This is a genomic window from Alteromonas sp. KUL106, assembly GCF_009811415.1.
Lineage (GTDB): Bacteria > Pseudomonadota > Gammaproteobacteria > Enterobacterales > Alteromonadaceae > Alteromonas.
Window position 1 is genome coordinate 1 of record NZ_BLIG01000004.1, and the last position, 47,147, is coordinate 47,147.

Here is a 47,147-nt window from a genome sequence, read left to right on the forward strand (position 1 = left end):
CCCCACTCGAAGCTGAGTCACTCATTTTTTATTTTTGAACAATTTTTAAAGTACCTTACAAATTACACAAGACCGGAGACAACAAGATGGCTAAACAGTTAAGTGGCGCGGGTTTACGCGGCCAAGTTGCAGGTAAAACAGCATTATCAACCGTAGGTAAATCAGGTTCTGGTTTAACGTATCGCGGTTACGACGTAAAAGACTTAGCGCAAAACTGTCAATTTGAAGAAGTAGCGTACCTTATTCTAAAGGGCAAGCTACCTAACCAGTCTGAGCTAGACGCTTATAAAACTAAACTTCGCGGCATGCGTGGCCTTCCAACAGCATTGAAAGAAGTGCTAGAGCGCATTCCAAAAAATGCCCACCCAATGGACGTACTTCGCACGGGTTGCTCAATGCTAGGTAACCTTGAAATGGAAACCAGCTTCGACCAGCAGCAAGACGTGACAGACCGCATGTTGGCCTGTTTCCCAAGTATTATCTGCTATTGGTATCGCTTCTCGCACGACGGCGTGCGCGTAGATGTCGAAACCGATGACGACTCAATTGGTGGTCACTTCCTACATATGCTTCATGGCGAAAAGCCACGTGAGCTGCACGAACAAGTCATGCATGTATCGCTAATTCTGTATGCAGAGCATGAATTTAACGCGTCGACCTTCACGGCACGTGTTTGTGCTTCAACCTTATCTGATATGCATTCTTGTGTAACCGGTGCTATCGGTTCACTGCGTGGTCCACTTCACGGTGGTGCTAACGAAGCAGCCATGGAAATGATTGAAGGCTTCACTTCACCTGATGATGCTGAAGAAAAAATGATGGGCATGCTTGAGCGCAAAGAGAAGATCATGGGCTTTGGTCACGCAATTTACTCTGAGTCTGACCCGCGTAATGAGATCATTAAGCAATGGTCTGAAAAGCTAGCTGCCGATGTGGGCGACGACGTGCTTTACCCTGTATCAGTTCGCTGTGAAGAAGTGATGTGGCGCGAGAAGAAGCTTTTCTGTAACGCCGATTTCTTCCACGCGTCTGCGTACAACTTTATGGGAATTCCTACGCCGCTGTTTACACCAATTTTCGTAATGTCTCGTCTTACGGGTTGGGCGGCACACGTTATGGAACAGCGCGCTGACAACCGTATTATTCGTCCATCAGCAGAATACACAGGCGAAGAACTACGTCCGGTGCCTGCTATTAGCGAACGCGCTTAGGGTTGGGGTTTTATGAATATTGATTACCGTAAACCGCTTCCAAACGCGGGTATCGATTTTTTCGATACCCGTGAAGCGGTAGATGCTATTGAGCCTGGCGCCTACGCCAAGCTGCCTTATACGTCGCGTGTATTAGCTGAAAACTTGGTGCGCAAATGCGCCCCTGAAATGCTAACCGATTCCCTTAAACAGCTTATATATCGCAAGCGCGACTTAGATTTTCCGTGGTTCCCTGCTCGCGTAGTGTGTCACGATATCTTGGGGCAAACAGCACTTGTCGACTTGGCAGGTCTTCGCGATGCTATTGCAGCAAAAGGCGGCGATCCGGCGAAAGTCAACCCAGTTGTGCCAACGCAGCTGATTGTTGATCACTCCTTAGCTGTTGAACATGCTGGTTTTGAAAAAGACGCATTTGAGAAAAACCGTGCGATTGAAGACAGACGTAACGACGACCGTTTTCACTTTATCAACTGGACAAAAACCGCGTTTAAAAACGTAGATGTTATCCCGCCGGGTAACGGCATTATGCACCAAATCAACTTGGAGCGTATGTCACCCGTTATTCAAGCACGTGATGGCGTAGCCTTCCCTGACACACTAGTAGGTACCGACAGCCACACGCCACATGTTGATGCGCTTGGTGTAATTGCCGTAGGCGTTGGCGGCCTTGAAGCGGAAAGCGTTATGCTGGGCCGTGCGTCTTACATGCGTTTGCCTGACATCGTAGGTGTTGAACTTACCGGTAAACCACAGCCAGGCATTACCGCAACCGACATTGTATTAGCACTAACAGAGTTCTTGCGTAAAGAGCGTGTGGTATCAGCGTATTTGGAATTCTACGGCGAAGGTGCATCGCATCTTACGCTAGGCGACCGTGCTACTATTTCGAACATGACACCGGAATACGGCGCCACTGCAGCCATGTTCTACATTGACCAGCAAACCATTGATTACTTGCGCCTGACAGGGCGTGAAGAAAAGCAAATTGCATTGGTTGAACAATATGCCAAGCACACTGGTTTGTGGGCAGATGATTTAGCCACTGCCGAATACGAGCGCGTGCTAACGTTCGACCTTTCTGCTGTAGGCCGCAATATGGCTGGCCCTTCTAACCCACACGCACGTTTACCTACCAGCGACTTACAAAGTCGCGGCATTGCTGCGAAGTGGGATGAAGAAGAAGGCAAAATGCCTGATGGCGCAGTTATTATCGCCGCTATCACCAGCTGTACCAATACATCTAACCCACGCAATGTTATAGCGGCAGGCCTGCTTGCACGCAATGCCAACGCGCGTGGTTTAACTCGCAAGCCGTGGGTAAAAAGCTCACTAGCACCAGGTTCTAAAGCCGTTAAGTTGTACCTTGAAGAAGCCAATTTAATGAGCGAGTTGGAAGATTTAGGCTTTGGCGTTGTGGCGTTTGCGTGTACGACTTGTAACGGTATGAGCGGTGCGCTAGACCCTAAAATTCAACAAGAAATCATCGACCGCGACCTTTACTCTACAGCAGTATTGTCGGGTAACCGTAACTTCGACGGCCGTATTCACCCTTATGCTAAACAAGCGTTCTTGGCATCGCCGCCGCTAGTAGTGGCGTACGCTATTGCCGGTACCATTCGCTTTGATATTGAAAAAGACGTTTTAGGTACTGACAAAGACGGCAACCCAGTAACGCTTAAAGACATCTGGCCAAGCGACGAAGAAATTGATGCTATTGTAGCGAAGTCAGTGAAGCCAGAGCATTTCAGAAAAGTGTATGAGCCTATGTTCGACTTAAGCGTTGACTATGGCAAAGACATTAACCCGCTTTATGACTGGCGTGAAATGAGCACCTACATTCGTCGCCCGCCCTATTGGGAAGGCGCAATGGATGCCGAGCGCACCATGAAAGGTATGCGTCCGCTGGCAATTTTAGGTGACAACATCACTACCGATCACTTGTCGCCTTCAAACGCTATTTTAGCCAGCAGTGCAGCGGGTGAATATCTTCATAAAATGGGCTTACCTGAAGAAGACTTTAACTCGTACGCCACACACCGTGGTGACCACTTAACCGCTCAGCGCGCTACCCTTGCGAACCCGAAAGTGTTCAACGAGATGGTGCTAGAAAACGGTGAAGTGAAACAAGGGTCTCTTGCCCGCGTTGAGCCTGAGGGCCAAGTTATGCGCATGTGGGAAGCTATTGAAACCTACATGAACCGCAGACAACCACTGATCATTGTTGCAGGCGCTGATTACGGTCAAGGTTCATCACGCGACTGGGCAGCTAAAGGCGTACGTCTTGCCGGTGTTGAAGTCATTGTGGCAGAAGGTTTCGAGCGTATTCACCGCACTAACCTTATTGGCATGGGCGTATTACCGCTTGAGTTTAAACCGGGCACTACCCGTAAAACGTTAGAGCTAGACGGTACAGAAACGTACGACGTTAGCGGCGAACCGTCACCGGGAGCAACGCTTACGCTAGTAGTAAACCGTCAAAACGGTGAGCAGCTCGAAGTGCCGGTAACCTGTCGCTTAGACACCGCAGAAGAAGTCTCTATTTACAGCGCAGGCGGCGTATTACAGCGCTTCGCCAAGGACTTCTTGGAAGCTGAAGCTAGCTGAGGGAAAAAACATGACAAAGTATGCGCCACAACTTCGAGTACCGGCTACCTACATGCGTGGCGGTACCAGTAAAGGTGTGTTTTTTAACTTAACCGATTTGCCAGAAGCAGCGCAAAAGCCGGGACCGGCGCGTGATGCATTGCTGCTGCGCGTGATTGGAAGCCCCGATCCATACGGTAAACAAACTGACGGTATGGGCGGTGCGACTTCAAGTACCAGTAAAACCGTGATTTTGAGTAAAAGTGAACGTGAAGGTTACGATGTCGATTATTTATTTGGGCAAGTTGCTATCGACAAACCTTTTGTAGACTGGAGCGGTAACTGCGGAAACCTGACCGCAGCCGTAGGTGCGTTCGCCATTAGCAATGGGTTAGTAGATACAAGCAAAATTCCAGAAAATGGTGTTGCCACCGTCAATATCTGGCAAGCCAATATCGACAAAGCCATTATCGCCAAGGTGCCAATGACCCATGGCGAAGTACAGGAAACTGGCGACTTTGAACTAGACGGCGTTACCTTCCCTGCAGCGGAAGTGGAGGTGGCATTTGTTGACCCCGCTGATGGTGAAGGGGCCATTTTCCCTACCGGACGCTTAATCGACACACTGGAAGTCCCCGGCGTAGGCTCACTGCAAGCGACCATGATTAACGCGGGGATCCCCACTATCTTCATCAACGCTGAAGACATCGGATATACAGGTACTGAACTGCAGGATGACATCAATAGTGATGCCGATGCACTTGCAAAGTTTGAAGCCATTCGTGCACACGGCGCTGTTCAAATGGGCCTCATTAACGATGTGGGTGAAGCTGCAAACAGGCAGCACACACCAAAGGTTGCGTTTGTCGCTCCTCCCAAAGGCTATAAAGCGTCAAGCGGAAAAGACATTTTGGGCTCAGACATTGATGTATTGGTTCGCGCACTGTCTATGGGCAAACTGCATCACGCCATGATGGGTACGGCTGCGGTAGCTATTGCAGCCGCGGCGGCAATTCCAGGTACGCTCGTAAACTTGGCGGCAGGCGGTGTTGATAGAGAGTCGGTTACCTTTGGACATCCATCAGGAACACTTCGAGTAGGAGCAAAAGCGACGTTTGAAGATAACAAATGGCAAATTAAGCAAGCGGTGATGAGCAGAAGCGCGCGTGTTCTTATGGAAGGTGTCGTCCGCGTTCCGGTTGAACAAAGTTAATTACAGCCGTCTCGCCCCTATTGTCATAAATTAAGCGTCACAAATTAGACATTCGTATGAAAGGCCCTCTATGAGAGGGCTTTTTCTGTCATTGTTGAGTATTATTATAATACCAGTCCGCATAGATAATTACCCACTCAGCGAGACTTAAAATGTGCGTAATCGCGGCGTGTTACCGCAGGTATAGTGGTGCCACATCAAAGTGACACAACAAAGAGTACGGACATTTTAAACTCGACCTACGGGAAGGTCTGGCAAGCTTCCTAGCTTCATTCTGGGAATTAAAGGGAACAGCCATTCCTGCATTCCCACGCTTCGCTAGGAAACTTGCCAGCACCTTCTGAGCCGGCAATTATCTATGCGGATTGGTATAAGACAAGTAGAAAGAGAAGTTCACATGTATAAAGTTCTTGTAGTAGAGGACAGCGTTACTGTCCGTAAGATCGTCAATAAGCTTATTGAGGAAAACCCATACTTTACATGTGATCTTTGCGAAGATTTGGCTGAGGCCAAAAATGCACTTGCAAGCGGTACCGAATATCTAGCAGCAATCGTTGATTTAAATCTTCCCGATGCGCCGCATGGCGAAAGTGTTGAATTGGCGCTTTCATACAATGTCCCAACTATCGTATTAACTGGTAACTTCGATGAGTTTACCCGCTCGCAACTCCTTGATCAGGGCGTATTGGACTACATTACCAAAGAGTCTCGCTATTCTTACCTGCAAGTGTCTAAGTTAGTAGACCGTCTAAGAAAGAACCTGACTACGAAAGTGCTTGTTGTTGAAGACTCTATCACCAGCCGTAATCATATCTGTTCTTTGCTTCGCAAATTTAAGTTTCAAGTACACGAGGCAAACGACGGTTTAGAGGCCCTCGCCGAGCTCAATAACCACCGCGATATTAAAATGGTGATTGCTGACCATCGAATGCCGAATATGGATGGGTATGAACTGATTAAGGCTATTCGCCATGAAAAGCGCATGCAGGACTTAGTCTTTATTGGACTTTCTGCCACCGGCGATAGCGTCCTTACCTCCAAGTTTATAAAAAGTGGAGCGAACGACTTCCTTTCAAAACCCTTCTATCATGAAGAATTCTATTGTCGCATTATGCAAAACCTTGAATCACAGGAAATGATTCAAACTATTCGCGACTCGGCCAATTTAGATCCGCTTACCCGAGTCTATAATCGCCGTTTCCTTTATGAAAAAGCTGAGGAGTTATTTGCAAGTAATGACGCCAAGGCAAACGTCATCGTCTCCATGATAGATGCCGACAACTTTAAAGGTGTTAATGACACCTATGGCCACAAAACCGGCGACATGCTGCTGCAGGAATTCGCTGCACTTCTAAAAGACCATTTTCCTGACGACCTCATTGTTCGCTATGGAGGTGAAGAATTCACTGTAGTGTCGGTAAGACCACCAAAAGTTTACCTTTCCGCTCTCGCTACATTTATGGATGCAGTACGACAGACCGAGTTTACTTGTCATAAATTCAATGTCACATGCAGTATTGGCGTGTGTACCGAAGAACACGAGTCCTTAGAGTCTCAGCTTGAAGTTGCAGACGCCCGTTTGTACAAAGCGAAAAATGCGGGTAAAGACCAAATTATACTTCGAGACGCCGTCGCTGAAGCGGCTCATGCCTGATATCTCTGTGTTATTATTGCAGCCAATTTGGTATCAGGTAGCAAATAAACATCAGCAAGAAAAAATATCCTATTAACAAGGTGACAATAGACTTGTCGATTATAAAACGCCCCTTCTCTCCATTTGCGACGGTGCCCGTACTCATTTCGTTGTTAGGCGCAAGTAAAGAGAGAATAATCGCCGGTATCACTGTGCCTAGAAACCCCGTTACATTCCACCAAAACCAAAATACATCCTCGACAAAAAATGCGAATGTTAAATTAGTAAAAACACCGCACAAGAGCGCAATATTGACATGATTGGCATTAACTTTTCTCGTCAATATTCCGAGTAAAAACACAGCCAGTACTGGACCAAAAAAGACTGATCCTACCTTATTCACTGCCTCAATTACCGTCGGCGCTATGTTACCAGCATTGAGGGAGAGCAGTAAGATAATCGCGCCCCATATCAGCCCTGCGAACTTTGCAGATCTGAGATAGCCTCGAGGCTTTGCTCGCCGTCGAGTAAGTTTAAAATAGTCTTCAAGTGAGACAGCGGCAAGAGAATTAATAGCCGAGCTTAGCGAAGACATAGCGGCAGCAAGAATAGCCACTACAAGTAAACCAATTAGCCCATTAGGTAAATAGTTAAGAATGAAAATCGGCATAAGCCAGTCTGGGTTGTCTTTGGGAATTTTAGATAGCAAATTGGCATCGTTAAATGCTAACGTTCCAACTACTAATCCTGCTAAACAATACAGTAAAGTGATTGGAAACCTAAAAATGCCATTGGCTAGCATCATCTTTTTTAGGTCGCTTTCAGATTTAGCTGACAACGCCCGCTGCGCCTCAGATTGATCACAACCGTAGTAGGAGGCATAAAGGATCACGCCTCCCAGCACCATGGGAAAAAAGCCAAAACCATCGCCATCAAAGCCCATAGATGAAAAGTTTATGGTGGAAACACGTTCACTGGGAAGTAACTGCATAAAGGCGTCCCATCCACCTAAAGCATCAAGCCCAAAAGCAATACAGATTGCAGTACCTATAACAATAACGACCATCTGCACAGCGTCACCATAAACAACGGCTTTCATGCCACCTTGTAATGAGTACAAAACGGTAATGACACCAATAAGCATGATTGCCTGCGTTGTTGAAATCTGCATGGTTCCCCGTAAGATAATCGACAATGCATACACCATTATTCCCGTAGCAAACGCTCGGCTAAACTGAAATACCAAACTGATGAATATCCGTGTTGAGGTGGAAAAACGCCGCTCAAGATAATCATATATGCTTACTACGCCACTTCGGTACAACGTGGGTAAAACAGTAGTAATGAGTAGAAGCATAGCTAGCGGAACCGCCAGTTCATAGGAAAGCCAAATTAAGCCTCCTCCCTCGCGAAACCCGACAAAAGCCGGAGCAGAGATAAAACTCACGGCTGACAGTTGTGTTGCCATAATTGAAAGGAGCAACGGTTTCCACCCCAAGCTCCTTCCTGCTAAAAAATAGTCTCTTTTTGACTGCTGACCACGCAAACTGAAGCCGATGATGAGTAGGGTAATGAGGTAGATCGCAATAACGCAGTAATCAAAAATATCCATATAAACGCAATTTTGTGCAATTTACCCCCTACCTTTACACAATTGCGCGCTTTTTGCACAAAGAATACCATTAATCCTCATTGATAATTGCCTCGCTGAGTGGGTGACTATGTGTGCGGACTGATATAAACAATGAACTTTACATCCAAGACCTTCTGGTTGACTCCACTTCGAATAACACACGATCAGCCAGTTGGTAAACATACTCTTCTGGTAAAAACGGCACGGTCACCGCACCTGAAGCCAATACAAATTTTATAGTGGCCAGCTTTTTACGCTTCATGAAAACACTTTGTTTAATAATAACTTGTTGCGCTTTATAGGGCTCAAAACACTGATAGTCCACACCTATTCTACCTCGTCTTATGTACACGTACTTAGTATCGAAGGCGATCCCCCAGCGCCACCATCTGAGCGTCAGAAGAAGCGCTACCAGAATAAACATCGTGGCTGCGCCAATCATAATGTCTACATGAGCAGTGACAGCGCCTACAATAAATACCCCAAGAAGCGGAGCCGTCCAGGCGATGAGCAGCCAAAACCGAATAAAGCGCTTGCTGATGGTTTGGTAGTGCTGAGTGCGTAAATCACATCCCGGCATCACTTCCTGGCTAAGCGCAAAGGCTTCATATTCGGTTACTGATGGCACAATGAGTTTATTTGGTGACATCAACTCTTGTATTTGCTGCCCTGCGGTTGAGTTCTGCTCAAAATACACATTTACCCGCTTTAGTAATTTATCCAGCCAGTCTTGTTTTGCCGTGATCATTTGAATGCGTGATGCACGCATGCTCACTTCCAGCTTATTGAGCAAACCGCTGCGCCGTATATAGCGGTCTCCCGCTCGTGATAACGTATAACCGTAGAACGTGAAAAGCGCACCGCCCACACTAAGCAATGCCACCAGCGCCATGATCATCATTAAAATTACAAACGCGTAGAGTCCAAACTGCCACCATGCTACCGTTTGCTCGCCTACGATTTGATTAAGCTGCAAGCCCTTATCTGCTAACCATTTCGACACTATACCGAAGACATCGTCGTAGAAAGGCGCAGCGACACCTAAGATGATCCACACGCGATTGTTGGTGATACCGTGAATAATAATATCTTTCACCGAGCGACGATTTAACACCTCTTCATTTGCATGTGTGTAATCTGGCGCTCTAACGCCCGTATCCCGTAAGGGTAAAGACGAACCCGGCCCGTTAGATAGGTTAACACCATTGGGCTCTTCCAATTCATCCTCGTCATACTGCGCTTTTTCGTACAACACTTGCTTCTTCAAGGCTTCAGCATAGGCTTCTGGTACCGCTACTATTTTGGCCTCTTCTTTCCCGCTTCCTGCTGTATCAAGCACCACGAGCGCGTAGCCGAAGGGCCGATAGTAAAATGGTCTTTCTATCTTAACGTTTTGAATACGCCACAACGGCAGGTTGGTATAGCGGCGCTGAAACACACCATGATGAATCTCGACGTGTTGATTGTGCACGCGAAACTTGTACATTAAATAACTGATTACGCCGCTGCTACTTGTAGACAAAATCAAGACAGCAACGCCAATTAGCACTTCTAAGGAAAACAAGTTATCCCAAATGTTGAACGAAATGGCCACGGCCGGGATGGCATAGACAAGACCTTGCGCCGCATTGGTAATATTGCGAATGGTAAAGTACAAAATTGAAATAAGTGAGAGACGCTGCCAATCACCGCCTGTTTCCACGTTAAGCTTTGGCTCAGCCAGGCCCGCTTCTGAACCTTGAGACTGGATCGAAGCATCGTCTTTTAGCCCGTGCGACTCGCCAGAATGAGACGCTAGATTTGAAGATGTTTCAGGCGCAGTCACTAGCGGGCACCTATATCTTTGTGAGCGAGAATGAACTCTCGCAGCTGCTCCGCTCTCTCTAGGCTTAACCCAGGGATTTCAAAGGTATGCATTTCGCCTCCTGCAGAAAAGACCTGAAGTGATGCAAGACCTGCCCACCTGTCTAAAGGACCGCGATTCACTTCAACGTGCTGAACCCGCAAGATAGGCTGACAAGAAAGCTTCCTAAAAATTAACCCAGATTGTTTGCTAATGTCTTGCTCTCGAATTGCGTAGAATATGCGTACATCAGCAAAAAAGTGGTACAGAGCCCACACTCCGCCGATAGCGACGACACCTGCGACCACATAAGGGTAAGCAAGAACCAAGTTCTCCGGTAACGACCAGAAACGTTGGAACCTCAGTCCTGTCGCTATACCTGTTAATACCAACGCTACCATCCCTATTGAAAAGACATTCAGCGCGCGATACTTCTTGGATATAGGCAGTAAGGTTAATGTTTTAAGTACAGGTATCTCATCAATGCTAAGCTGATTATTCGAAAAAACCGTCTCTTGTTGTGAGGAAGTTGTCATAATAATCATTCCTTTTACCACTGAATTAGTCAGCGCAGTGGGATGCATTATCAATAATAAAGCTGACTTTACATAACAAAAAAGAGGGCAAGCCCTCTTTTTACGTCAATTAATTGAAGGCGCGTCGCGCAGCTTAATCGTCAACTTGCTGTTCGTTCAGCCAATCGTGCAATGCTTTCATGTCGTGCTGTACAGCCATTTGCAGCTCTTCTACCCAATCATGCACATTTTCCCACCAAGTAGGATGATCGCCTTGTTGAATTTGATTCGCTATACGCTGTACACGGGCCAAACCAACAGAGCCTGCGGCTCCTTTGATCTTGTGTGCCTGCGAGCACACTTCCGACTTTTCGTCCGCACTTAAGCTTAACTGCAGTATTTCCATGTATTCCGGCATTTTTTCTTGGAATACTTTAACGCTAGCGCGCACCATCTCATCCCCTATGGTATCCACTAACATTTGCAACAAGTCCATATCTAAAATGTTACTTAATGTTTTATTGGGCTCAGGACGCTCTACTTCACCGTCAATTTCTAACGGTGCAGGAGGTGCATGGAACAGCTCGTTGAAGACCTCAATAACCCGAGATTTTTTAATCGGCTTGGCAATGACGTCATCCATACCGTTTTCAAGATACTCGTCGCGTTTCTTGATGACATTCGCAGTGAGCGCAACAATAGGCGTCTGCATAACTAAATCTTCTTCGATTAACGTACTTGCTACGTCAAACCCTGTCATGTCAGGAAGCTGTATATCCAACAGTATCAAATCGTATTGCGTGGCTCGTGCTTTATCTATAGCCTCTTGCCCGGTCATGGCAACGTCAACTTTCTGGCCAAGCTTTTCGAGTAAAGCTTTTGCCACCATGACATTGAGTTCAATATCCTCTACCAACAAGATATTGAGACCGGTCACTTCAAGTTGGGCTACTTTCATCGGGCTGTTAGAAATTTGCACCGGTAGCACAATTTCAAAACGCGTCCCTTTACCCACTTGGCTAGAAACGTGGATTTCCCCCTTCATCAAGTCAACCATTTGCTTGCAAATCGCAAGACCAATTCCTGTTCCGGTAGCAGACTGATGGTCAGGATGGTCAACCTGGTAGTACATCGCAAAAATTTTGTCGATTTCGCTTTCTGGAATACCTACCCCTGTGTCTTCTATAACGAAGGTAACGTAAGCCTTATCTCCATCGGGCTTTGTTGCAGAAACAGATAAGCTCACATGGCCTTTTTGCGTAAACTTCACGGCGTTAAACAAGATGTTCCACAAGATCTGTCGAAGGCGTGTTCCGTCTATTTCAACAAGACGTGGCAGCGGTTCGTTAATCTTTGTTTTGAAATTAAGCTGCTTATCTCCTGCTAGCAGGCGAATAATACTGCTCAGTTCTTCGGTAAAGTCCTTAAGTGAAATGGTCTTGAGGCTTAACTCAAGCTTATCTCTGTCCAGCTTATCCAGATCGATAATATCGTTAAAAATATTGCCCAGTGTAATCGCGCTGGCGTAAATAGTACTGACCCAGCTAAATTGCTCATCACTTAGCTCGGTATCGCGCAACATGCGGCTCAAGCCAACAATACCGTTTAATGGAGTGCGAAGCTCATGACTGATAGTGGCAATAAAGCGGGTTTTATCCGTACTGGCCTTCGCAGCGGCATTTTCAGCTTGTTTACGCTCGGTCATATCTCGACCAAAAGATAATAAGCCCAAGCGGTTGCCTTCTTTGTCGAAGAATGGCACGCGCTTCATTTCAAAGTAGCGTCTGCGACCGTCAGCAAAGCGAAGCCACAATTCTTCTGTAATGCTTGCGTTGGTCTCTAATACTTCATGGTCGCTGGCAACAATTTGACGAGCAAGCTCTTCTTCATAAACATCTTTAGGGGTTAGCCCCAACAGTTCTTGTTCTGTTTTCCCCGTCATAAGTTCGGCGATGCGATTGCAACCGGCAAAGCGTCCTTCTTCATTACGGTAATAAATGAGATCTGGGGAGGCGTCGATAATTGAACGAAGCAGTGTAGAAAGACGGCGCGCTTGTGCTTCTTGTTCTGATTTATCTTGAATTTCTTTCTCTAAATCTTTAAACAGAGCTTCTCGCTCTTCTTGTGCTTGCTTTCGCTGCTCTATCTCATGATTTAGCTGTCTGATATTGCTCTGAAGCTCTCGGTTCAGAAACACATCCTCTTCTCGCAAACTTTCTAGCTGACTCACCACTTCTTTTAAGTTAGTTCGTGAGTTTTCTAGCTGCTTAATTAACTCACTAAAGAAATACAACACCCAAGGCGCTGAAAGCATAGTGAGGACAACTGCGCTAATAAAATCATCAGGCTGGACCTGACTCCCCATGCTCACTCGAATGACATAGGAGCCGCCAAGAGTGAAAACAAGTGAAAGAACAACAAATAAAATGCTGAGCTTTAGTGTGCCAAAACGCTGCACAAATTGAGCAAAACGAATTGCCCAAGAGTCGTTGGGTGAATCTGAATGCATGTACGTCTAATTGAAGCTTACTTTGCCATTATCCTATCAGGCTTTCACCACTTCGGGAATGTGTTATACCAGTCCGCGTAGATAATTACCCACTTAGCGAGATTTAAAATCTTCGTCATCACGGCATATTACCGCAGGTAGAGTGACTCTATTTCAAGGTGACATGGCTTACCGTTTTAACGGTAACCTTACGGAAATCTCATTAATGTAGTGCGTATTAACCCACCCTGTTTTTGTAAAGGAAACTTTTGCCCATTCACCCCGCTTCTCCAACACATTTAATACTTCCCCCTTGTACAAGGCAGGTTCGACCAAGGGAGATAAAATGCTAGGCCCTGTTCGCACATTCAATGAATTAGCGCTGACATTAGCGACGTGACGCTTTTGACTAGACGTGACATCTATAACTTTATCGCGTATTTGTGTGTGCAACCCGCGTTCACTGCTTTTATCAGAGTGTGATTCTTTTTTTTCAGTACTTTGCGCCAACGACTTTCTGAGCTCCTCCATTGGAAATGCCGGACCAGGGTCAACTTTTCGCGAAGGGGCTATTTCGTCATGACCTACCACAGTAGAAATTGGATAATGCTCACACAGTAAGCGACAGAGACTCATCGTTGCCGCAATCTGAATATCGGTATATTTGTGCCAATAGCCCTTAAAGGATTGATGAGGGTGTCGTGCAGCGATAACTTCGCTTTCATCGTAGGTGCTGCCAAACCAACTTTCGAAAAGTCCATCCTCTTTAGCCTTTAATTGACCAGCATTATCCAATTCAATGCCTATCGAATAACGATTTAAACCACGTCTACCGGCGTAAACGCTCTCGCCAGCGTGCCACGCTATTCGATTTGTAGGCAACATTTGCACAATATCGCCGCTTCGGCCAATTGCGAAATGAGCTGAAACACCGCTATCAGCATTAGTGAGAACGTCGACCGACGAGTGCAAACTGCTCCCGGCAGTGAAATGAATGACGATGGTATCAGGGCCATTGGCGCTAAACAGGCCAGATGTATTTGGAGACGCCTTGAAGCTCACATTCTCGCCAATGAGATAATGATCTCTAAGCTTGAATGAAAATTGAGGTAGTGTTAGTTGGGTCATTGTTCAACATTCCGTTATTGATAATATTCGGCGCTGTGCAGACAAACTTTCCTTCTTTGCCCATCACTTAAGCGACAAATGCTGGCTAGTTAAGCGTGTAATGCCGACCAATCTTTCACTGCGGTACGCGGTGTCCCACCCCTCACAAGCTCACTTTTTAACCAACATAGCAAAGTCCTTATGTTTTCGGAACCAAAAGTTTACAATTTAATAAAAATACAGCCCAAACCGGCATTGACAACATAAAATAACAACTAAAAAGCATATTTATTCACCTCTCATTTGTTAATGAAAATTATTATCGTTTATTTGAGGGGAGGTATTTGATTTTCCAGCCTTATAACATTTTTGTTACAAACCTAAATAACAAATTATAAGTTATTGAAATTAAAAAATTTAATTATATTTATACTAAAAGCTAACGGGCCGAGCAATTTTAGCGTTTGATTTTAGTTTTCAATGTGGGTATTTTGTACGGCCCGCTACGCAATAATGCATAAAAATGCGGAAACGACTGGTAATCCTCTAATAATAAATAACGACTAGAAAGGCGCATACTGTCAGCAATAATGCTAGCAGGTTCAAAAGACGTCTAATAATGTTGTGATACGCAATCCTAGGCGCATCTACACGCAACGCATACCTTGCCCAGTCAAAAGGTTGAAGGAGTTAAGAGATGAGTTTATATAATCCCAATGATTCCCGGGACAACTGTGGGTTTGGCTTAATCGCTCACACTCATGGGGAAGCCAGTCACGAATTGGTAACAACTGCTATTCACGGTCTTGACCGTATGCAGCATCGTGGCGGTATTGCCGCCGACGGGAAAACCGGTGACGGCTGTGGTTTATTACTACAGAAACCGGATGCGTTCTTCCATGCAATCGCCGAAGAAAATGGCTGGAAACTCAGCAAAAAATACGGCGTGGGCATGATTTTCTTGAGTCAGGACCCAGTGCTTGCGCAGGCCGCGCGCGAAGTACTTAATGAAGAACTTGAAAAAGAGACACTCTCAGTAGTGGGTTGGCGCGAAGTGCCTGTCGACCGCTCAGTGCTGGGTGAACTCGCGCTTACGGGCGTTCCACAAATTGAACAAGTGTTTGTGAATGCGCCTGCGGGCTGGAGAAAACGCGACCTAGAACGTCGCTTGTACATGATCCGTCGTCGCGCTGAAAAGCGCCTTGAGAAAGATCCAGATTTTTACGTGGCATGTTTGTCAGGCCTTGTGACTATATATAAAGGCTTGGTAATGCCGAAAGACTTACCTGCTTTTTATCACGATCTTGCCGATGAGCGTATGCAAAGCGCAATTTGCGTTTTCCACCAACGTTTCTCAACAAATACGTTGCCGCGCTGGCCGCTTGCCCAACCCTTCCGTTTCCTTGCGCACAATGGCGAAATAAATACCATTAAAGGTAACCGCGACTGGGCGATGGCACGTGCTGCTAAATTTTCAACGCCGCTTATTCCTGACTTGAAAGACGCTGCGCCTTTTGTTAACACCGAAGGTTCAGATTCATCGTCACTGGATAACATGCTAGAGCTCTTCTTAGCAGGTGGTATGGATTTATTCCGCGCCATGCGTTTGCTTGTTCCGCCAGCGTATCAAAACAACAAAACTATGGACGACGACCTTCGTGCATTCTACGAGTTTAACTCAATGCACATGGAACCTTGGGACGGCCCAGCCGGTATCGTTTTAACCAACGGTCGCCACGTGGCCTGTAACCTAGATAGAAATGGTTTACGTCCTGCTCGTTACGTTATTACTAAGAATGGTTTTATTACCCTTGCTTCTGAAGTGGGTATTTGGGATTACGAGCAAGCCGACGTTGTTGAAAAAGGCCGCGTAGGCCCGGGTGAAATGCTTGCTGTAGATACCTATACGGGCAAGATTTGGCGCTCTACGGAAATTGATGACGACCTTAAAACTCGCCATCCTTACAAAGAGTGGTTAGATAAACACATTCGTCGACTTACTCCCATTGAACAGCTTGATGCCTCATTAATTGGTAAGCGCGTGTTTGATGACGACGCCATGGCGGTGTATCACAAGCTGCACGCATACAGCTATGAAGAGATTCAACAGGTTGTAAAAGTACTCGCAAAAGACGGTCAAGAAGCCGTTGGTTCTATGGGTGATGATACGCCAATGGCGGTTATGTCATCACGTCAGCGTACTGTTTACGATTACTTCCGTCAGCAGTTTGCTCAGGTTACTAACCCGCCTATCGACCCATTACGTGAAAACCACGTTATGTCGTTGGCAACCTGTATTGGCCGTGAGCAAAACGTATTCAGCGAAACCTCGGGTTATGCTGACCGCGTATTGTTCGACTCGCCAATATTGATGTATACCGATCTCAAACAGCTGCGTGAATTTAACCCAGACAATTACTATTCAGAAGTTGTAGAGCTTCAATATGCGCCGCAAGAAGGCCTGAAAAAAGCCATTGAGCGTGTATGTAATGAAGTTGAAATGCTGGTTAAAAATAAACGTGCTGCGTTTGTTATTCTGTCTGACAGAAACATTAAGCAAAGCCGTTTAGTGATCCCTGCTGCGATGGCCGTTGGCGCGGTTCAGCGCCGCCTAGTTGAAAAATCATTGCGATGCGACGCTAACGTTGTTGTTGAAACAGCCAGCGCCCGTGACCCTCATCACTTCGCAGTGTTAATTGGTTTAGGCGCTACCGCGGTATATCCATTCCTTGCGTACGAAACTATCGAGCAGCTTTGCGAAAAAGGCGAGCTAGACATATCTCCTATGCAGGCCACATTGAACTACCGTAAAGGTATCAATAAAGGCTTGTATAAGATCATGTCGAAAATGGGTATCAGTACTGTTGCCAGTTATCGCAGTTCTAAGCTATTTGAGGCCGTGGGCATCAACAATGAAGTCATGAAGTTGTGCTTTAAAGGTGTAACTTCGCGTATTCAAGGCGCGGGCTTCGATGATTTCCATCAAGATCTGATAAACCTTAACCGCATTGCATGGCTTAAGCGCAAGTCTGTTGATCACGGCGGCTTGCTTAAGTATGTGCACGGTGGCGAATACCACGCATACAACCCAGATGTTGTAAGCACGCTACAAAAAGCAGTAGTGTCAGGTAAGTACGAAGATTACCAGCACTACGCAAAGCTAGTTAATGAGCGTGCGCCTGCGCACATTCGCGATTTGCTAGCCATTAATCCTAATTGCGATCCTATTGATATTAGCGAAGTAGAAGCGCCAGAGAGCTTATTCCCGCGCTTTGATACTGCTGCGATGTCAATTGGTGCACTGAGCCCAGAAGCGCACGAAGCGCTGGCGATTGCAATGAACCGCCTAGGCGGTCAGTCAAACTCTGGCGAAGGTGGCGAACACCCTTCACGCTTCGGTACAGAGAAGAACTCAAAAATTAAGCAGGTTGCATCAGGACGCTTTGGTGTTACGCCTCACTATTTGGTTAACGCTAACGTTATTCAAATTAAAGTGGCGCAAGGCGCAAAACCAGGTGAAGGCGGTCAGCTTCCTGGTGACAAAGTAAATAAATACATCGCACAGCTTCGTTTTTCTGTGCCGGGTGTAACCCTTATTTCACCACCTCCGCACCACGACATTTATTCGATTGAAGATTTAGCACAGCTAATTTTCGATTTGAAACAGGTGAATCCAACGGCGCTTATATCAGTAAAACTGGTATCTGAACCGGGTGTTGGCACTATTGCCACAGGTGTAGCAAAAGCCTATGCCGACCTTATCACCGTTTCAGGTTATGACGGCGGTACAGGTGCAAGCCCATTAACATCCGTTAAGTATGCAGGTAGTCCGTTCGAGCTTGGTTTGTCTGAAACGCAACAAGCGCTTATTGAGAACGGCTTGCGTCATAAAGTACGCGTTCAAACCGACGGTGGTCTGAAAACCGGACTCGATGTGGTTAAAGCCGGTATTTTAGGTGCGGAAAGCTTTGGTTTCGGTACAGGCCCGATGGTTGCCTTAGGCTGCAAATACTTACGTATTTGTCACTTAAACAACTGTGCGACCGGTGTTGCAACGCAGGATCAAAAACTGCGTGACGACCACTTTATCGGATTGCCTGACATGGTAATGAACTACTTCAAGTTCATTGCTCAGGAAGTGCGTGAAATTATGGCATCTATGGGTGTAGCAAAGTTCGACGACTTGGTTGGTCGTACAGAGCTACTTAAAGTTTTAGACGGCATAACCGCTAAGCAAAACCGTTTAGATTTGTCTCCGTTGCTAGCGCAGCCTAAAGCGGGTGAACACACGCGCCTGTTCTGTTCGCAGACCACAAACGCGCCTGTTGATAAAGGCGAGTTGAACGCGCAGATGCTTAAAGATGGGCAACAGGCGGTTGTTGACGGCAAATCGATTACGCTTAAATACCCTATCCGCAACACTGACCGTTCTGTGGGCGCGTTGCTTTCCGGTGAAATTGCCAAGCATCACGGTAACCATGACTTTGAAGATACACCAATTAAAGTCGAGCTAACCGGTACAGCGGGTCAGAGCTTCGGCGTTTGGAACGCTGGTGGTCTGCACATGCACCTTGAGGGTGATGCTAACGATTACGTTGGTAAAGGTATGACAGGCGGTAAACTTGTTATTTACCCACCTCGAAATATCTCGTTCGACGCACACGACAGCGCCATTATGGGTAATACGTGTCTGTACGGCGCAACAGGCGGCAAACTGTTTGCTGCTGGTCGTGCGGGTGAGCGCTTTGGTGTACGTAACTCCGGCGCTATTGCAGTGGTTGAAGGCATTGGCGATAACGGCTGTGAATACATGACAGGTGGTATCGTGGCCGTACTTGGACCGGTTGGCGTTAACTTTGGTGCCGGTATGACAGGTGGTTTTGCTTATCTTATGGATGATGGCGACGACTTGGATAACCGCGTTAATGCTGAACTAGTCGACGTAATGTCTATTGAAGACAAAGCCATTCTTGCTGAACACTTACGTGGCTTAATTAATCAACATTATGAAGAGACAGGCAGTGAGCATTCGTTGTCGCTACTGACTGATTTCGCCGCAACGTTGAAGCGCTTCAAGCTTATTAAGCCAAAAACCAGTGATGTGAAAAACTTGCTTGGTCACATCAGTCGTTCAAGTGCTGAATTACGCATTCAGGCTCAGTAGGAGGATTTAGTTTATGGCAAAGAACGTATATCAATTTGTCGATGTTGAACGTATCGATCCGCCGAAGAAGCCGATCGTTGTGCGTAAACACGAATTTGCGGAAATCTATCAACCGCTAACCCAATCTCAAACCGAAGGCCAAGCAGACCGCTGCTTGGACTGCGGTAACCCCTATTGCGAATGGAAGTGCCCTGTGCACAACTACATTCCTCAATGGTTGAGCTTGGCGAATGAAGGTCGAATTTTAGAAGCCGCAGAACTTTCACATAAAACCAATAGCTTACCAGAAGTGTGTGGTCGCGTTTGTCCTCAGGACAGACTGTGTGAAGGTGCATGTACATTAAATGACGACTTTGGCGCGGTCACCATCGGTAGTATTGAAAAGTACATTACTGATACGGCATTCAAAATGGGCTGGCGCCCAGATATGTCTGACGTAGTATGGACCGACAAAAAAGTGGCGATTGTAGGCGCAGGCCCTGCTGGACTAGCATGTGCAGACATTCTAGTACGTAACGGTGTTAAACCTGTTGTTTACGACAAGTACGAAGAAATTGGTGGCCTACTCACGTTTGGTATCCCTTCTTTCAAACTAGAGAAAGACGTGATCAAACTGCGCCGCCAGATCTTTACTGAAATGGGGGTTGAATTTGTACTTAACACTGAAATCGGTAAAGACATCCAGTTCCAAGACTTGCTTGATAAGTATGATGCTGTTTTCCTAGGAATGGGTACGTACAAGTCGATGCAAGGCGGTTTTGACAACGAACATGTTGATGGTGTTTACGAGGCGCTGCCGTTCCTCATCGCTAACACGAACCGCGTAATGGGCCTTGAAAAAGACCCTGCTGATTTCATTGATATGAAAGGCAAACGGGTTGTTGTGCTCGGTGGTGGTGATACGACAATGGACTGCGTACGGACATCTATTCGTCAAGGCGCAGCACAAGTAACCTGTGCATATCGTCGTGACGAAGAAAGCATGCCGGGCTCGCGTCGCGAAGTTGTGAACGCAAAAGAGGAAGGGGTTGAATTTAAGTTCAATCTTCAGCCGCTTGACATCGCAGTAGATGAAAACGGTAAAGCCTGTGGCGTTAAGCTGGTTAAAACCGAAATGGGGCCACCGGATGCTAATGGACGCCGTCGCCCTGTTGAAGTGGAAGGTTCAGAGCACGTACTTGAAGCAGACGCGGTTATTATCGCTTTTGGCTTCCAGCCTAGCCCTGCACCATGGTTTGGTGACTTCGGCATTATGCTTGATGAAAAAGGACGCGTACGCGCCCCTTCAGCGGGTAAATTTGCCTTCCAAACGTCCCATCCTCAAGTATTTGCCGGTGGCGATATGGTACGCGGCAGTGACTTGGTTGTTACCGCTATCGACGAAGGCCGCAAAGCTGCCGAAGGCATCATGGATTATATTGGCGTTTAAGTCGCGCTAAAATGCCCACTAAAGAAAAGCTCGGTAGTTCTACTATCGAGCTTTTTTGTTTTAAACATAAAGAGATACGCTTTAAGATAACAAAAAACATCGACTGAAGAGGCAATATCATGAGCATGCGTTCGCTACTCATTTACGGATTCGTTTTACTTTCTTTTTCTTACTCTTCAAAAGCAAGCGACAATAAACCGCTTACTGATACGGCAGCAGCGGTGGTTTTCAATGACTATTTAACGTATCTCACGTTACCCAATGTCGCCACGCAGTCAGCCTCAGATATTCAAAAGGTCGCAGAGTGGACGGCTGAGAAATACGGTGAATATGGCATAAAAACACAGCTTCTCGATAATGAGGGTATGCCTATGGTCTATGCTGAATACGCGTTTGCGGGTAAGGATGCACCCACTATTCTCTTTTATGCGCATATGGATGGCCAACCGGTTAATGCAGAACTTTGGGACCAGAAAAGCCCATGGCAGCCAGTACTCAAAGTAGAAGAAGATGGTAAGTGGGTGGAAAAGCCTCTGTCGCTGTTAAAAAATCAGTATGACCCCAATTGGCGCATATTCGCGCGCTCTGCGTCTGATGATAAAGCGCCCATTATGATGCTGCTCTCAGCGCTTCACACACTATCGGTAAATCAAATTACTCCTTCAATTAATGTAAAGGTGCTTTTAGATTCAAATGAAGAAGGAGGCTCTCCTTCACTCGCTGAGGTTATTGAAAAGAATAAAGACCTTCTTTCTACCGATGCAGTAGTAATGTTAGACGGGCCAATGCATCCTTCTAATGCTCCTACCGTAGTTTTTGGACATCGTGGGGCTACTCTTGTCAAACTGACGGTTTATGGGCCTATATCAGACAGTCACAGCGGCCACTTCGGTAACTTCATTCAAAACCCTGCTTTTATGCTTTCATCTCTTTTAGCAAGTATGAAGAATGATAAGGGCCAAGTCACCATACCTCGGTACTATGGTGACGCACCGTTATCAGCAGCCGAGACACAAGTACTTCACACGATTCCCCTCGACGAAGATGCACTTCTCACTCGCCTTGGCGTTGCTAAACCGGAATCAGTTGGTGACAATTACTATGAAGCTATTAGCCTCCCTTCTCTGAACATTAATGGATTAAGCGCGGCAAGTACAAAAGCGGTTAGAACCATTATTCCTGCTGAAGCCACCGCCTCTTTGGATATACGAACAACAAAAGAGGCGCATTCGTCTCGACAGATTGACCTTCTAAGAAACTTCATAAAATCGAAGGGGTACCATATTGTTGATGAAGTGCCTTCACCAGAATTACGGTTAAAACACGATAAACTTATTCGAATCCAGACAACGAAAGGGACCGCGGCCTTGCAAACGCAGCTTGATGCACCGGTTGGTCTATGGGCAAAAGAGGCACTCGAATCGGCCAGGGGTGAAAATGCGATACTTATCCCGCTAATGGGCGGAACAGTGCCTACGGCTCCCCTTGTAACAAGCTTAAAGAAACCTGTGATCCTCATTCCATTAGTCAATGCTGATAATAACCAGCACGCACCCAATGAAAACCTGCGGATTGGCAACTTTTACAGCGGCACACAGATTTTGTATCACTTGTTGACCACGCCTTACCCACAATGAATATACGTAGTAAAAACTCAGGCTTTATACGAAAAACGTTGATGGCATACGTTAATAGACCAAGGTTTAGTTGATGTACGAAGACAACGGTTCTAGTATTCGTAAGTCAAATAAAAAACGGAATTGATCACGAGCCTATTTATGAAGAACTTATACGTCAAAAGACGCGCCATGTATCTGACCCTATTATTAGGCACAAGTGGCTTATCTTATGCTGATACCGTTTCAGTTGAGGCTGCTTCAAATGGCAAGCTCACTGATAAACCCAGCATCGTATCTTGTCCTTCAGAGTTTCAGCAGGTGAAAATTTCTCACGATGCTCGTCAATGCCAAGCATTTGACGAACCTTTGACTGCGGTCATGGTGTATCATTCACCTGCTGCTCCTGAGGCTATGGTCGAGCTTTATCAAACAGCACATCCCGTGTTAAAAGCCCACTCTCCAATAAATGGTCGTACGCTACTTTCCTCTAAAGACAAAGCCATCAGAGTGATCGTGAGCCCTGATAAGACAGGTTCTCAAGTCGATATTTTGGTCACATCCAACGATAAATAACCCCTACTCGTAAAACGTACTCATGTTGGCATCTAGCTTGCAAAATCATTAATAACAACACTGTGACAACACCTGGCGTCATTTTTCTGACACCAGCGATGCTAGAAATAGCGAACTAGTTTTCTCTGCATATCTGCATAAACTAAACCGCTAAAGATAGCTCAACAGTCATGGACTCTTATTTTTGATATTTGCGAGGGTTACGATGGAATTGGCGATTATTCTAATGATGTTACTTATTGTCGTTGCGCTAGGTGCCATAAAATTGTCAGATGGCGGCGTCGCTTTTCCTTTTAGACGGAAGCCACAGTTATTTACACCTGTGGAGCATACTTTCTTGAATCTGATTGAGCAGGCGGTGGGAAAAGAATTTAGAATTGTGTGCCGCGTGCGTCTCAACGACCTAATTGCTATTCGCCAATCAGCCAACAAAAAAACGGCAAGTCAAGCTTTGAGCAGAGCATCTGCCCGTCAGCTCGATTTCGTTCTAGTAAATAAACACGACATGAGCCCGGTCATGGCTATCGATCTTGTCCACAGCCAGGGTAAAGAAGGGTATAAAACCCAAAAGGATTGGTTTGTCACAGGGGCGCTAGACGCAGCGGGACTTCCCCACGCTAGAATTAAAGTGAAATCAGGCTATACCGTTGACGATATTCGCGAATGTTTGGAAAGCAAGCTCATCCCATATCGTCGTCTACAGCAGAAAATGGCCCAATTACCAACGCACAACCCTGAACCGACGAAGCGTCCAACTCGCCCGATTCGTTCAAGCCGACCAGCTGCCGCATAGTCTTACGCGTTTTACTTCCCCTTGCCTTTGTTACACTGCTATTTTCTTACTCTCAAATAGCGGTAACAGAGGCATTTTTCTATCAGTTTTTATTATTTCCTTATACAATTAGCCCGTTAAATTCCCTCAACACCGTCGGTATAGTTATGAAAAAAATTGGTATTTTAGGTGCAATGGACGAAGAAGTTGCGCTTCTCAAAGCGTCACTTTGCGATGTAAACGAAACCCAGTGGAATCACCTTACATTTTATGAAGGCACACTTAACGGTATGGACGTGGTGTTGGTGAAATGTGGTATTGGTAAAGTTGCAGCCGCCCTTGCTACCACTGTGCTTATTGAACAGTATGCACCTGATGCAGTAGTCAATACCGGATCAGCAGGTGGTTTTGATCAGTCACTCAATATTGGCGATTTGGTTATTGCGAGCCATGTCATCCATCATGATGCAGACCTTACTCACTTTGGTTATAAGCTAGGCCAGTGTGCGGGTATGCCTGAAGATTTTCGTTGTGATACCACGCTAATTGAAGCGGCCCACGCTGCGGCGGCGACAATCACGTCACTTCAATCAACAACCGGCCTTATTTGCACTGGCGATGCATTTATTGGCAGCGATGAAGCTGTCGCAGAACTACGTGAAAAGTTCCCAGATATGAAAGCGGTTGAAATGGAAGGCGCCGCCATTGGCCAAACCTGCCACATGCTCAGCACACCATTTCTTGTCATTCGCTCACTATCTGATATTGCAGGGAAGACGTCCTCTGTCAGCTTTAAAGAGTATCTAGACACTGCGGCCAAGAACTCAGCACAGCTTGTTATGGCGATGATCAAAGACCTCGCAAAGTAAGATGACAAAGATACTTAGCGACCCGCAGTATCAGTCGCTATTGGTACTTTGGTTGGCCATTGCTGTCGACGTATTATGGCGCTGGCCCCAAAGTACTCATCCACTCACACTCATGCGCTACCTTGTTCAACAGATGGGGCGTAAAGTCGTTCCGTCTCGTGACTATGGGCCAAGTCAGCACTACATTTCAGGTTCACTTGCCGCACTGGTCCTGCTTGCCCCGCTCGTTATCTGTATTGCCATTTTGGTCTATATGGCGCAGTACCCTATTTTCTTTGAAGCCCTCATTCTTATTGCACTGCTAGATTTTGGCTATCAGCGTCAGCAATACAAAAAAGTGCTAGCAAGTGTGGGGAGAAATAAAAAGTCCCTTGCAAGAGAGATGGTGAAAACAATGACGGCAAGGCAATGTGATTCACTGTCAGATATTGGCATTGCCAAAGCCGCTATAGAATCGCTGTGGCTGAAGTTTTTGTATTTATATTGCGGGGTTATTTTCTATTACGTGGTTACAGGCCCTATAGGTGCGCTTATTTATCGTTTACTGTTACTTACGTCGTGGCAATGGCATTACCGCACGCCACGTATGGTTTATTTTGCACGGCCTGTGAGAAAGCTCGTTTATATTCTGACTTTTCCACCTGCATTGCTTGGAGGATTGATAACCCTTCTTATCAGTCACCCTATTAAGGGCTTTACTGCCATAAAACGTTCTCCATTGAAGGATAAAACATCACTATTGCTCGCGCTATTGGGCGGCGTGCTCGACATAAAGCTTGGCGGGCCCGCTATCTACGCGAACAAAAAGTATCGCTATCCCCGGGTTGGGGGCGAACATAATGTAAAATACTCAAACATGATTGCAGCCAAATCTACAATTTCTTACGCAATGGTAGCCATAGCATCCTTAGCATCGCTCGCCTTGTTGATGGCAGCTCCTGTTTAGTTTCCGACCATGAATGGACGATAAAAATTAATGTTTAGGAATAAATCGCGTTTTTACGTTATTTCCCTGTTGTTGTTAGCATCGCTGGTCAGTGCGGGCTTACATGCCGAGAAAGCAATCACTGCCAAGGGTGATGAGACAAAACTAATATCTATCTCTTCTTTGAAAATTGTTAGCTTAGCCCCTCATTTAACTGAATGGGCCTTTAGTTTAGGGCTCGGTGACAACCTGGTGGGCGTAAGCGATTACAGTGACTTTCCAGAGAAAGCTAAAACGATACGTCGCGTCGCTGATTTTCAGGGAGCCGATATCGCTGCAATTGTTGCCCTTGAGCCAGATTTGGTCCTTGCTTGGGATGGAGGTAACAAACCGCAAGATATTCAAAAACTTACCTCTATGGGAATTGCCGTTTTTACAAGTAAAGTCGAAGAAGTGGAAGATATCGCGCGAGAATTAAACAAACTTGGCAAACTGACTGGAACAAGTGAACGCGCCACCGCGTTAACGGGTTGGTTTATTGAAGAGCTCAACGACCTTAAAACAACATACGCCAGTGCCCAACCTACACAAGTATTCTACTATTCGTGGACATCGCCGCTTATGTCTATTGGCCCCAACGCATGGCCAAATAAATTGCTAAATGTATGCGGCGCGCAAACGGTTTTTCACGATAGTCCTGTCGACTATCCACAAGTATCTTTGAAAGATGTCTTAATGCGACAACCTCAAGCACTGGTTGCCGCATCAAAAAATACGCATCAAGACCTTGAAGTCTTTTGGGATACGCATAGACATTTCTTGGATGCGCCTTTGCTGGTTGTCAATCCTGACGTAACGAGTCGCTTTTCGCTGCGTTTACTTAATGAACTAAAATCGCTGTGCGAAGGTATAAACTAATACGCATAAGCGTTATACTTAAGTCTAAAATTGGAATGAAGGTGAGAGTTTCTCTAGCATGCGAATAGCGGTTGCAGGTTTTCTAGTGATTGTCAGTATTGCACTTTTTGTGTCGCTTCAGTGCACGGCAAAGGCGACCTCACAAGCCTCTGTAGCGGCGTCACCTTATCTCATTGAACGCGTCGCCAATAAAGATTGGCTGCTTATTGACGTGCGTTCTCCTCAAGAGTTTGCAGAAGGCCATATTCCAGGCGCGGTCAATATGCCTCACGAGAATATTAACGACTATCTTAGTGAGTTAGAAGGTCACAAAAATAAGCCAATCATTATTTATTGCCGCTCAGGCCGAAGAGCAAAGCTTGCTATGAAAGTGCTCGAAGACCTCGATTTTTCTGAAGTAATGCACTTGGAAGGTGATATGTTAGGCTGGAGTGCTGCAGGCATGACAGTCGATAGAATGTAGATTCATCGGGCCTAGAGTACCGAGTCAGCCAGGTTATTCAATGACTTTTTTATCACTGCTTCATGCTCTCTAAAGCGCTTGCCACCAACTACGCCACGCGCTGTGTCTAAATAATAGCGTGTGATACACTCACTGTATTCATCGATTGTATAAACCCTTATGAAAATAGATATCGCTACCCCAGCTATGTTGTTTCCAGCAATTTCATTGTTGCTATTGGCCTATACCAATCGCTTTTTAACGCTCGCAACGATAATTAGAAATTTTTCAAAAGAAGAGCGCGATGACAATACCCAAGCTCAAATTAAAAACCTGCGTTTGCGTATTCAACTTATAAAACGTATGCAAATAGCGGGCGTAGGCAGTTTCTTTCTTTGTGTTGTTTCGATGCTCGCCATTTATCTCACATACCAGCAAGTAGGTAATTGGGTCTTCGCGGCGAGCCTGGTTTCACTGCTTTACTCACTGTGGATGTCAGTAAGAGAAATACTCATCTCGGTCGAGGCGTTGGATGTTCATTTGGACGGAATAAAGCATACGCCAAGTAGAGAGAAATCATGAAGTCTCGCGACACGCACCAATCAGTAATGGCGCGATTTGATATTAACTACGCACCACTCGCGCCCGAACATTTTGCTGGTGTCATTGCACTTGGGAACAAGGTGCATGGCGACAATTACCTCACCAACGCGCTGCTATCCGATTATTATACAAAAAGCTTTGTAGACGATATCAACGCAAGCTGGATAGCGCTTAATCAAAATAGCGTGGTTGGCTTTCGACTGACGTTTGCTCACAAACAATGGCAAACCGATGAATGGTGTACCCCGTCATTATGGCCAGCAACAGCAGAGAATATATGCTACTTCAAGTGCAACACCGTTGACCCAGCTATGCAAGGTCAAGGCATTGGAAGTCATTTACTGCGTAAGTCGATTGACGCTGCAAAGTTACAAGGCGCTGATGCGGGGTTAGCGCACATCTGGCTGGCCAGTCCTGGCAATAGTGCATTTAAGTACTTCACGAAAAACGGGGGCCAACTAATTAAAAAGCACGCTAATAAGTGGCGCTATGCGTCTATTTACGAAGGCTATGATTGCCCTGTTTGCGCAGAATATTGCGAATGTGAAGGTGCTGAGATGCTTCTCGAATTTTAGGCCTTAATGACGGCTTTATAATATTTATAACTTATGGCATACGACCCTCTCATTTCTCACGGTGTTTCCCCCTCTCTTCCTACTGCAAAAAGCTATTGGCAAGCCACGCATAAACCTGTGATGCTGCCGCCATTAAGTAAAAAGATGAGTTCGGATTATGTCATTATTGGAGGGGGGTATACCGGGCTGTCTGCTGCTATAACGCTCGCTGAAGCTGGTCAACACGTCACACTGCTTGATGCAAATTCACTGGGTTTTGGCTGCGCTGGGCGCAACGGCGGCTTTATTCTCTCTGGAAGCGGACGCCTGTCCTTAAGCGCAATAGAAGATAAGTGGGGTCATGCCATCGCTAAGGGAATGCAGGGTGAATTCGAGGGGGCGGTCAATCTGCTAAAGCAGCGTATTACAGATTTTGCTATGCACGTTGACTTAGTGGAAGGCCCCTATCTAAAACTCGCTCACACCCCAAAGCAAGCCGACATGCTATGTGCCAGTGCAAAACACCTAGCGTCACGGTTCAACGTACCAAGCACCCCACTTAGTCAAAAAAATATCACCACGCGCTTCGGTATCAAAGGGGCTTACGGTGGCGTCGAGCTCAAAGGTGCATGCTTGAACCCATTAAAATTAGTCAGTGAATATGCAAGAATTGCCAAAGAACGTGGAGCAGCCCTATTCTACGACTCTCCTGCAGTTGATATTGAAAAACACAAAAAAGGCTATGTTGTCACGACCCCAAGCGGATCAGTTTCGGCCAAACATATGCTCATTGCCACTAATGCGTATACGCCTAAACGCTTTCATAAAAGTGTAGATAATAAGCAATTCCCTGTTCAGTCGAGCATTTTTGTCACCGCACCATTGAGTAACGAACAGCGCACAGCGTCGGGCCTAACGGCACCGATGAGCTTTATGGATACCCGAATGATGAAGTACTACTACCGAGTATTACCTGATGGTCGATTATTATTTGGCGGTCGTGGCGCCGTAACAGGTAAAGATTCTGATAATGCTTCACAGAAACAGCGATTATATCGCGCTATGGTGAAAAGTTTTCCAGCACTTAGCGGTATTGCTATGGATTATTTCTGGAGCGGTTGGGTAAGTGTATCGCTAGACAGCATGCCGCGCATTTTCGTCGACAATATGATGACTGGAAACAACGCCAGCCAGACTGGTTATGCTATGGGGTATTGCGGCTCCGGCGTTTCTTTCGCCGCGTTTGCCGGACATCGACTCGCTCAGCAAATGATGGGGAATGGTGACGTCGACCTCTCTCTTCCACTTTATCGTTCGCCACTGAAAACGTATCCGTTTGCGAAAGCAAGAAGGCTCGCATTGCGTGGCTTGTACCAGTGGGCAAAAGTCGCAGAGCGTTAGCCCCGTTTATCAATTAGGGCAAAGCGGATTGGTATTAAGCTGTTGCATGCTGACTATAATTTAAGCTACTTTATACTTCTACTCTTTGACGGAGCCATCTCATGTCATATATCGATGCCTTTGCTGTAGCTGTTCCCACTGAAAATAAAGCGTTGTACATTGAGCACGCCAAACTCGCCGGCGACATTTTTAAAGAGTATGGAGCGACTAAAATACTCGAAGCTTGGGGGGACGACGTGCCCGATGGCGAAGTCACGTCTTTTCCTCTCGCCGTCAAAGCTAAAGAAAATGAAACCGTGGTGTTCTCCATTGCATTTTGGCCTTCAAAAGAAGTACGCGATACGGCGTGGCAAAAAGTAATGGAAGATCCTAGGATGAATAACAGCGAAAACCCCATGCCGTTCGACGGTAAGCGTCTGATTTATGGGGGCTTCGTACCTATGCTGGAATTGTAAACCTCAAGCTAAAGGTTCTGCTATTTCATATCGTCTATTTTCGTCAGCGCTAATGGCAAATCGTCGGCTAGTTTTTTGTATCGACGGTAAACGATAAACACAATCACGCTGTTTACCAGTAACTGTGTCGACCACAGCATATAGGCGTTGTACATCAATACGTTGAAAACCGCTAGCGCCAGCAACCCGCACCACAAGGCTAGACATCCATAAAAGCTAATTTTCCAATAGTGTAATTGCTGCTTTAGCTGGTTTTGTTTAAACGAAAGCATCGATTGCACATCTAGTGTCTGGACTTTCCACTGCCTTTGTCTTACTAGGTATCCCCACACCCCAAACGTAACTGGGATGGGCGTAAGCACCAAGAAGAGTAAAAATTGGTAGGTAGAGAGTGGCTCAAACAACACCAGCGTTAAACACCATACTGAAACCGCGAGCCCAAGTACTAAATCGACGGCGCCTTTTAGCTTTAATTTGAATCTCGCGTTCTTGGTATCTTTAATCAATACATCTGTATCCACTGAGGGAGTTGCATCTTTATATGCACTCTGCCATTGGGCTAATTGCTTATCTAATTCATTCATATTGAAATTATTATCGTTCACGTCAGATGTGTTGTCGCTCAAGGCTGATTTATTGTCGCTCATGGCTGATTTATTGCCGCTCATGGCTGACTCACTGTCGCTCATGGCTTTTGCTCCATTATCTGTGTCAATTGCTGGCGAGCGCGACTTGCACGTTTAGCGACAGCGCTCTCATTTATACCTAACATGTTGGCTATTTCTAGCTGACTGAACCCCTCTAACATCAGAGCCAGTACTTGTCTGTACTTTATTTCTAGCTGGCGTAAACCTGTCATGAGATCCATCGCATTCTCTTGTAATATCGCTTCCCGAGATGAGCTAGCGCTTATCGTATGAGAGCTATCAAATTCTCCGTCATGGGCAAACTCTTGACGTCTCTGCTCTTTAATCACGTGATCCACCGCCTTGTTGTGCGCAACTTTTGCCACGAACGTTTTCACACTCGCCTCACCTCGAAAACCACGTTCTCGACTCTCTGATGTGCCGTCAAATGCGCGCCACACAGCTAATGACATCTCTTGTATAAGCTCGTCTTGAAGTGACTTATTAGCTTCGAACGTAGCTGCAATACGCGCCATAAGCGGCGCGTATTCACTAAGCAGTTTTTCTATTTGAATGGTGTCTTTCACTGCATTTCCATTTTTATTCTTTTTAATTCCACGCTTTAAACGAGCAGTTTAGGTACGCTCTTTGTTGGTTATCGAAACAATCTCTGATAAGCAACGAAGCATGCGCATGAGACAATAGGGCCAAGCACTAATCCCGACAAAGCAAAGGTATAGGGTGCAAGTGCAACACTTAAGAAAATCATGACACCTATTACTAACATAGGCTTATAAGCGTCTATTACGGCAACAATGCTGTGTTTAAAAGACGCTACGATAGAACGATTCTGCAAAATAATTAGCATAGGTACAAATAGAAGTAATAGGTTTATTGGTGACGCTGAGCCCATCATAAGTCCAACTTTCCACGCAGGCACGTCTACTATAGTACCGCTAGCTAACGCCGCCATCGACTGCGCCCCCATTAACATATCGCCAATTTGAAATTGAATCCACGCTATAACGGGCCCGGTTAAACTCCACAGTGCGATATTCGCCCATGAACGCATCTTCCCTCCCCATAAGCTTACCTTTCCTTTCACTGCTAAATTAGCGATAGCCAACCACATGATGGTCGCTAAAAGCGGGCTCACCCATTTAGATATCCCTAAACCAACAGGGCCGGCCAACGCCTGAATAAGGCCAGCAGTGAGTAACGTCAAAAATGAAAGTCCTAATAATTTAAAAGGTGCCTTTGCAAAGAGCTGCCAGCCCTCTTTCAGCCATGTTAGCGCTTCTTTTGCCGGAAGGCTCTTGTTTGCTTGTTGATGTATTGCGCGAGTTGAAGTTACGGTTGTCATCACATTATCCTTTTGCATTGCGTAAACGTTAGTATTGAGTGTCACTGTTGTTTCGTTCCAGACTGAAACGCGTGATTTGCTCGTCGTACAGTCGGGTTTATTGTTTAACTTTTCCCCTATAGACGATAGCGATGACAAAAACCTGACAAACTTTTTCAAAAAAAAGTAAGAAAAATAAAAAAAATTTTAGCGACAATTACTTATAAACGTAAAATCCAATATCCCCACTGTTTAATTTGGCTTGAAGCTCAACTTCGTATGAGTAATTAGGGCCTTCTAAAAAAATAATCGCCCTACTTTCCTCTAGTACTTATGTTTCTGGCAAAAAAAAGCCCGCTTAACTAAGCGGGCTTTCAAAAACTATCAGAAAAACATTAGGCTAGCGTAATACGCGCAAACTTGCGTTTACCCACCTGATACACGTTTTCACCTTTTTCGGTAATCACTAGACGGGTATCTTCCACTTTATCGCCGTTAATTTTAACTGCGCCTTGCTTAATCATGCGCATAGCATCTGAAGTCGAACCTACAAGGTTAGCTTCTTTCAACAAATTACCAATGGCAATACCCTCATCGCTCAACGCAATTTCAAGCTCAGGCATGTCGTCAGGAATAGCATTTTTCTGGAAACGTTGAATAAAGTCCTGATGCGCGCCTTCTGCCGCTGCATCGTCATGGAAGCGTGCAATAATTTCTTTCGCCAGCATGATTTTGATATCACGTGGGTTTTCACCGTTAGCGACGCGGGTTTTAAGCTCTGCAATCTCTTCTATCGGACGGAAGCTTAACAAGTCATAGTAACGCCACATCAAATCATCAGAAATAGACATTACTTTACCGAACATGTCGTTTGGTGCGTCTGTAATTCCAATGTAGTTATTCAAAGACTTAGACATCTTCTGAACGCCGTCTAAGCCTTCAAGCAGCGGCACCATGACGATAGATTGTTGCTTTTGGCCTTGCTCTTTCTGAAGCTCACGACCCATAAGTAAGTTAAAGCGCTGATCGGTTCCCCCCAATTCAACGTCAGATTCAAGAGCCACCGAATCCCAACCTTGCACCAACGGGTACAGGAACTCATGAATAGCGATAGGTTGGCCATTGTTATAACGTTTTTTAAAGTCATCCCGCTCTAACATACGCGCAACAGTCTGACTTGCCGCAAGTTTGATCATGCCAGCAGCACCAAGTTTGTCCATCCATTCTGAGTTAAAACGTATTTCTGTTTTATCTTCATCAAGGATCTTGAACACTTGTTCTTGATACGTTTTTGCGTTCTCTAATACCTGTTCTTTGCTTAAAGGCTTGCGTGTTACATTTTTACCTGTAGGATCGCCAATAAGGCCAGTAAAATCACCAATAAGAAAAACAACGTTGTGGCCTAGCTGCTGGAATGTACGCAGCTTGTTGATCAACACGGTGTGACCAAGATGCAGATCAGGCGCAGTTGGATCAAAACCCGCTTTGATGGTGAGGGTTTTGCCGGATTTTAGTTTTTCAATTAAATCCTCTTCGGGGAGTATTTCATCAACCCCCCGTTTAATCTCAGCTAGCGCTGTTTGCCAATCGTTCATTTGTACGTCACACTCTTTAAAAAAACTGTATATTCAATATTGGCGGGCATTTTACGCGTACAACGGAACCATTAAAAGGTTTGCGCGTCAAAAAACGGATTACAAACAGTCATGTTGTTAAACCCAACAGCTTTTAACGTGAAATCAGAGTACTGAATTAACGTGGGCTCAAGAGATAATCTCGACGATAAGAGCTATTGGGTGTAACAATTTGCGCTAACAATATAATGAGAAAAGTTGCATTTTTAAGCAACATATGTGAAATAGTGATGTGCACATAACACTTCTCAGGTGGGCAGTAGTATGAGAAAGAAATTAGACGCGTCAAAAGCGCTCAATTTATTTAAAAAATTACCGAAACAGCACAGAACAGGGTTAGCCATTGCTAGCCTGTTTCTGGGTGGTCTTATCCTTTTGCCAAGTGAGCCGGTAGAAGCCAGTCGTCATCAAGAGGCGCACATTTTGGATGCAGGGGTTCGTTATCCTGTAGAGCTTCACATTACCCCATCAACCACGGTGTTTTCTGGTGAAGAAGAATCTTCGTGGCAAACTTATAAAGTACGTAGCGGCGATACACTGGCGAAGCTTTTCAAGCGTGCAGGGTTTACCTCTCGTGACGTTTATAACGTCACGAAAGCGGGTGAACTAGCCAAAACACTCGTTACGTTGCTTCCTGGCGATGAGCTATCGTTTAAGACGAATAAAGACGGCAGTTTTGGTGAGTTGAAGTACAAGCTTTCTTCAACTGATACTTTGTTTGTGCGACCAGAATCGTCAGATGAGAACAGTGCGCTTACAGCCGAGATCGAGAAGCGTGATGTGGACATTCGCTATAACTTCGCACAAGGTGAAATTCACTCTAGCTTTTGGAATGCCGCAAGTGATGCAGGTTTAACGAGCAATCAAATAATGAATCTTGCCGGGATATTCGGCTGGGATATCGACTTTGCGATGGAAATTCGCTCGGGTGACACCTTTAATGTCGTGTTTGAAGAGCAATACATTGATGGCGAGTTCGTTGGTTACGGCGATATTGTTGCGGCTGAGTTTACTAACCAAGGCGAACATTTTAGCGCTATTCTTCACGAAGATGGCACTTATTATACGCCAGAAGGCCGGAGTATGCGTAAGAGCTTTTTACGTGCGCCGGTTAACTTTAGGTATGTTAGCTCCGACTTCACTAAAGCGCGTTTTCACCCTGTGCAAAAGCGCTGGAAAGCGCATCGAGGCACAGACTATGTGGCAGCCGTCGGCACACCGATTATGGCTGCGGGTGATGGCAAAGTGATTAAAGCAGGCTACGATAAATATAACGGCCATCATGTTTTTATTCAGCACGGTGAAAAATACACCACCAAATATCTTCACTTTAAGAAACGTGCGGTGAAATTGGGAGACACCGTTAAACAGGGTCAAACTGTGGGCTACCTTGGCAGTTCGGGTATGGTCACCGGCGCTCACCTGCACTATGAGTTCTTGGTAGATGGTGTTCACCGAAACCCTCGTACTGTAGAACTCCCGAAGGCCCTACCCATTGCTAAGGAAGAACGAGAACGGTTTATGGAGATAGCAGAATTACGCCAGCAGCAGCTTAATAACAACAAGCGTATTATGCTTGCTATGAAATAGTAGCGCTATGGCAAAATATATAGGCCTGATGTCAGGCACTAGCATGGACGGCGTAGACGCCGTCCTGTGCGACATCACGCAAACCTCTTTTACTACTCTCGCTGCTCATTCAACACCCTATTCTGCCGAATTACTTGCTGCGCTTAATGCGCTTTGTTGTGAAGGCCCTGATGAACTTAATAGTTTGGCAATTGCTGACAGACTGGTGGCCGAAACCTTCGCGACGGTTACATTAGAGCTGCTCGAGCAAAACAATTTATGTCCTTCAGACATTGTGGCTATTGGTTCGCATGGTCAAACCGTGCGTCACCATCCAAATGCTGATGTACTGTCAGCGCATTTTGCAAAGTCCTCCGTTCGTGGCTTCACGTGTCAAATAGGCGACCCGAATACCATTGCGGTGCGCACGGGCATTGATGTCATCGGTGATTTCAGGCGCAAAGATATTGCCTTGGGAGGGCAAGGTGCTCCCTTGGTTCCCGCTTTTCACAATGCAGTATTTGCCAGCGATGATAGACACCGTGCACTGGTTAATATTGGTGGTATTGCAAACATTTCACTGCTTGCACCTAAGCAAGATGGCGTGCCGCCCAAAGGGTTCGATACAGGGCCGGGCAACAGATTGATGGACGAATGGATAAGCCTTCATTTAAACGAAAGCTTCGATAAAAATGGCGCATGGGCCGCGTCAGGCTCCACGCATTCTGGTCTGCTTAAGCAACTTCTGCTCGACGACTACTTTAAACTTTCTGCCCCCAAAAGCACCGGCAGAGAGTATTTTAACATCGACTGGTTGAGCAACACACTGGCAGACATTTTCCCGTCTTTTGCTGGGCTGGATGGCGAAGAGTTTAGCAATAATTTAGCGCCACAAGATGTGCAAGCGACATTACTTGCTTTAACTGGCGAAACCATCGCTCAAGATATAAAACGACATTTACCCCATGAAAATAAAAATGGTGAATTAAGTGACGTCATTGTGTGCGGCGGAGGTGCATTTAATCAAGCCTTAATGACGTATTTGAGCAGTGCCTTGAACGATTATAAGGTTGTAGACAGCCACATACTCGGTATCCACCCACAACACGTCGAGGGAGCTGCGTTTGCGTGGTTTGCCCATGCGTATATGAATGATATTAAAGGGAATGTGCCTGCTGTCACGGGAGCCTCTAGGCCTGCTGTGCTTGGCGCACTATTTAAAAAAGCGTAAAAAAACGACTCATCGAAGGTCCCTACCGTTTAAGAAAATAAGAAATATAACATGCGTTATAAACAAAATAAGGGCCAACGATTTTTTCACTGGCCCTTATTAAATCTTAACAGGGGTATTATTTAGCGATACCCATATCCATTTCTTTAAGCGCTTTGGCGTCTACACGACTTTTTGTTTCAACACACCCTCTCTTGGCACGCATGTCGAAATAACCATAACCCGCTACAACGAGAAAGCATACGGCAGGGACAATATAAGAAATAACAACGCCTGCACTATCAATAAGGGCAGCTTGGAAAAGTGGCATAATCGCCCCTCCAAGAATTGCCATAACAAGGCCGGCTGCGCCAAGTTTGGTGTCCTCTCCTAAACCCTCTAGCGCGATACCGTAAATAGTGGGGAACATTAACGATAAGCATGCTGAAATCGATACTAACGCAATAACGCCGGCTAAATTAGGTGACTGCGTCATAAAAATACATAGCGCCATCGCAACTAGCGACATGATCATAAGCAGTCTTGCAGGATAAAGGTACTGCATTACCCACGTCATCACAAAACGCGAGATAAGGAATACAATCATGCTGTATTGCAATATTTCGCCACCACTCACTTCGTTACCGCCCATTGCTTTCATCGCATATTGGATGGTAAACGTCCAAACGCAGGTCTGTGCTCCAACGTTGAAGAACTGAGCCAAGACACCGAAACGGTAGTGTTTATTCGCTGCTAAACGTTTTAGCGAAGCACCTAGTTTGACGTCTTCCACACTAGACTCTACCGACTCTTGAATCGGCGCTTTAATAAGGGCTATCGCTACCCATACCAACACCAACACGCATGCCATGCCTACATAAGGCAGCATGACCGCATCGAGTTCAGCACCAATTACCGATTTAAGTTCGCCCACTGACATCGCTGCCCGCTCCTCTGCCGTGGCTTGATTTAAGTTCGGTAGAATAAGTGTCGCAGCGAGAAAAACCCCTAAGTTTGTGCCTACAGGGTTAAATGCCTGAGCCAAGTTAAGTCTGCGGGTCGCACTTTTTTCACAGCCCATAGCCATAACGTAAGGGTTGGCGGAGGTTTCAAGAATGGACAATCCACCAGCTAACACGAAAAGAGCCGCCAAGAAGAAGCCGTAGGTCATAGTTTGACTAGCAGGATAAAACAAAAAGGCTCCCGCAGCAGCACATCCCAGCCCAGTTAGCACACCTGTCTTATAAGAAAAGCGTTTGTTTATAAACGCAGCAGGAATCGCTAAGCAAAAATACGCACCATAATAGGCAAACTGAACGAGTGCAGATTGCAAAGAGGACATGGTGAATATTTTGCTAAACACTTTCACCAGAGGGTCAGTCATGTTGGCAGCGACGCCCCATGCAGCGAAGCAAATTGTTAATAATACAAAAGGAAGCAATGTGTCTTTGGAAACCAAAGGGGCGTTGTTCTTCATATAAACGGCCTCTCGCTTTTAACTTGTAAATAATTAGTTAAGCGATTTAATCATTGCGATACTCCACTGTCAATAAATCAATTTAGTTTATTTAATTATAAAAAGGTAAAAAGTTAGACTTAAGGTTAAGCAGGTTATTAACAAGTTCCAGTAACCACTTCGCTACAGCAATCCAACAAAAATCAAAAATCATTATATTTCATATATTTAATAATTGAAGATGCTAATCATTTCACCCAAGAAGACACCAGCCTTCGCCCTCAAAAACCTTCCAATATTTTAACCAAAACAAAACAAATTCAGAAAAATATTTAAATAAACAAGGTTGATTTAATAGAGATAGTTAGATAGATTCCGTTTCACACACCGCATATGTTAACGAACTGTTGCTTTCGGACCATCAACTTTGTCCATCTTTAACAATGGGTTAGCAAAAAACACGTGTGTATCGTCAGTGACAAGTAAGCAATAGTCTGGATCGACCACCTATTTTAAACTGAGAGAAAAATGATGGATAAATCTACACCGCCCGACATCTTTAAAAAGCTATCGACTCGTTCATCGGTAACGGTGGTGGCGAGTATGCTCATGTTTTCTGCTGTCTGCACAGCGTCACCAAGTACATGGCAAGACGCTTTCGATTTCCAAGCTAGCTATACTGGCGAATCAGCGACGAACGTTGAGGGCGGTGAGCGCAGAGGCACAGCGTACGCAGGACAGCTTTTTGTGGGTGGAGAGTTAGATTTAAACGCACTTCTCGACTGGGAAGACACTAAAGTTCACATCGCGATGACAAATCGACATGGCAAAAACTTAGCGGAGCATTACATCGGCAATAGCACTTCTGTGCAGGAAATATTTGGTGGGCAGAATACTCGACTTGCTCGCTTTACCATTGCTTCGACGTTTCTGGATGGAGACTTAGAGCTGGAAGGCGGCCGTACCGTGGCCAATATCAGCTTTTTAGGTTCGGAGCTATGTCAGTACTTTCAAACCAATGCAGCATGCGGCAACCCAACCTTTGTATTTAGAACCAGTAATTTTACATGGTGGCCGGTATCAAGTTGGGGCGGCCACGCTAAATATTGGCTTTCATCAACAACCTATTTCCACACGGGAGTGTATGAGGATAATACGAGCCATCAAGACCTTGGCGACCATGGATTTGATTGGGCAACGAATGAAGCCACAGGTGTAGTGGTTCCCTTCACGCTGGGTTATCAAACCACTTGGGATAACGATGAACTACCTAGGCGGTATGAAATTGGCGGTTGGTACGATGGTGCGGACTACACCGACCCTGTGTTTGATGCTGAAGGCAATTATGCAGCCCAGTCTGGTAATGACTATGCCATTAGAAACGGGCGTTCGGGTATATTCGCTCGCTTCGAGCAAACAGTAACCCGCCCCAACCCTTTGACGAAAGAAGGGCTCACCTTATTCGGTGCCGTGCTAACGGGGACATCGGGTGAATTGATTGAAGATTACTTTATAAAAGCCGGTTTTGTGCTGCGTGGCACACTTGCATCACGTCCTGATGATACGATTGGCTTCGTATATACCCGTCAACAGTACACCGACGAAGCGCTAGAGGACCAACGTATATTAAGAGCCATTAACGGTGGCGTTGGAACGCCTGCAAGCAGCCAAACTATGTTGGAGTTAAGCTATGGCTATCAATTAAATGAACACGTTCGAATTCAACCAAATGTTCATTACATTATAAACCCTGACCAGTTTGCACAGCGCGATAGAGTCAGCGCCCTTGACGATTCAATAGTATTGGGTCTTAGGTTCGACGTAAATCTTGCGGCTTTGCTTTTGTAATAATGTTTTATAAATGTTGTCACAGCATCTCGGCAGAAATGCCACTGTGCAACCTCTCCTTTAGCGCGTCGCATGACGCGCTTTTTTTAATGCCGCTTTTTTGACATTGAAAGTTACCTGCTTGACTCGTCCCAATTTGCTGATTGATCAATCCAAGTACTCTGTATTTCTGTATTCACTTTTATCCTAAATGTAAGGCGCTCGACTTACTCGTGAAGCCTTACAGCAATATCTCGTTAAATTAAGGACACCGAATGACAGATTCAGTACTTTTCAGCAAGTTTGATTGGGCAGGTAATACGCTTCAAAATCGTATGGTGTTGGCTCCCATGACGCGAGGACGCGCCGGGGCCGATCGCATCCCCAACAAAATCATGGGCGATCACTATGTGGCGCGCGCTGACGCAGGCCTTATCATCACTGAAGCAACGGCAATATCAGAGGAAGGAATTGGATGGATTGATACTCCAGGAATTTATACTGACGAAATGGTAGAAGGCTGGCGTTCCGTCGTAGACCGTGTTCATCAAGCTGGCGGAAAAATCATCTTACAGCTATGGCATACGGGGCGTGCATCACACAGTGATTTCCACAACGGTGAACTTCCTCTATCTGCCTCTGCAATAAAGATTGAGGGTGATGAAATTCATACGCCCAAAGGGAAAAAGCCTTACGAAGTGCCAAAAGCAATGACGTATGACGACATTAAGCGCACCGTTGATGACTTTAAAAAAGCGGCCATAAACGCGAAAGCGGCCGGGTTTGACGGGGTTGAGGTGCATGCTGCCAATGGCTACCTAATTAATCAATTTTTAGACAGCCGCAGCAATCAACGAAATGACAATTATGGTGGTAATTTAGAGAATCGCTATCGCTTTTTAAGCGAGGTAATGAGCGCTGTATTAAGCGTATGGTCGAACGAGTATGTTGGCGTTAGGTTATCACCTAACGGGGTATTTAACGATATGGGCGCTGATGATTACCGCGAAACCTATACCTATGTAGCTCAGCAGCTAAATAAATTAAAGATAGGCTATTTACACGTTATGGATGGCTTGGCCTTTGGATTCCACGAACGAGGTGAGGCTATGACTCTGGCTGAGTTTAGAGCACTTTATGACGGGATGCTCATCGGTAATTGTGGCTACACAAAAGAAGAAGCAGAAAAACGTTTAGCTGACGGTGACGGTGACATGATTGCCTTTGGCAGACCATGGATCACGAACCCAGACCTTCCCACTCGTTTCAAAAACAACTATCCGTTAACGTCATTTGACGACCCATCTTCGTGGTATGGTGGTGGAAAAGAAGGGTACAACGACTATGAAACTTACCGGGAAACAAGCGGAAAAGAGGCCATGACGTCCCTTACATAGGCATGAAATGAGAGGCAGAGCATTCTGCTCTGCCTGTTTACGTTCGATATCTAATACCAGTCCGCATAGATAATTACCCACTCAGCGAGAGTTAAAATGTTCGTAATCGCGGCGTGTTACCGCAGGTATAGTGGTTCTACATCAAGGTGACACAACAAAGAGTACGGATGGGCTAACGCAAGGTCAATTGAACGACTTTTTCTTAACCGATAATACCGATAATTTTTCTAAACACGACATCCAGGCGTAGTGATGCTGGTCACATTCCTGCTTATTCACAAAACCTTGCTGAATAAGCGTTAATCTAACGTTATCGTCCTCAGTTTTTTCAAAATGGATATCAACTGTTGTGATTAAAGAAGCCTCTAGATTGTCTTCCCATGCCCAAGAAAATGATAGCTGTTCATTGGCTAAGATTCTGACGTACTCTCCAGTCAGCGACATTTCAACGCCGCTAGGGTCCATCATTTTAATGCGATAACGCCCACCTTCTCTGAAGTCACTCATCACTTGAGTGACAAAACAGTCGCCTGGCGCAAACCATTCTGACAGGTACTCGGGTTCGTGAAATGCCGCAAAAATAAAGGGCAATGATGCATCTAGGGTTACATCAATTTTAAACTCATGCATAAAGCCACCTTAGCGATTTTTATAAATTAAGAGTGATAGCACGTTCACTTTTGCTACAAACAAAAAGTCCCAGGCCCGCGTAAAAAGGCCCAGGAGAAGGAGAACATCTTCAACTATTTATATCGACAACCTAATGCAACTTCTTGAGCTAAAAATCTGTCTACGCACCTTTCATTAATGAATCCATGCTAGCTTTACTGCCAAAATGCTGTGAACTTACCCGTTCGCTTACCGACAAATATAGGTTATCTATATCGGCGTTCGCCATAAACTTTTCGCAGAAACCAGGCACATGAGGCTCTATAAAATGTTTGGCGGCCAGCATGAAATGCGCTATCAACTGCTTAACGTTGTCAGTTCCCATCGCTATGCGCATTGTAGTAAGTTCAATGCCCGCCTTTTTCTGTTCCGCAGCACTAAGCTCTGAATGTGACGTCAGCGCAGGACACAAAATAATCGTGTTGTTTTGTCCAATGCTCACTTGATGGCTAAACGCAGGTTCAAGGGCATCGAAGAAGCGCACAAACACATCGCGCGGCAAGTTTGCCGGCGCCATGTCAACCGTAAATAAAGTACAGGGCCAGCCATGGGTGTGCTGTTTTTCCCGCAATCCGGCATTACTGTGCTCAGGCAGCGCGTGGCAGTTCACGCGGATTTTATCGTGAGCATTTAGAAATGCGGTAAAAACTTGCGTATTGATCACCTTAGTCATCATTCGCTGCTCAAGCGTCTTCATACCGTTTAGTACGTCAAACGCTTTTTCTGAATCTAAGAACGCACCTTTAATGTAGTACACATCCCAAAACATCGTTTCAGACCAATCAACACCATTAGCTGAACTTCCTTTTGGTTGAAACATACGGTGCCCTTCACCGATAACCACACCCGCGGTAGTTGCACCGCTACCACACAAGTCTTTGGTATAGCTATGGATCACGTAATCAGGTCGGGCTGCTTTATTTTTATGCTGTAACGGTTGATGAAGAACAGGCGTAGCCAGTGTAGAGTCCAGCATAACTAACGCATTTTGCGCATGTGCAAGCTCACAAATTCCAGGGACATCTAATACGTACCCGTGTGGATTACAAGGGGACTCTAAATACACATGCATTTTTGCACCACTACTTAGGCGAGATGCATGCTCAGCTTTGGTTTTTTCCATAAATATGGCAAAGCTTTGCGCGTCATAACCGTCAAACCATGCAATTTGGATATCCATACGGTTGCTGCGGGCGAAATAATCATGGAGCAACTGATAAACGCCACCGTAAACGTTTCTTGAAACAATCAACACATCACCATGGCTCAGCACATTTGACAAACACGCGTCGATTGCCGCCATGCCCGAATTAAAGTTCCACGCGAGGTAGTCTGCAGCATAAGGCCCTGCTTCCATATCAACGATAGCGTTGGCAAGGGAAATATTCGTGGGGTTTAACAAGCGCGAGTAAATTTGGTGGGTAAATTCTTTGCCTTGAAACGCGTCATCAACCCATTCCGTGCAGGCATACACATATGTTGCGGTTCTAACCACTACTGGCGTTGCTGAGAAAAGCGCGGTGACATTATCGAACAACGGGTAGTGGCCCTGCGAGCCATTACCACTTGATAAGCTTTGATAGGTTGCACGAAAAGGATTTTGTAGTGTGTCTAATATTTTTGCAATTTGAAAAGATAGAAACTTTTTGGCGTTGAAATACGCAACTCTGTCTTCTTTGTCGAGTTCTTGCAGCGTATTACTGGTAATGTCCCACAATTGCATTACGCTTGCTTGTGCACCGTAGAGATGATGTGCAGTACTAGCGAGAGCTCTACCATAATCGCTGGTGGCATCGATACCAAAGTGAGATAGCTGTTCATCCACCAAAGCCTGTGTGGTTTCAGCTTGGGTTGTATTTCGCTTAGGCGATAGCACTTTGGCGTGTTTCACATCAATTTGAGTTGAAAGTGAGTTTTGGTCGTTATTTTTTGACTGCATAGCGATTCCGTAATTGCGATTCCGTTGCGAATTAACATCAAGTGCAATTGACATCACACCGACTCTATTTACAAAAATGTAAAACTTAAATCACATTTTTAGAACAAGGTGCACCATTATTTTAGTTGTACCTAAAGGAAAGAAATGTTTACTTAACCCGTGTTAAGCGAACAGCTGTAAGGGCTTCAAAGATGATCAAACTGACAATATTAAGTGATGAGGCTAGTGAAATTGCCGAGGAATTACACAAAAGCATTGCAGAAAGCAACACATTAAAGGGAACGAACAATCAACCTTTGATCGCCATAGACCAAGTTACTTCTCAACCTGATGACGTTGATACCGAGAATGTATCCGTACTACTTTCCGACCCAGACTTGGCATCAATCATTATCGACAAATGCTCGGCGCTGACGTGGTGTCAATCAACGTGGGCGGGTAATGCGCCGCTTTTAAATGCAGGTAAGACAGATTATATCCTTACAGGGTTGAAAGGTGTTTTCGGCAAGCTTATGCGTGAATACGTCTTCGCTTATCTGCTTCAACACGCTAGAAATACGAAGGCCTTTGAAGAAAATCAACGGGCAACAGCGCCTAGGTGGCAAGCCTCACCTCGATTACCACTCAATGGACAAACCCTTGGTATTGTAGGGCTTGGCAGTATCGGCCAAGCCTTAATTCCAGTAGCACATGCGTTTGGTATGACAGTAATTGGTTTAACACGCAGCGGCAATCAGGTAGAGGGCGCTGAATGCGTCTATACCCCCAGCGACATTAAGGCGTTTTCTAGTGCGTGTGATCACGTCGTTAATTTAATGCCAGATACACCCACAACACAAAACTTACTCTCTGATGAATTTTTTAACGCATTGAAACCCCACAGCGTATTTATTAATGCGGGACGTGGAAGTGCAGTAGACGACGATGCGCTATTAAATGCATTAGACAGAGGAACCTTCGCTCACGCGGTGCTGGACGTTTTTCGTCATGAACCCTTACCTTCATCTCACCGCTTTTGGCGTCATCCCAACGTGACGGTAACAGCCCATACGGCAGCGGAATCTCAGCCAGGTGATATAGCACGTGTTTTCTTAGAAAACGCTGCGCGCTATTTAGAGCACTTACCCCTAAAATATCAGCTCGACTTCGCGAAGGGCTATTAATTATCCAATTGCCCTTTTTACTTTTGGTCTATGCTTTGCGCGTTAACTGCGAGGATCGGTAGACGTCACCTCGATGCGATCGTGGTGCTTTTCGTGAAACTCTAAGAGTTCTGGGAACGCCTTCATACTGTGTAACTCACGAAATAGCACCCAGTCGACCATGGTGTACAAACAAATTTCAGGGTATGTCCATCCGCTGAAGCCTCCAGCATCAAGCTGATCGACTAACGCTGAAAGCACTGCTTCAATCCGCTCATTTTGCAGCCTGAAGTACATTTTGTCCTGGCTAATATCGACGTCTGAACGCTTGAGTAGCATTAGTTGTACAAACGAATCGTTTGCCGCGTCTATCAAGGTTAATTGATTTTCTTCTTCCCACGTCAAACCCTCATGATCTAGCTTGTCAGCAAGATAATTGTAGATAATGCGAGAATCGAAAATCATTTGCCCGTCATCTTCAAGGCAAGGCACTTTCAGCGTTGGGTTTCGCGAAGCAAGTAATTCGCGGTCTTCACCTGAAAATATTTGAAGGTTTAAAAATTCATGCTCAGTAGAGAATAATACAATGCGTATACGGCGCACGTAGGGAGAAGTGGTTGAGCCATACAGTTTCATAACGCAGTCCTAAAACGTAGTCATTGAATGAACTGAGTGTAGACGGAAATGGAAGGTGATAGGAAGTGTTATAAACAAAACAACCGACAGGCATACAATATTATGCGATGTATGCCTATCGCTTTGACTGACGAAACCATGGTGGCTCAATCAGGGTCTTCGACATGTAAAACTCATCTTCAGAGCGTGGAAAAAACGTCGACGCCACAAAGGAAAGGTTTAGACGCTGAAACTTGCACCACAGCCACAGGTTGTCGTGGCATTAGGGTTTTGCACTAAAAAGCGAGAGCCTTCTAAGCCATCGACATAATCAACAACGCCACCAACAAGATATTGCAGGCTCATTGGATCAACCACCATCGTCACTGTGTCTTTTTCGATGGTCATATCACCTTCATTCACTTTTTCATCAAACGTAAAACCGTACTGAAAACCTGAACATCCACCACCTGTTACGTATACGCGTAATTTCAAATCAGGATTTTCTTCTTCCGAAACAAGGGCTTTCACTTTCGCTGCTGCAGCGTCAGAAAACTCTATCGGCAACGCCGTTTCTACAGACATACCCACCTCTAAATTAACTTCGTGCTTTCACACGTTATGCATGCCCACAATTATCTAATACTTGCGGAGAGTAAGCAATTATTGGGGCAAAACTTAACGATTCAAGGTAAGCCCGCCATCAAGGCTTCAGCAAATAACACGTTAAAATAGAAAAATTAAGCCAAGTAGTTAACACTGAGGGTATACAGAGCGTCTGCTCAACGCTCTGAACATCGGCTAACTCTACTCAAGGCGCGTTTTATGAATGAACACGATAACCCCCTGTTGCTTTCCCCTCCTCCAGTCCTTTTTGACGAATTCGGACAGTCTCGCTTTGCGGAAAAAGCAGAATACAAAGACGCGTTAATTCAACAACAAGAGCGACTTTTTCACGTTCAGCAATCCTATTACCATCAGAAAAAGCGCGCGCTGATTGTTTTTGAAGGCTGGGACGCTTCGGGTAAAGGCGGCGCAATAAGGCGCATAACCGAAAAGTTAGATCCCAGAGGCATAAGTGTCTTCCCCGCAACGAAGCCTGCCAAAGATGACCAAGACAAACATTTTCTCTATCGCTTCTGGTTACAAATACCGTCTCCGGGCACCCTTAAAATATTTGACCGATCTCATTACGGGAGAGTACTTGTTGAAAGGGTAGACAACCTTATCGATGAAAGTACGTGGGAACGGGGATTCGAAGAGATTAATGCCTTTGAAAAGACGCTCAGTGATAGTGGAGTGCGCATTATCAAACTCTTTATGCACATTTCAGCGAAAGAGCAACGAGAGCGGTTTGAGGAACGGCTTCACAATCCATTTAAACGCTGGAAGTTAACCGAAGAAGATTTACACAATCGCAAAATGAGAAAAGAGTACGTTGGGGCAATAAACGAGATGCTAGCTAGAACCCACACGCGCTTCGCGCCGTGGCATGTAATCAACGGGGAATATAAATGGCAAGCGAGAGTCAACGTGCTTGACACCATTGTAGCGAAATTAAGCGAAGGCGTTGATATTTCTCCGCCTCCACTGGACGAGCGTTTGATAGCACTGGCTTCCAAACAACTCGATGTAGACGAAGACCTAATGAGCAATTAGGTTCTTCGGTATAAAGCCACAATTTATTTTGTGGCTCCTATCTAGGGCGTGTTGATCTTTGCTGTGCACTTTTGCAGCAGTTTGTGCGCCATTTAGGCAAGGCGACTGTTTG

Annotated in this window: 37 protein-coding genes; 23 read left to right on the top strand and 14 right to left on the bottom strand. The window is 45.6% G+C overall.

Annotation, left to right across the window (positions count from 1 at the left end):
- The first annotated feature begins 86 nt into the window (after positions 1-86).
- The 4 genes from prpC (at position 87) to GVO63_RS02030 (ending at position 6,661) form a co-directional block, all read left to right on the top strand.
- The gene (gene prpC / locus GVO63_RS02015; RefSeq protein WP_061486459.1) at positions 87-1,211 is read left to right on the top strand and encodes a 2-methylcitrate synthase; all 1,125 of its coding nucleotides are present in this window, start codon (positions 87-89) and stop codon (positions 1,209-1,211) included.
- A gap of 12 nt (positions 1,212-1,223) precedes the next feature.
- On the top strand, positions 1,224-3,815 hold the full coding sequence (gene acnD, locus GVO63_RS02020) for a Fe/S-dependent 2-methylisocitrate dehydratase AcnD (RefSeq protein ID WP_159577944.1): 2,592 nt from the start codon (positions 1,224-1,226) through the stop codon (positions 3,813-3,815).
- A 10-nt stretch (positions 3,816-3,825) separates the two neighbouring features.
- Positions 3,826-5,007 (top strand): 2-methylaconitate cis-trans isomerase PrpF, encoded by a 1,182-nt coding sequence (gene prpF / locus GVO63_RS02025; RefSeq protein WP_159577945.1) that lies wholly within the window; start codon positions 3,826-3,828, stop codon positions 5,005-5,007.
- A 397-nt stretch (positions 5,008-5,404) separates the two neighbouring features.
- Positions 5,405-6,661, top strand: a complete 1,257-nt coding sequence (locus GVO63_RS02030) for a diguanylate cyclase (RefSeq protein ID WP_159577946.1) — start codon at positions 5,405-5,407, stop codon at positions 6,659-6,661.
- 13 nt (positions 6,662-6,674) lie between these two features.
- Here GVO63_RS02030 and GVO63_RS02035 read toward each other — a convergent pair whose 3' ends face one another.
- The 5 genes from GVO63_RS02035 to GVO63_RS02055 all read right to left on the bottom strand — a co-directional run bounded on the left by GVO63_RS02035 (position 6,675) and on the right by GVO63_RS02055 (position 14,247).
- A complete protein-coding gene (locus GVO63_RS02035; RefSeq protein ID WP_159577947.1) occupies positions 6,675-8,252 on the bottom strand; it encodes a sodium/solute symporter in 1,578 nt (525 codons plus the stop codon).
- A gap of 139 nt (positions 8,253-8,391) precedes the next feature.
- The gene (locus tag GVO63_RS02040; protein ID WP_159577948.1) at positions 8,392-10,098 is read right to left on the bottom strand and encodes a PH domain-containing protein; all 1,707 of its coding nucleotides are present in this window, start codon (positions 10,096-10,098) and stop codon (positions 8,392-8,394) included.
- On the bottom strand, positions 10,098-10,652 hold the full coding sequence (locus GVO63_RS02045) for a PH domain-containing protein (RefSeq protein WP_159494170.1): 555 nt from the start codon (positions 10,650-10,652) through the stop codon (positions 10,098-10,100). The genes GVO63_RS02040 and GVO63_RS02045 overlap by 1 nt, the downstream gene beginning before the upstream one ends.
- Before the next feature lie 133 nt (positions 10,653-10,785).
- A complete protein-coding gene (gene arcB, locus GVO63_RS02050; RefSeq protein ID WP_159494169.1) occupies positions 10,786-13,140 on the bottom strand; it encodes an aerobic respiration two-component sensor histidine kinase ArcB in 2,355 nt (784 codons plus the stop codon).
- 168 nt (positions 13,141-13,308) lie between these two features.
- Complete coding sequence (locus GVO63_RS02055) at positions 13,309-14,247, bottom strand: N-acetylmuramoyl-L-alanine amidase (protein WP_159577949.1); 939 nt, start codon at positions 14,245-14,247, stop codon at positions 13,309-13,311.
- 676 nt (positions 14,248-14,923) lie between these two features.
- Here GVO63_RS02055 and gltB point away from each other — a divergent pair.
- From gltB to GVO63_RS02120, 13 genes are all read left to right on the top strand, one after another.
- Entirely contained in the window at positions 14,924-19,390 is a 4,467-nt protein-coding gene (gene gltB, locus GVO63_RS02060) for a glutamate synthase large subunit (RefSeq protein WP_159577950.1), read from the top strand.
- A gap of 13 nt (positions 19,391-19,403) precedes the next feature.
- Positions 19,404-20,819, top strand: a complete 1,416-nt coding sequence (locus tag GVO63_RS02065; protein WP_159577951.1) for an FAD-dependent oxidoreductase — start codon at positions 19,404-19,406, stop codon at positions 20,817-20,819.
- A 119-nt stretch (positions 20,820-20,938) separates the two neighbouring features.
- Positions 20,939-22,456, top strand: coding sequence for a M20/M25/M40 family metallo-hydrolase (locus GVO63_RS02070; protein ID WP_159577952.1), 1,518 nt, complete (start codon positions 20,939-20,941; stop codon positions 22,454-22,456).
- Between the two features lie 141 nt (positions 22,457-22,597).
- Complete coding sequence (locus tag GVO63_RS02075; RefSeq protein WP_159577953.1) at positions 22,598-23,011, top strand: hypothetical protein; 414 nt, start codon at positions 22,598-22,600, stop codon at positions 23,009-23,011.
- Positions 23,012-23,216: 205 nt separating this feature from the next.
- Complete coding sequence (locus GVO63_RS02080; RefSeq protein ID WP_159494163.1) at positions 23,217-23,804, top strand: DUF2726 domain-containing protein; 588 nt, start codon at positions 23,217-23,219, stop codon at positions 23,802-23,804.
- Positions 23,805-23,950: 146 nt separating this feature from the next.
- Positions 23,951-24,652: a 5'-methylthioadenosine/adenosylhomocysteine nucleosidase gene (locus GVO63_RS02085; RefSeq protein ID WP_159577954.1), complete on the top strand. Its 702-nt coding sequence runs from the start codon at positions 23,951-23,953 to the stop codon at positions 24,650-24,652.
- A gap of 1 nt (position 24,653) precedes the next feature.
- A complete protein-coding gene (locus GVO63_RS02090) occupies positions 24,654-25,598 on the top strand; it encodes a cobalamin biosynthesis protein (protein ID WP_159577955.1) in 945 nt (314 codons plus the stop codon).
- Between the two features lie 30 nt (positions 25,599-25,628).
- Positions 25,629-26,495, top strand: coding sequence for a cobalamin-binding protein (locus tag GVO63_RS02095; protein ID WP_159577956.1), 867 nt, complete (start codon positions 25,629-25,631; stop codon positions 26,493-26,495).
- Positions 26,496-26,553: 58 nt separating this feature from the next.
- The gene (locus GVO63_RS02100; protein ID WP_159494159.1) at positions 26,554-26,958 is read left to right on the top strand and encodes a rhodanese-like domain-containing protein; all 405 of its coding nucleotides are present in this window, start codon (positions 26,554-26,556) and stop codon (positions 26,956-26,958) included.
- Positions 26,959-27,117: 159 nt separating this feature from the next.
- Positions 27,118-27,519: a DUF2721 domain-containing protein gene (locus GVO63_RS02105; RefSeq protein ID WP_159494158.1), complete on the top strand. Its 402-nt coding sequence runs from the start codon at positions 27,118-27,120 to the stop codon at positions 27,517-27,519.
- Entirely contained in the window at positions 27,516-28,115 is a 600-nt protein-coding gene (locus GVO63_RS02110) for a GNAT family N-acetyltransferase (protein ID WP_159494157.1), read from the top strand. The genes GVO63_RS02105 and GVO63_RS02110 overlap by 4 nt, the downstream gene beginning before the upstream one ends.
- A 33-nt stretch (positions 28,116-28,148) precedes the next feature.
- Positions 28,149-29,495 (top strand): FAD-dependent oxidoreductase, encoded by a 1,347-nt coding sequence (locus GVO63_RS02115; protein WP_159577957.1) that lies wholly within the window; start codon positions 28,149-28,151, stop codon positions 29,493-29,495.
- 101 nt (positions 29,496-29,596) lie between these two features.
- Entirely contained in the window at positions 29,597-29,950 is a 354-nt protein-coding gene (locus tag GVO63_RS02120) for a DUF1428 domain-containing protein (protein ID WP_159494152.1), read from the top strand.
- Between the two features lie 20 nt (positions 29,951-29,970).
- Here GVO63_RS02120 and GVO63_RS02125 read toward each other — a convergent pair whose 3' ends face one another.
- The 4 genes from GVO63_RS02125 to tyrS form a co-directional block, all read right to left on the bottom strand.
- Positions 29,971-30,639: a hypothetical protein gene (locus GVO63_RS02125; protein ID WP_236552034.1), complete on the bottom strand. Its 669-nt coding sequence runs from the start codon at positions 30,637-30,639 to the stop codon at positions 29,971-29,973.
- A complete protein-coding gene (locus GVO63_RS02130; protein ID WP_159494151.1) occupies positions 30,636-31,163 on the bottom strand; it encodes an RNA polymerase sigma factor in 528 nt (175 codons plus the stop codon). The genes GVO63_RS02125 and GVO63_RS02130 overlap by 4 nt, the downstream gene beginning before the upstream one ends.
- A gap of 68 nt (positions 31,164-31,231) precedes the next feature.
- Complete coding sequence (locus tag GVO63_RS02135; RefSeq protein ID WP_159577958.1) at positions 31,232-31,939, bottom strand: hypothetical protein; 708 nt, start codon at positions 31,937-31,939, stop codon at positions 31,232-31,234.
- Between the two features lie 374 nt (positions 31,940-32,313).
- Positions 32,314-33,513: a tyrosine--tRNA ligase gene (gene tyrS / locus GVO63_RS02140; protein WP_159577959.1), complete on the bottom strand. Its 1,200-nt coding sequence runs from the start codon at positions 33,511-33,513 to the stop codon at positions 32,314-32,316.
- A gap of 303 nt (positions 33,514-33,816) precedes the next feature.
- On the opposite strand from tyrS, the gene GVO63_RS02145 reads away from it, so the two are divergent.
- Together GVO63_RS02145 and GVO63_RS02150 are read left to right on the top strand one after the other, a co-directional pair.
- Positions 33,817-35,142 carry an OapA family protein gene (locus tag GVO63_RS02145; RefSeq protein WP_159494148.1) on the top strand — a complete coding sequence of 442 codons (1,326 nt, stop codon included), beginning with the start codon at positions 33,817-33,819 and terminating at the stop codon, positions 35,140-35,142.
- 7 nt (positions 35,143-35,149) lie between these two features.
- Positions 35,150-36,352: an anhydro-N-acetylmuramic acid kinase gene (locus GVO63_RS02150; RefSeq protein ID WP_159577960.1), complete on the top strand. Its 1,203-nt coding sequence runs from the start codon at positions 35,150-35,152 to the stop codon at positions 36,350-36,352.
- Positions 36,353-36,470: 118 nt separating this feature from the next.
- Here the strand turns inward: GVO63_RS02150 and fucP are convergent, their stop codons facing one another.
- Positions 36,471-37,808 carry an L-fucose:H+ symporter permease gene (gene fucP / locus GVO63_RS02155; RefSeq protein WP_159577961.1) on the bottom strand — a complete coding sequence of 446 codons (1,338 nt, stop codon included), beginning with the start codon at positions 37,806-37,808 and terminating at the stop codon, positions 36,471-36,473.
- Positions 37,809-38,318: 510 nt separating this feature from the next.
- Between fucP and GVO63_RS02160 the strand changes: the two genes are divergently transcribed.
- A complete protein-coding gene (locus GVO63_RS02160) occupies positions 38,319-39,635 on the top strand; it encodes a carbohydrate porin (RefSeq protein ID WP_159577968.1) in 1,317 nt (438 codons plus the stop codon).
- A gap of 254 nt (positions 39,636-39,889) precedes the next feature.
- The gene (locus GVO63_RS02165; RefSeq protein WP_159577962.1) at positions 39,890-41,011 is read left to right on the top strand and encodes an alkene reductase; all 1,122 of its coding nucleotides are present in this window, start codon (positions 39,890-39,892) and stop codon (positions 41,009-41,011) included.
- Between the two features lie 183 nt (positions 41,012-41,194).
- Here GVO63_RS02165 and GVO63_RS02170 read toward each other — a convergent pair whose 3' ends face one another.
- Positions 41,195-41,641, bottom strand: coding sequence for an SRPBCC domain-containing protein (locus GVO63_RS02170; protein ID WP_159577963.1), 447 nt, complete (start codon positions 41,639-41,641; stop codon positions 41,195-41,197).
- Positions 41,642-41,801: 160 nt separating this feature from the next.
- Entirely contained in the window at positions 41,802-43,619 is a 1,818-nt protein-coding gene (locus GVO63_RS02175) for a PLP-dependent aspartate aminotransferase family protein (RefSeq protein WP_159577964.1), read from the bottom strand.
- Positions 43,620-43,810: 191 nt separating this feature from the next.
- On the opposite strand from GVO63_RS02175, the gene GVO63_RS02180 reads away from it, so the two are divergent.
- On the top strand, positions 43,811-44,782 hold the full coding sequence (locus GVO63_RS02180) for a D-2-hydroxyacid dehydrogenase (RefSeq protein WP_159577965.1): 972 nt from the start codon (positions 43,811-43,813) through the stop codon (positions 44,780-44,782).
- Between the two features lie 42 nt (positions 44,783-44,824).
- Here GVO63_RS02180 and GVO63_RS02185 read toward each other — a convergent pair whose 3' ends face one another.
- Both GVO63_RS02185 and erpA read right to left on the bottom strand, forming a co-directional pair.
- Positions 44,825-45,397, bottom strand: coding sequence for a glutathione S-transferase family protein (locus GVO63_RS02185; protein WP_159494141.1), 573 nt, complete (start codon positions 45,395-45,397; stop codon positions 44,825-44,827).
- Positions 45,398-45,616: 219 nt separating this feature from the next.
- Positions 45,617-45,961 (bottom strand): iron-sulfur cluster insertion protein ErpA, encoded by a 345-nt coding sequence (gene erpA / locus GVO63_RS02190; protein WP_105929654.1) that lies wholly within the window; start codon positions 45,959-45,961, stop codon positions 45,617-45,619.
- Between the two features lie 240 nt (positions 45,962-46,201).
- Between erpA and GVO63_RS02195 the strand changes: the two genes are divergently transcribed.
- Positions 46,202-47,035: a polyphosphate kinase 2 family protein gene (locus tag GVO63_RS02195; protein WP_159577966.1), complete on the top strand. Its 834-nt coding sequence runs from the start codon at positions 46,202-46,204 to the stop codon at positions 47,033-47,035.
- The last annotated feature ends 112 nt before the right edge of the window (positions 47,036-47,147 follow it).

What these genes read in the sequence shown, in the direction of transcription:
- GVO63_RS02135 (WP_159577958.1), bottom strand. Translation starts at nt 31,939, where the DNA reads ATGACAACCGTAACTTCAACTCGCGCAATACATCAACAAGCAAACAAG.
- prpC (WP_061486459.1), top strand. Translation starts at nt 87, where the DNA reads ATGGCTAAACAGTTAAGTGGCGCGGGTTTACGCGGCCAAGTTGCAGGT.
- gltB (WP_159577950.1), top strand. Translation starts at nt 14,924, where the DNA reads ATGAGTTTATATAATCCCAATGATTCCCGGGACAACTGTGGGTTTGGC.
- GVO63_RS02080 (WP_159494163.1), top strand. Translation starts at nt 23,217, where the DNA reads ATGGAATTGGCGATTATTCTAATGATGTTACTTATTGTCGTTGCGCTA.
- erpA (WP_105929654.1), bottom strand. Translation starts at nt 45,961, where the DNA reads ATGTCTGTAGAAACGGCGTTGCCGATAGAGTTTTCTGACGCTGCAGCA.
- GVO63_RS02045 (WP_159494170.1), bottom strand. Translation starts at nt 10,652, where the DNA reads ATGACAACTTCCTCACAACAAGAGACGGTTTTTTCGAATAATCAGCTT.
- acnD (WP_159577944.1), top strand. Translation starts at nt 1,224, where the DNA reads ATGAATATTGATTACCGTAAACCGCTTCCAAACGCGGGTATCGATTTT.
- GVO63_RS02180 (WP_159577965.1), top strand. Translation starts at nt 43,811, where the DNA reads ATGATCAAACTGACAATATTAAGTGATGAGGCTAGTGAAATTGCCGAG.
- GVO63_RS02185 (WP_159494141.1), bottom strand. Translation starts at nt 45,397, where the DNA reads ATGAAACTGTATGGCTCAACCACTTCTCCCTACGTGCGCCGTATACGC.
- tyrS (WP_159577959.1), bottom strand. Translation starts at nt 33,513, where the DNA reads ATGAACGATTGGCAAACAGCGCTAGCTGAGATTAAACGGGGGGTTGAT.
- GVO63_RS02030 (WP_159577946.1), top strand. Translation starts at nt 5,405, where the DNA reads ATGTATAAAGTTCTTGTAGTAGAGGACAGCGTTACTGTCCGTAAGATC.
- GVO63_RS02055 (WP_159577949.1), bottom strand. Translation starts at nt 14,247, where the DNA reads ATGACCCAACTAACACTACCTCAATTTTCATTCAAGCTTAGAGATCAT.
- GVO63_RS02150 (WP_159577960.1), top strand. Translation starts at nt 35,150, where the DNA reads ATGGCAAAATATATAGGCCTGATGTCAGGCACTAGCATGGACGGCGTA.
- GVO63_RS02035 (WP_159577947.1), bottom strand. Translation starts at nt 8,252, where the DNA reads ATGGATATTTTTGATTACTGCGTTATTGCGATCTACCTCATTACCCTA.
- GVO63_RS02160 (WP_159577968.1), top strand. Translation starts at nt 38,319, where the DNA reads ATGGATAAATCTACACCGCCCGACATCTTTAAAAAGCTATCGACTCGT.
- GVO63_RS02115 (WP_159577957.1), top strand. Translation starts at nt 28,149, where the DNA reads ATGGCATACGACCCTCTCATTTCTCACGGTGTTTCCCCCTCTCTTCCT.
- GVO63_RS02195 (WP_159577966.1), top strand. Translation starts at nt 46,202, where the DNA reads ATGAATGAACACGATAACCCCCTGTTGCTTTCCCCTCCTCCAGTCCTT.
- arcB (WP_159494169.1), bottom strand. Translation starts at nt 13,140, where the DNA reads ATGCATTCAGATTCACCCAACGACTCTTGGGCAATTCGTTTTGCTCAA.
- GVO63_RS02165 (WP_159577962.1), top strand. Translation starts at nt 39,890, where the DNA reads ATGACAGATTCAGTACTTTTCAGCAAGTTTGATTGGGCAGGTAATACG.
- GVO63_RS02105 (WP_159494158.1), top strand. Translation starts at nt 27,118, where the DNA reads ATGAAAATAGATATCGCTACCCCAGCTATGTTGTTTCCAGCAATTTCA.
- GVO63_RS02175 (WP_159577964.1), bottom strand. Translation starts at nt 43,619, where the DNA reads ATGCAGTCAAAAAATAACGACCAAAACTCACTTTCAACTCAAATTGAT.
- GVO63_RS02110 (WP_159494157.1), top strand. Translation starts at nt 27,516, where the DNA reads ATGAAGTCTCGCGACACGCACCAATCAGTAATGGCGCGATTTGATATT.
- GVO63_RS02065 (WP_159577951.1), top strand. Translation starts at nt 19,404, where the DNA reads ATGGCAAAGAACGTATATCAATTTGTCGATGTTGAACGTATCGATCCG.
- prpF (WP_159577945.1), top strand. Translation starts at nt 3,826, where the DNA reads ATGACAAAGTATGCGCCACAACTTCGAGTACCGGCTACCTACATGCGT.
- fucP (WP_159577961.1), bottom strand. Translation starts at nt 37,808, where the DNA reads ATGAAGAACAACGCCCCTTTGGTTTCCAAAGACACATTGCTTCCTTTT.
- GVO63_RS02170 (WP_159577963.1), bottom strand. Translation starts at nt 41,641, where the DNA reads ATGCATGAGTTTAAAATTGATGTAACCCTAGATGCATCATTGCCCTTT.
- GVO63_RS02075 (WP_159577953.1), top strand. Translation starts at nt 22,598, where the DNA reads ATGAAGAACTTATACGTCAAAAGACGCGCCATGTATCTGACCCTATTA.
- GVO63_RS02095 (WP_159577956.1), top strand. Translation starts at nt 25,629, where the DNA reads ATGTTTAGGAATAAATCGCGTTTTTACGTTATTTCCCTGTTGTTGTTA.
- GVO63_RS02085 (WP_159577954.1), top strand. Translation starts at nt 23,951, where the DNA reads ATGAAAAAAATTGGTATTTTAGGTGCAATGGACGAAGAAGTTGCGCTT.
- GVO63_RS02100 (WP_159494159.1), top strand. Translation starts at nt 26,554, where the DNA reads ATGCGAATAGCGGTTGCAGGTTTTCTAGTGATTGTCAGTATTGCACTT.
- GVO63_RS02145 (WP_159494148.1), top strand. Translation starts at nt 33,817, where the DNA reads ATGAGAAAGAAATTAGACGCGTCAAAAGCGCTCAATTTATTTAAAAAA.
- GVO63_RS02120 (WP_159494152.1), top strand. Translation starts at nt 29,597, where the DNA reads ATGTCATATATCGATGCCTTTGCTGTAGCTGTTCCCACTGAAAATAAA.
- GVO63_RS02125 (WP_236552034.1), bottom strand. Translation starts at nt 30,639, where the DNA reads ATGAGCGACAGTGAGTCAGCCATGAGCGGCAATAAATCAGCCATGAGC.
- GVO63_RS02070 (WP_159577952.1), top strand. Translation starts at nt 20,939, where the DNA reads ATGAGCATGCGTTCGCTACTCATTTACGGATTCGTTTTACTTTCTTTT.
- GVO63_RS02090 (WP_159577955.1), top strand. Translation starts at nt 24,654, where the DNA reads ATGACAAAGATACTTAGCGACCCGCAGTATCAGTCGCTATTGGTACTT.